This is a genomic window from Alkalicoccobacillus gibsonii, assembly GCF_016798245.1.
GTDB lineage: Bacteria > Bacillota > Bacilli > Bacillales > Bacillaceae_D > Alkalicoccobacillus > Alkalicoccobacillus gibsonii.
Window position 1 is genome coordinate 1 of sequence record NZ_JAEUZA010000005.1, and the last position, 56503, is coordinate 56503.

65 protein-coding genes (1 of these 65 cut by a window edge) are annotated in these 56503 nt (G+C 40.5%); 24 read left to right on the top strand and 41 right to left on the bottom strand.

Going from position 1 to position 56503, the window contains the following annotated elements; all coding sequences use genetic code 11:
* Positions 1-290 precede the first annotated feature (290 nt).
* Positions 291-1163 carry a nucleotidyltransferase-like protein gene (locus tag JNO66_RS16860; protein ID WP_203090284.1) on the bottom strand — a complete coding sequence of 291 codons (873 nt, stop codon included), beginning with the start codon at positions 1161-1163 and terminating at the stop codon, positions 291-293.
* 150 nt (positions 1164-1313) lie between these two features.
* Between JNO66_RS16860 and JNO66_RS16865 the strand changes: the two genes are divergently transcribed.
* Complete coding sequence (locus JNO66_RS16865; protein ID WP_203090286.1) at positions 1314-1670, top strand: YgzB family protein; 357 nt, start codon at positions 1314-1316, stop codon at positions 1668-1670.
* Positions 1671-1727: 57 nt separating this feature from the next.
* Here JNO66_RS16865 and perR read toward each other — a convergent pair whose 3' ends face one another.
* The 3 genes from perR to bcp form a co-directional block, all read right to left on the bottom strand.
* Positions 1728-2168 carry a Fur family transcriptional regulator gene (perR, locus tag JNO66_RS16870; protein ID WP_203090296.1) on the bottom strand — a complete coding sequence of 147 codons (441 nt, stop codon included), beginning with the start codon at positions 2166-2168 and terminating at the stop codon, positions 1728-1730.
* An 82-nt stretch (positions 2169-2250) separates the two neighbouring features.
* Positions 2251-2547 carry a cyclic-di-AMP receptor gene (locus JNO66_RS16875; RefSeq protein WP_203090298.1) on the bottom strand — a complete coding sequence of 99 codons (297 nt, stop codon included), beginning with the start codon at positions 2545-2547 and terminating at the stop codon, positions 2251-2253.
* Between the two features lie 23 nt (positions 2548-2570).
* Positions 2571-3044 carry a thioredoxin-dependent thiol peroxidase gene (gene bcp, locus JNO66_RS16880; RefSeq protein ID WP_203090650.1) on the bottom strand — a complete coding sequence of 158 codons (474 nt, stop codon included), beginning with the start codon at positions 3042-3044 and terminating at the stop codon, positions 2571-2573.
* Positions 3045-3242: 198 nt separating this feature from the next.
* On the opposite strand from bcp, the gene JNO66_RS16885 reads away from it, so the two are divergent.
* Positions 3243-4544, top strand: a complete 1302-nt coding sequence (locus tag JNO66_RS16885; protein WP_203090300.1) for a glutamate-1-semialdehyde 2,1-aminomutase — start codon at positions 3243-3245, stop codon at positions 4542-4544.
* A 40-nt stretch (positions 4545-4584) separates the two neighbouring features.
* The gene (locus JNO66_RS16890) at positions 4585-5637 is read left to right on the top strand and encodes an FUSC family protein (RefSeq protein WP_203090302.1); all 1053 of its coding nucleotides are present in this window, start codon (positions 4585-4587) and stop codon (positions 5635-5637) included.
* 36 nt (positions 5638-5673) lie between these two features.
* Here the strand turns inward: JNO66_RS16890 and JNO66_RS16895 are convergent, their stop codons facing one another.
* The 4 genes from JNO66_RS16895 to fabL form a co-directional block, all read right to left on the bottom strand.
* Positions 5674-7419: an ABC transporter ATP-binding protein gene (locus tag JNO66_RS16895; RefSeq protein WP_273753657.1), complete on the bottom strand. Its 1746-nt coding sequence runs from the start codon at positions 7417-7419 to the stop codon at positions 5674-5676.
* 53 nt (positions 7420-7472) lie between these two features.
* Positions 7473-8000 (bottom strand): nucleoside tri-diphosphate phosphatase, encoded by a 528-nt coding sequence (gene ntdP, locus JNO66_RS16900; RefSeq protein WP_203090303.1) that lies wholly within the window; start codon positions 7998-8000, stop codon positions 7473-7475.
* A gap of 234 nt (positions 8001-8234) precedes the next feature.
* Positions 8235-8390 (bottom strand): gamma-type small acid-soluble spore protein, encoded by a 156-nt coding sequence (locus JNO66_RS16905; RefSeq protein ID WP_203090304.1) that lies wholly within the window; start codon positions 8388-8390, stop codon positions 8235-8237.
* Positions 8391-8450: 60 nt separating this feature from the next.
* Complete coding sequence (gene fabL / locus JNO66_RS16910) at positions 8451-9200, bottom strand: enoyl-[acyl-carrier-protein] reductase FabL (protein WP_203090305.1); 750 nt, start codon at positions 9198-9200, stop codon at positions 8451-8453.
* Positions 9201-9299: 99 nt separating this feature from the next.
* Here fabL and JNO66_RS16915 point away from each other — a divergent pair, with 99 nt between their 5' ends.
* Positions 9300-9521, top strand: a complete 222-nt coding sequence (locus JNO66_RS16915) for a cytosolic protein (protein ID WP_203090306.1) — start codon at positions 9300-9302, stop codon at positions 9519-9521.
* Entirely contained in the window at positions 9514-9861 is a 348-nt protein-coding gene (locus JNO66_RS16920) for a hypothetical protein (protein ID WP_203090307.1), read from the top strand. The genes JNO66_RS16915 and JNO66_RS16920 overlap by 8 nt, the downstream gene beginning before the upstream one ends.
* 119 nt (positions 9862-9980) lie before the next feature.
* On the opposite strand, the gene JNO66_RS16925 is transcribed toward JNO66_RS16920, so the two are convergent.
* The 4 genes from JNO66_RS16925 to JNO66_RS16940 all read right to left on the bottom strand — a co-directional run bounded on the left by JNO66_RS16925 (position 9981) and on the right by JNO66_RS16940 (position 13050).
* Complete coding sequence (locus JNO66_RS16925) at positions 9981-10745, bottom strand: TSUP family transporter (RefSeq protein ID WP_203090308.1); 765 nt, start codon at positions 10743-10745, stop codon at positions 9981-9983.
* A gap of 136 nt (positions 10746-10881) precedes the next feature.
* A complete protein-coding gene (locus tag JNO66_RS16930; protein ID WP_203090309.1) occupies positions 10882-11637 on the bottom strand; it encodes an SDR family NAD(P)-dependent oxidoreductase in 756 nt (251 codons plus the stop codon).
* A gap of 2 nt (positions 11638-11639) precedes the next feature.
* Complete coding sequence (gene mutY / locus JNO66_RS16935) at positions 11640-12728, bottom strand: A/G-specific adenine glycosylase (protein ID WP_203090311.1); 1089 nt, start codon at positions 12726-12728, stop codon at positions 11640-11642.
* A 13-nt stretch (positions 12729-12741) separates the two neighbouring features.
* Positions 12742-13050 carry a hypothetical protein gene (locus tag JNO66_RS16940; protein WP_203090312.1) on the bottom strand — a complete coding sequence of 103 codons (309 nt, stop codon included), beginning with the start codon at positions 13048-13050 and terminating at the stop codon, positions 12742-12744.
* Positions 13051-13110: 60 nt separating this feature from the next.
* On the opposite strand from JNO66_RS16940, the gene JNO66_RS16945 reads away from it, so the two are divergent.
* On the top strand, positions 13111-14094 hold the full coding sequence (locus JNO66_RS16945) for a metal-dependent hydrolase (protein WP_203090314.1): 984 nt from the start codon (positions 13111-13113) through the stop codon (positions 14092-14094).
* Between the two features lie 45 nt (positions 14095-14139).
* Here JNO66_RS16945 and JNO66_RS16950 read toward each other — a convergent pair whose 3' ends face one another.
* On the bottom strand, positions 14140-14388 hold the full coding sequence (locus JNO66_RS16950; RefSeq protein ID WP_203090316.1) for a YfhJ family protein: 249 nt from the start codon (positions 14386-14388) through the stop codon (positions 14140-14142).
* A gap of 89 nt (positions 14389-14477) precedes the next feature.
* Here JNO66_RS16950 and sspK point away from each other — a divergent pair, with 89 nt between their 5' ends.
* The gene (sspK, locus tag JNO66_RS16955; RefSeq protein WP_203090318.1) at positions 14478-14633 is read left to right on the top strand and encodes a small, acid-soluble spore protein K; all 156 of its coding nucleotides are present in this window, start codon (positions 14478-14480) and stop codon (positions 14631-14633) included.
* A 17-nt stretch (positions 14634-14650) separates the two neighbouring features.
* Positions 14651-14803 (top strand): YpzG family protein, encoded by a 153-nt coding sequence (locus JNO66_RS16960; RefSeq protein ID WP_203090320.1) that lies wholly within the window; start codon positions 14651-14653, stop codon positions 14801-14803.
* 38 nt (positions 14804-14841) lie between these two features.
* Here JNO66_RS16960 and JNO66_RS16965 read toward each other — a convergent pair whose 3' ends face one another.
* Both JNO66_RS16965 and recX read right to left on the bottom strand, forming a co-directional pair.
* Positions 14842-15150: a YfhH family protein gene (locus tag JNO66_RS16965; protein WP_203090322.1), complete on the bottom strand. Its 309-nt coding sequence runs from the start codon at positions 15148-15150 to the stop codon at positions 14842-14844.
* A complete protein-coding gene (gene recX / locus JNO66_RS16970; protein ID WP_203090324.1) occupies positions 15143-15967 on the bottom strand; it encodes a recombination regulator RecX in 825 nt (274 codons plus the stop codon). Before recX ends, JNO66_RS16965 begins: the two co-directional genes overlap by 8 nt.
* A gap of 90 nt (positions 15968-16057) precedes the next feature.
* Between recX and JNO66_RS16975 the strand changes: the two genes are divergently transcribed.
* The 4 genes from JNO66_RS16975 (at position 16058) to JNO66_RS16990 (ending at position 19467) form a co-directional block, all read left to right on the top strand.
* Entirely contained in the window at positions 16058-16960 is a 903-nt protein-coding gene (locus JNO66_RS16975; RefSeq protein WP_203090326.1) for a TIGR01777 family oxidoreductase, read from the top strand.
* Between the two features lie 243 nt (positions 16961-17203).
* Positions 17204-17707, top strand: coding sequence for a diaminobutyrate acetyltransferase (ectA, locus tag JNO66_RS16980; RefSeq protein ID WP_203090327.1), 504 nt, complete (start codon positions 17204-17206; stop codon positions 17705-17707).
* A gap of 42 nt (positions 17708-17749) precedes the next feature.
* The gene (gene ectB / locus JNO66_RS16985) at positions 17750-19039 is read left to right on the top strand and encodes a diaminobutyrate--2-oxoglutarate transaminase (protein WP_203090328.1); all 1290 of its coding nucleotides are present in this window, start codon (positions 17750-17752) and stop codon (positions 19037-19039) included.
* Positions 19040-19065: 26 nt separating this feature from the next.
* Positions 19066-19467 carry an ectoine synthase gene (locus tag JNO66_RS16990; RefSeq protein ID WP_203090330.1) on the top strand — a complete coding sequence of 134 codons (402 nt, stop codon included), beginning with the start codon at positions 19066-19068 and terminating at the stop codon, positions 19465-19467.
* A 58-nt stretch (positions 19468-19525) separates the two neighbouring features.
* Here the strand turns inward: JNO66_RS16990 and JNO66_RS16995 are convergent, their stop codons facing one another.
* From JNO66_RS16995 to rlmD, 4 genes are all read right to left on the bottom strand, one after another.
* Positions 19526-19822, bottom strand: coding sequence for a hypothetical protein (locus tag JNO66_RS16995; RefSeq protein WP_203090332.1), 297 nt, complete (start codon positions 19820-19822; stop codon positions 19526-19528).
* Positions 19823-20083: 261 nt separating this feature from the next.
* Positions 20084-21433: a GntP family permease gene (locus tag JNO66_RS17000; protein ID WP_203090334.1), complete on the bottom strand. Its 1350-nt coding sequence runs from the start codon at positions 21431-21433 to the stop codon at positions 20084-20086.
* Positions 21434-21445: 12 nt separating this feature from the next.
* Positions 21446-22594, bottom strand: a complete 1149-nt coding sequence (gene dgoD, locus JNO66_RS17005) for a galactonate dehydratase (RefSeq protein ID WP_203090336.1) — start codon at positions 22592-22594, stop codon at positions 21446-21448.
* Positions 22595-22842: 248 nt separating this feature from the next.
* Complete coding sequence (rlmD, locus tag JNO66_RS17010; RefSeq protein WP_203090338.1) at positions 22843-24246, bottom strand: 23S rRNA (uracil(1939)-C(5))-methyltransferase RlmD; 1404 nt, start codon at positions 24244-24246, stop codon at positions 22843-22845.
* 131 nt (positions 24247-24377) lie between these two features.
* Between rlmD and JNO66_RS17015 the strand changes: the two genes are divergently transcribed.
* The gene (locus JNO66_RS17015; RefSeq protein ID WP_203090340.1) at positions 24378-24740 is read left to right on the top strand and encodes a GAF domain-containing protein; all 363 of its coding nucleotides are present in this window, start codon (positions 24378-24380) and stop codon (positions 24738-24740) included.
* A gap of 54 nt (positions 24741-24794) precedes the next feature.
* Here JNO66_RS17015 and pdaA read toward each other — a convergent pair whose 3' ends face one another.
* Positions 24795-25595: a delta-lactam-biosynthetic de-N-acetylase gene (gene pdaA, locus JNO66_RS17020; RefSeq protein ID WP_203090342.1), complete on the bottom strand. Its 801-nt coding sequence runs from the start codon at positions 25593-25595 to the stop codon at positions 24795-24797.
* Between the two features lie 116 nt (positions 25596-25711).
* Positions 25712-26083: a cupredoxin domain-containing protein gene (locus JNO66_RS17025; protein WP_203090343.1), complete on the bottom strand. Its 372-nt coding sequence runs from the start codon at positions 26081-26083 to the stop codon at positions 25712-25714.
* A 191-nt stretch (positions 26084-26274) separates the two neighbouring features.
* Here JNO66_RS17025 and JNO66_RS17030 point away from each other — a divergent pair, with 191 nt between their 5' ends.
* The 3 genes from JNO66_RS17030 to JNO66_RS17040 all read left to right on the top strand — a co-directional run bounded on the left by JNO66_RS17030 (position 26275) and on the right by JNO66_RS17040 (position 28775).
* Positions 26275-27081: a DUF368 domain-containing protein gene (locus JNO66_RS17030; protein WP_246483337.1), complete on the top strand. Its 807-nt coding sequence runs from the start codon at positions 26275-26277 to the stop codon at positions 27079-27081.
* Positions 27082-27231: 150 nt separating this feature from the next.
* Positions 27232-27375, top strand: a complete 144-nt coding sequence (locus JNO66_RS17035) for a hypothetical protein (RefSeq protein ID WP_203090346.1) — start codon at positions 27232-27234, stop codon at positions 27373-27375.
* Positions 27376-27452: 77 nt separating this feature from the next.
* The gene (locus tag JNO66_RS17040) at positions 27453-28775 is read left to right on the top strand and encodes a hemolysin family protein (RefSeq protein ID WP_203090652.1); all 1323 of its coding nucleotides are present in this window, start codon (positions 27453-27455) and stop codon (positions 28773-28775) included.
* A 47-nt stretch (positions 28776-28822) separates the two neighbouring features.
* On the opposite strand, the gene JNO66_RS17045 is transcribed toward JNO66_RS17040, so the two are convergent.
* Positions 28823-29467, bottom strand: a complete 645-nt coding sequence (locus JNO66_RS17045) for a histidine phosphatase family protein (protein ID WP_203090347.1) — start codon at positions 29465-29467, stop codon at positions 28823-28825.
* A gap of 7 nt (positions 29468-29474) precedes the next feature.
* The gene (locus JNO66_RS17050) at positions 29475-29666 is read right to left on the bottom strand and encodes an SE1561 family protein (protein WP_203090349.1); all 192 of its coding nucleotides are present in this window, start codon (positions 29664-29666) and stop codon (positions 29475-29477) included.
* A gap of 169 nt (positions 29667-29835) precedes the next feature.
* On the opposite strand from JNO66_RS17050, the gene yfkAB reads away from it, so the two are divergent.
* A complete protein-coding gene (yfkAB, locus tag JNO66_RS17055; protein WP_203090350.1) occupies positions 29836-30957 on the top strand; it encodes a radical SAM/CxCxxxxC motif protein YfkAB in 1122 nt (373 codons plus the stop codon).
* Here the strand turns inward: yfkAB and JNO66_RS17060 are convergent, their stop codons facing one another.
* Entirely contained in the window at positions 30958-31758 is an 801-nt protein-coding gene (locus JNO66_RS17060) for a YfkD famly protein (RefSeq protein WP_203090351.1), read from the bottom strand.
* Between the two features lie 93 nt (positions 31759-31851).
* On the opposite strand from JNO66_RS17060, the gene JNO66_RS17065 reads away from it, so the two are divergent.
* Positions 31852-33033, top strand: coding sequence for an MFS transporter (locus tag JNO66_RS17065; protein ID WP_203090352.1), 1182 nt, complete (start codon positions 31852-31854; stop codon positions 33031-33033).
* Positions 33034-33335: 302 nt separating this feature from the next.
* On the opposite strand, the gene JNO66_RS17070 is transcribed toward JNO66_RS17065, so the two are convergent.
* Both JNO66_RS17070 and JNO66_RS17075 read right to left on the bottom strand, forming a co-directional pair.
* Positions 33336-33695 carry a hypothetical protein gene (locus tag JNO66_RS17070; protein WP_246483338.1) on the bottom strand — a complete coding sequence of 120 codons (360 nt, stop codon included), beginning with the start codon at positions 33693-33695 and terminating at the stop codon, positions 33336-33338.
* 356 nt (positions 33696-34051) lie between these two features.
* Positions 34052-34198 (bottom strand): hypothetical protein, encoded by a 147-nt coding sequence (locus tag JNO66_RS17075; RefSeq protein WP_203090354.1) that lies wholly within the window; start codon positions 34196-34198, stop codon positions 34052-34054.
* 248 nt (positions 34199-34446) lie between these two features.
* Between JNO66_RS17075 and JNO66_RS17080 the strand changes: the two genes are divergently transcribed.
* The 3 genes from JNO66_RS17080 (at position 34447) to JNO66_RS17090 (ending at position 37125) form a co-directional block, all read left to right on the top strand.
* Complete coding sequence (locus JNO66_RS17080; RefSeq protein WP_203090355.1) at positions 34447-34602, top strand: FbpB family small basic protein; 156 nt, start codon at positions 34447-34449, stop codon at positions 34600-34602.
* A gap of 124 nt (positions 34603-34726) precedes the next feature.
* On the top strand, positions 34727-36079 hold the full coding sequence (locus JNO66_RS17085; RefSeq protein WP_203090356.1) for a cytochrome ubiquinol oxidase subunit I: 1353 nt from the start codon (positions 34727-34729) through the stop codon (positions 36077-36079).
* 14 nt (positions 36080-36093) lie between these two features.
* Positions 36094-37125 carry a cytochrome d ubiquinol oxidase subunit II gene (locus JNO66_RS17090; protein WP_203090358.1) on the top strand — a complete coding sequence of 344 codons (1032 nt, stop codon included), beginning with the start codon at positions 36094-36096 and terminating at the stop codon, positions 37123-37125.
* A gap of 272 nt (positions 37126-37397) precedes the next feature.
* On the opposite strand, the gene JNO66_RS17095 is transcribed toward JNO66_RS17090, so the two are convergent.
* From JNO66_RS17095 to rnhA, 10 genes are all read right to left on the bottom strand, one after another.
* Positions 37398-38366 (bottom strand): bile acid:sodium symporter family protein, encoded by a 969-nt coding sequence (locus JNO66_RS17095; RefSeq protein ID WP_203090359.1) that lies wholly within the window; start codon positions 38364-38366, stop codon positions 37398-37400.
* A 106-nt stretch (positions 38367-38472) separates the two neighbouring features.
* Positions 38473-40245 carry a M3 family oligoendopeptidase gene (locus JNO66_RS17100; protein WP_203090360.1) on the bottom strand — a complete coding sequence of 591 codons (1773 nt, stop codon included), beginning with the start codon at positions 40243-40245 and terminating at the stop codon, positions 38473-38475.
* 72 nt (positions 40246-40317) lie between these two features.
* Positions 40318-40848, bottom strand: a complete 531-nt coding sequence (locus JNO66_RS17105; protein WP_203090361.1) for a chromate transporter — start codon at positions 40846-40848, stop codon at positions 40318-40320.
* A 12-nt stretch (positions 40849-40860) separates the two neighbouring features.
* Positions 40861-41427 (bottom strand): chromate transporter, encoded by a 567-nt coding sequence (locus tag JNO66_RS17110; RefSeq protein ID WP_203090362.1) that lies wholly within the window; start codon positions 41425-41427, stop codon positions 40861-40863.
* A 118-nt stretch (positions 41428-41545) separates the two neighbouring features.
* Positions 41546-42400: an amidohydrolase family protein gene (locus JNO66_RS17115; RefSeq protein WP_203090363.1), complete on the bottom strand. Its 855-nt coding sequence runs from the start codon at positions 42398-42400 to the stop codon at positions 41546-41548.
* Positions 42397-45411, bottom strand: a complete 3015-nt coding sequence (locus JNO66_RS17120) for a GNAT family N-acetyltransferase (RefSeq protein WP_203090364.1) — start codon at positions 45409-45411, stop codon at positions 42397-42399. The genes JNO66_RS17115 and JNO66_RS17120 overlap by 4 nt, the downstream gene beginning before the upstream one ends.
* A gap of 391 nt (positions 45412-45802) precedes the next feature.
* The gene (locus JNO66_RS17125) at positions 45803-47266 is read right to left on the bottom strand and encodes a catalase (RefSeq protein ID WP_203090365.1); all 1464 of its coding nucleotides are present in this window, start codon (positions 47264-47266) and stop codon (positions 45803-45805) included.
* 100 nt (positions 47267-47366) lie between these two features.
* Entirely contained in the window at positions 47367-48656 is a 1290-nt protein-coding gene (locus JNO66_RS17130; protein ID WP_203090653.1) for a lysine N(6)-hydroxylase/L-ornithine N(5)-oxygenase family protein, read from the bottom strand.
* Positions 48657-48673: 17 nt separating this feature from the next.
* Complete coding sequence (locus JNO66_RS17135) at positions 48674-50035, bottom strand: aldehyde dehydrogenase (RefSeq protein WP_210340926.1); 1362 nt, start codon at positions 50033-50035, stop codon at positions 48674-48676.
* Positions 50036-50047: 12 nt separating this feature from the next.
* Positions 50048-50689: a ribonuclease H gene (gene rnhA / locus JNO66_RS17140; protein ID WP_203090366.1), complete on the bottom strand. Its 642-nt coding sequence runs from the start codon at positions 50687-50689 to the stop codon at positions 50048-50050.
* A 91-nt stretch (positions 50690-50780) separates the two neighbouring features.
* Between rnhA and JNO66_RS17145 the strand changes: the two genes are divergently transcribed.
* Entirely contained in the window at positions 50781-50939 is a 159-nt protein-coding gene (locus JNO66_RS17145) for a hypothetical protein (RefSeq protein WP_203090367.1), read from the top strand.
* Positions 50940-50988: 49 nt separating this feature from the next.
* Positions 50989-51240, top strand: a complete 252-nt coding sequence (locus JNO66_RS17150) for a hypothetical protein (protein ID WP_203090368.1) — start codon at positions 50989-50991, stop codon at positions 51238-51240.
* A 48-nt stretch (positions 51241-51288) separates the two neighbouring features.
* On the opposite strand, the gene JNO66_RS17155 is transcribed toward JNO66_RS17150, so the two are convergent.
* Both JNO66_RS17155 and JNO66_RS17160 read right to left on the bottom strand, forming a co-directional pair.
* On the bottom strand, positions 51289-51621 hold the full coding sequence (locus tag JNO66_RS17155; RefSeq protein WP_203090369.1) for a hypothetical protein: 333 nt from the start codon (positions 51619-51621) through the stop codon (positions 51289-51291).
* A gap of 118 nt (positions 51622-51739) precedes the next feature.
* Entirely contained in the window at positions 51740-52138 is a 399-nt protein-coding gene (locus JNO66_RS17160) for a thiol-disulfide oxidoreductase DCC family protein (RefSeq protein WP_203090370.1), read from the bottom strand.
* A 226-nt stretch (positions 52139-52364) separates the two neighbouring features.
* On the opposite strand from JNO66_RS17160, the gene mreBH reads away from it, so the two are divergent.
* Positions 52365-53369, top strand: a complete 1005-nt coding sequence (gene mreBH, locus JNO66_RS17165) for a rod-share determining protein MreBH (RefSeq protein ID WP_203090371.1) — start codon at positions 52365-52367, stop codon at positions 53367-53369.
* A 51-nt stretch (positions 53370-53420) separates the two neighbouring features.
* On the opposite strand, the gene JNO66_RS17170 is transcribed toward mreBH, so the two are convergent.
* The 3 genes from JNO66_RS17170 to JNO66_RS17180 all read right to left on the bottom strand — a co-directional run.
* On the bottom strand, positions 53421-53675 hold the full coding sequence (locus JNO66_RS17170) for a hypothetical protein (RefSeq protein ID WP_246483339.1): 255 nt from the start codon (positions 53673-53675) through the stop codon (positions 53421-53423).
* A 101-nt stretch (positions 53676-53776) separates the two neighbouring features.
* Positions 53777-54712, bottom strand: coding sequence for an ectoine hydroxylase (thpD, locus tag JNO66_RS17175; protein ID WP_373367182.1), 936 nt, complete (start codon positions 54710-54712; stop codon positions 53777-53779).
* A 301-nt stretch (positions 54713-55013) separates the two neighbouring features.
* A protein-coding gene (locus JNO66_RS17180) for a PTS fructose transporter subunit IIABC (protein ID WP_203090372.1) crosses the window boundary here: on the bottom strand, positions 55014-56503 show its 3' portion. The gene runs 433 nt beyond the window's last position; only the last 1490 of its 1923 coding nucleotides appear in the window; its start codon lies off the right edge, out of view — the gene reads right to left on this strand; the stop codon is at positions 55014-55016.

Here is a 56503-nt window from a genome sequence, read left to right on the forward strand (position 1 = left end):
GGTGAGTTGATTGCTCAACTGCTGGCGTTGATGTCTCCATCAACTTTCCAATTGCGTAGCATAAGCTACGACTTTTTATACTTATGAGATATCGTGTATCTCTTCGTACGCTTGGCTTTTGTTCAGTTTTCAAAGAACTTGTTTGTCGTTATCAGCGACTTTTAAATAATAACATTTCGTTATTAGGAAGTCAATAACTTTTTTTAAAAGTTTTTCTTGTCCGCTGCAAGATTCCTCCGCAGCGACAAGTAATAATTTATCACGCCACAAGAAATGAGTCAACACTTTTTTCAAAGAAAATCATTTATTTTATATTTTGTTTGAAATATAGCTTTCGCAGGCGTTTCTTTCTTTACTATTGTAACAAATTCTTTCTCTATTAAAACATTTAAAATCAGTTCTAGATCAATTCGATATTCCTGCACCTCTTGAATGGATAGAAGTTCGGAGACAGATACTTCACTATCAATCGAACGAAGTACATCTAGAAAGTGATTAGCTCCGAGCTCCAGCTTAGAGATAATCGCTACCTCAAGGGCTAAGATCAACAATTCAATTCTTTTGTTGAGCGGCTCTTCACTATTTAAAGCCTCTTGATAAAGTTTATGAATTTCAGGCTCTATCTTTTTCACTTGCTCCCAAACCGTCACTTCTGGATAAAAACCATCTTTAATGACCGCTATTCTCGCCAAATGATGAAGCGCGTGAAATAGATTACTGAATCCATCTAAGATATAGCCACGACTAAAAAGAGCCTTCCCCTCTTCAAACCTGCGAAGTAGCTTCGCAAATTGAATCGTTAATTTCTTCGTACGATCTCCAGGTGGAAATGTATCAATGCGCTGCTTTACTTCCTGCATAAACTCATTTCGATCGTAAACAATCTTTCCATTTACAAGCCAATCAATTAATCGTCGTTGATTTCCCGTTATTAATGAATAATGCATCATATCCTGGCTCATTGTATGGAAGGCTATCCTTTTACCAGACGCTTCATAATGTTTACTAACCCAGTCTGTCACTCCATCGGAGATTAGCAAAATAATTGCATCGAAGCCGTCTGTACTTAAAAAGGATGAATCGTCTTTCTTTAAAACAAGAATGGCACATGTGTGCTCTTTACTCGCTTGATCCTGATAGAGCTGTCTTAATAAGATATCCATGATGTTCCTCCCCGTAGAAAAAACTGCTCTCAAAATATTGAACCCTCATTCTTTCAATTCAACAAAAATGATGAACTTCCTTCTTCACTATCCTAGAAATGACTGTTTGGATACGCTTTCTATGTTATACTTTTGATAAGGAGGCGGAGAATGGCTATTAAATATTCAAACAAGATTAATAAGATAAGAACCTTTGCTCTTTCCTTAGTCTTTATCGGAATCCTCATTATGTACATAGGCATCTTCTTTAAGGGTAATGCGATTATTATGACGATCGCCATGTTAATTGGCTTTCTTGCCGTTATATCGAGTACGGTTGTCTACTTTTTTATTGGCATGCTTTCAACGAGAGCCGTTCCTGTACAATGTCCTAATTGCGAGGGACATACTAAGGTCTTAGGTAGAGTTGATGCATGTATGCACTGTAATCAGCCGTTAACTGTAGACAAAACTCTTGAAGGCCTAGATTTTGATGAAAACTATAATCGAAAATCAAGTAAATCATAACAACCTAAAAAAATAAAGCCCATCGGTATAAGCTGATGGGCTTTGTATTTGTTCTGTTTAATGTTCAACCTTGCCTTTACAATCTGCACAAGTACCATGAATCTCCATTCGATGGCCACTTACGTCAAAACCAGTAACATGCTCTGCCAACGACTCCACTTCATTAAGTCCAGGGTAATGGAAATCAACGATCTTGCCACATACATTACAAATAGCATGATAATGATCTGTTGTCACACTGTCGAATCGACTGGACGAATCTCCATACGTCAATTCTTTTACAATCCCCACTTCTTTAAATACACGTAGGTTATTATATACAGTTGCAACACTCATATTAGGAAATCTACCTTCAAGCGCTTTATAAATATCATCTGCAGTAGGATGAATCAATGATTCATATAGATACTCCAAAATGGCGTGGCGTTGAGGAGTCATACGGACACGAGTGCTTTTAAGAGCCTCAACTGCTTCATGCAGGCGATGATTTGTTGACATCGACACGCACCTCGCTTTCGAAACCTATTCTTACTTTATAATAATTATAAGGCAAGAATAAACTCCCTGTCAATTAGGCGATTTACTGATTGGCGAGCAGAGCAGATAAATCACCTGACTTCATTAGAAATGACGTGTAACGATGAGGTCGTTTGTCTTTGCGTTGTTTTTTCTTTTCTACATTTAAGCACGCCTCTTTTAATGAGTCACGTAATCCAGGCAGATCATCCTCGTTTGCTCCAAACAAAAATGTCGTACTTCCTTTACGCAAGAATCCTCCAGAGCTTGCAAGCTCTGTCATTCGGTATCCTTTTTCCCTTAATTCTTTTTCCACTTGTTCCTTATAAAAGTCATCTAAAATGCATACGAGTAATTTCATAAGAGCCTCCCTTTTTCAAAAGCCTACGCTTCGTTTAATTCTTTTAGAAAAGCGAGCACTTCATTTGCATGTTCTTTCACACTTACTTTACGCCATTCTTTCACTAAGTTAAAGTCTTTATCAATGATAAAGGTTGAGCGAACAATCCCCATGTATTCTTTACCGAAGTTCTTCTTCAACTGCCATACTCCATACGCTTCTGCTGCTTTAGCCTCTTCATCTGCGAAAAGCGGAAATGGAAGTGAATACTTTTCCGTGAAATTCTGATGTTTTTTAATTGAGTCTGGACTAACGCCAAGTACAACTGCACCTTGATCTTTTAAAGGCGTTGTTAGATCTCTAAAGTCACACGCTTCGGTCGTGCATCCAGGTGTATTATCTTTTGGATAAAAGTAAAGAACGATATGCTGTCCTTTATAATCTGAAAGAGATTTCGTTTCCCCTGTTGTAATTGGTAGTGTAAAGTCTGGTGCCTGTTTGCCAACTTCTGCGGTCATCCAATCATTCCTTTTCTTCATATTATAGTAAATCGTAATCGATTCTTTCTTCATTATCAATGTTTTAGGTCTTTCCATGTATTTTTACCCTATCCTATGTCTGTTTAATCGCCTTGCTCCCTCAAAAAAACTTGCCTACCCCTAACCTGTATGGTTGAATGGCTAAGAGAGACTTAGAAAGCTGGAGGGTATTTTTTTATGGAAAGAGTTAGATCAGAACAATTATATACTGAAGCGAAAGAACATATTTTAGGTGGAGTGAACAGTCCTTCACGTGCATTTAAAGGAGTCGGTGGTGGTACGCCTGTTTTTATGAAACGTGGCTCCGGTGCATACTTCTGGGACGAAGATGATAACAAATATATTGATTATTTAGGCGCGTACGGCCCTATTATTGCCGGACACGCTCATCCGACTATAACAAAAGCAATTCAAACGGCAGCAGAGAACGGAGTATTGTATGGTACACCAACGAAGCTAGAGAATGAATTTGCTGCTAAGTTAAAGAACGCTATTCCATCACTTGAAAAGGTACGATTTGTTAACTCAGGTACTGAGGCTGTCATGACAACGATACGGGTGGCTCGCGCCTATACAGGGCGTGACAAGATCGTTAAATTTGCAGGGTGCTACCATGGACATTCTGATTTAGTTCTTGTGGCCGCTGGGTCCGGACCAGCTACACTTGGTACGCCAGATTCTGCAGGCGTAACAAAAAACATTGCAAAAGAAGTCATTACCGTTCCGTTTAATGATATTGATGCGTATCGCGAGACATTAGAAAAATGGGGTACGGAAATTGCTGCTGTTTTAGTTGAACCGATTGTTGGGAATTTTGGAATGGTTGAACCCGCTCCCGGCTTCCTTCAGCAAGTAAACGAGTTAACTCATGAGCATGGCGGGCTGGTTATTTATGATGAGGTTATTACAGCATTCCGCTTTATGTACGGCGGCGCGCAAGATTACTTAGATGTCTATCCTGACATGACGGCTCTTGGAAAAATTATTGGCGGTGGACTACCAATCGGAGCTTACGGTGGTCGTGCTGATATTATGGAGAAAGTCGCTCCACTTGGACCTGCTTATCAAGCCGGAACAATGGCTGGAAACCCTGCTTCGATGTCAGCTGGAATTGCTTGTTTAGATGTGTTAGCGCAAGAAGGCGTATACGAACACTTAAACAACTTAGGTGAGCGCCTTGAAACAGGATTATTACGCCTAGCACGTAAACATCATGTTAAATGTACGGTGAATCGGGTAAAAGGAGCACTAACACTCTATTTTGGTACTGAGACGATTACGAACTATGATCAAGCCGATGCTACTAATAGTGAACAATTTGCTACCTTCTTTAAAGCAATGCTCGATCAAGGAATTAACCTAGCACCTTCTAAATTTGAGGCTTGGTTCTTAACGATTGCACATACAGCAGCAGACATTGATCAAACGCTTGAGGCGGCCGACCTTGCCTTTGCTGAGGTTGCTGCCACATTCGAATAATCATCGTCTCATTCACTAATCTGGAAAGGATTCATCTAAGATGAAATTAGGAGCTAGAATATTTAAAACGGGGCTTGCGATTATTCTTGCTTTGTATCTCGCTGAATGGGTTGGGTTAGAGCCCCCAACCTTTGCAGCCATTGCAGCAGCGTTTGCCATTCAGCCATCTATCTATCGAACGTTTAAAACCTTGCTTGATCAGTCACAAGCAAACATCATTGGTGCCGTTCTCGGTGTATTGTTTGTCATTACTTTCGGGAACGAACCGTTTGTCGTTGGGGTAGTAGTTGCCTTATCGATAGCTATTATCCTGAAGCTGAATCTTCAGGCTGCTACGATCCCTATCTCCATTGTGACTATTATCATAATTATGGAGACACCAAGCGATAACTTTTTACAATTTGCTGCTGGTCGTTTCTTTTTGATCATACTAGGCATTTTGGCTGCATTTATCGTGAATTTGATTTTCATTCCACCTCGATATGAGTTGAAATTATATGATCGAATGACAAAAGCGGTAAATGAAACCATTCAGTGGCTTATGCTTTTTGTTCATAGAGATGCCGACCTAAAGATGTTAAAACAGGATATTGATCGTCTTTATTCTGAAATGGAAAAGCTTGATACACTGTTTGATCTCTTTAAGGAAGAACGAACATATTTCTTAAAAAGAAGCTTTGGAAAGGCTAGACGGGTCGTTGTGTTTAGACAGATGGTTCATACCTCTAAAAAAGCTCTTGATGTTCTAAGTAGCTTTGATAAACGCTTGAACGAGATAGACGAATTGCCCCCACGAGTGAGAGAGATTATTCAAAGTCAGCTTGAACATTTAACGACGTATCATAACCGAATTATGATGAGATACGCAGGTAAGGTTAGCAGCAACCCTTCCGATGAATTAGTCAGTGATATCGATAAAGGCCAAGCGAAGTTAACAAATTTGTTTGTTACACTTTATGAAGAGCCTGAATTTGATTTGGCACAATGGCACCACTTTTTGCCTGCCATTTCAGAGGTCATTGAATATCATGAGGAACTTGAGTATCTTGATCAATTAGTTGAAAACGTAACCTCTCATAATGAATCAACATAAGAAAAGCCGTGAACAGCTAAAGTTCACGGCTTTTTCTTAATGTAGTTGTTGAACTTGGAACAGCTTATGATAACTGCCTTCCTTCTTCATGAGTTCCTCATGAGATCCGACCTCACTGATTTGTCCATTTTCAATCACAACAATACGATCAGCTGATGTGATTGTCGACAACCGGTGAGCTACTATGAAGGTTGTGCGATCTTTAGCAAGCGTACCTAGCGCCTCTTGAATGTAATGCTCACTTTCAAGATCCAAAGCTGACGTCGCTTCATCAAAAATCAGGATGGGTGGATTCTTTAGGAAAACTCGTGCAATGGCAATTCTTTGTTTCTGCCCACCGGAAAGCTTCACGCCACGTTCCCCTACTTGCGTGTCATATCCATGAGCTAGACCAAGAATAAACTCGTGCGCATTGGCAAGTTTAGCTGCCTGAATGACATCCTCATCTGACGCTTCAGGATTTCCCATCTTAATATTCATCTTGATGGAATCGCTAAATAAGATGTTGTCCTGCAAGACCATCCCGATCTTGTCGCGGAGGGTTCGCACCCGGAAGGATCGTATATCATGATCATCAATTAAGATCCGCCCCTCCGTTACGTCATAAAATCTCGGAATCAGACTGATAAGGGTACTCTTTCCGCCACCGCTCATACCTACAAACGCAATGGTTTCTCCGCTTTGCACATCTAAATTAATATCCATTAAAACGGGTTCGCTTTCTGATTCATACGAAAAGGATACGTGTTGGAACGATACATCTCCGTTCACTTTGTTGAGATCCGATGCTTGATCAGAATCTTTGATATCGTACTTTTCGTCGACAAATTCAAACACCCTATCCATTGATGCAATGGATTGAGTGAGCGTTGTAGATGAGTTAATTAGCCTTCTAAGTGGACTATATAACCTTTCCATATAGAGAACAAAGGCTGTCATTGCTCCGACCTCAAGGCTGTTTGTAATCACAAAGTACCCCGAAACTAATAACACTAGTAAAGGTGCGAAGTCAGTAATCGTATTAACCACTGCAAATGTTTTAGCGTTCCAGTTTGTGTGATCAAGTGCTTTATTTAAAAAATGATTATTTCGTTTAGCAAATGCCTTCTGCTCATGATCTTCGAGAGCGAAGCTTCGGATAATGTTCATTCCTTGCACTCGTTCGTGCAGGTGCCCCTGAACTTCTGCTAACGCCTGAGAACGGTCTCTCGTTAACCCTCGGAGCCTAGCATAGAAATACTTAATGGACAGACCGTACAAAGGAAACATCGAAATAGCTACAATTGTTAGCCAAAAATGTAGATTCATCATAATGATAATGGCAATCACAATCGTAAATAAATCGAGCCAGATATTCATTAATCCTGTAATGACAAAGTTCTTTGTCTGTTCCACATCGTGAATAACTCGAGAGATGATCTCTCCTACTTTTCGGTTGGAATAAAAACGCAAACTGAGCTTCTGAATATGACCAAAGAGTTGATCACGTATATCAAACAATACCCTGTTCCCAATCCACTGTGCGAAATATTGCCTGTAGTATTCAACCGGTGGCCGAATGACGACAAAAAGAAAAAACATTCCTCCCATAATCCAAAATAGGGTGGAAAGCTTATCCGCTTGACTTAAGGCATCGTTTAAAATGAGGTCATCAATGATGTACATCATCACGAGTGGCAGGAGCAATGGGATGCCAAATTTTAAAATACCGATCACAATCGTAGCTGCGATTTGTTTCCAATAAGGCTTTACAAACACCATATACCTACGGATACTACTCAAATTACGTACACCTTCTTCTGAATAAAGAAAGCCTGGAATCCAGGCTTCTTAGCTTATCGATATTGCAGATACCGCTCGTACCAGCTTTCTACAAATTGCGGAGCGAATGGACCTTTTCTTTGGTGAATCCATGAGATCAATTCATCTACACTTCTTCTTAAAATGCCATCTAGCTCCGGAGGATAGTTCATCGCTTTGCTGTGAAGCTCATACTCGTCTTCATCCAAAAGCTTAAAGGTCATGTCCGGAAACACCTTTATGTCGAGATCGTAATCAATATACTTCACTGCCTCGTCATCCCACGTAAAGGGTGTGCCGAGGTTGCAGTAATAGTAAATACCGTCAGAACGAATCATACCGATTGTGTTAAACCACGTTTCCGAATCAAAATAACAGATTGCCGGCTCTCGCGTCCGCCAATTTCGACCATCTGATTCTTTCACGATAATTCGATCATTCCCACCAATTACGACTTTTGACGTCCCTTTAAGCACAATTGTATCTTCCCAAATGCGATGAAGTGATCCATTGTGTTTATAACTATGGATTTGAATATTGCTTCCTACTTTGGGGAAGTTCATAAAAGGCTCCTTTCTATTGATTCGGACGCCATAAACAGGCTAAATCCTGTTTACTGCAAAAATTAACGTACTAACCATCTTTTTATCCACTTTCATTATACAGTTTTCCCTATCGTTTTGAAACGGTAAGCGCCTGAAATGATAAAACAAGCATAAGATTTAATATGTATAGATGTAAAAACGCCCTCTAAACCGGTTGGTCAGAGGGCGTTTGCTCTGTCAAAAAACAGAGTGTTACTGTTGTGTTTTTTTAGACTGAGACTGAGCGTTTTGTTTCTTCACTTGTTGTACATCTGTTTCAGATGCAAATTCAGTGTTGTAGCTCCCTTGTTTAGAAGCTTGGTTTTGCTTTTGAACAGTCTTAGCGTTTGTATTTGTTTTGTTTTCCATGGTTTATCACCTCCACAACAATTAAGATGTCCTGGAGGTGCAAAACTTATGCAAACATTTTTAAGTTAATAATGAAATTCCACCATCAACGATTAATGTTTGTCCACGAACCATATTCGCTTCATCAGATAATAAGAAAATTGCTGCATTTGCTAAATCAGCAGGTTCTACTACTCGACCAGCCGGAGTCCGTTTGGCTGCATCCGCCAGAAGCTCTTCACGGTTTGGAAAATGAGTAAGCGCGTCTGTATCAACCGCTCCACCAGATACAGCATTCACTGCAATATTCATTGGAGCAAGCTCAACGGCTAAGTAACGTGTTAGGGCTTCAACTGCTGCTTTTGATACGCCAACCGTTGTATAGTTAGGTAAGTATCGAATGGAACCAAGTGAACTTAAGCTAACAATTCGGCCTCCTCCACTTTTGGCCATAAGCTTAGCTGCTTCTTGAGCCCCAAAAAGAAGCGCCTTAGCATTAATATCCATTGTCCAATCCCAATGATTTTCTTCTAATTCCATTAATGGACGAAGTACACCTGAGGCTGCATTATTTACAAATACGTCCAGACGGCCATATTCTTCTTCTACCGTCTGAAACAATTCTTTTAATTTCTCTGGCTTTCCAACGTTTGCTTTAACAACAATGGCTTTTTGACCCAATGCTTCAATTTCAGCTGCTGTATCGAGTGCCGGTTGCTTACTTCTTGCATAGTTAATCACTAAATCATAGCCGAGGCCAGCTAAACGTAATGCAATCTGTTTACCAATCCCTCTACTGCTTCCTGTTACGACTGCTACTTTTTGACTCATTTTATTTCCTCCATTCAAATCTGCCCACTTATTATAGCGCATAGCCATCAACCATGAAAGCCACACTAAACGTAAATAAACATATTAGGAGGACTGCAAATGTATGTAGGACGTGATATGACGGAGCTGACAATGATGGGTAAAGACAAATGGACAGATAAAGAGCTTGCCTATTTTCACCATAGCTTAGGACAAATTGCTCCTTATTTAAATCAAGAAGGTGCAGCCATTCATACTCAAATTATAAAAGAAATTGAATCAAGAGGTGGCATGCATCATAGCGCAACCTATACGCAAGGGACGGAAATTCATTATGACTAATGATGAAGAGAAGCAGCTATATTACGTTAACCTTAACCCAATCAGCATGGATACAATTAGTCCCGTGCGTGTCAATGATGGTCAGTTGATTGAATACGAAATTGAAGCGACTTTGAGTGAACGTGAGGACCTTGAACATTTGTTGCATGAGGTTCAAGCTCATGATGTAGAGCTTGGCAATTTAATTAGCTTTAGGCATTTTGATGATACGGAAGGCGATGCTGACAAAAACGAGTATCAACGAGGGTTAAACGATATCTTTGATGAGTTGTATAAATTAGGTACAGAAGAAACAAAGGCTAAGATTAAAGAGATTCATTTAATTAATGATGACATGTAAACACCCATTCGTTTCAAAAAAGAGCGCTAGAGACCTTAGCGCTCTTTAACTATAATCATTAAGATTTAATACACCTAGAGAGTATGGTGTATATCGAGCCTCCATCAAAAGTGGCACATTTACATTAAATAATCGTATGCATTCTTAGCAATTAGGGCTACCGTCACAATGATAAATAGCACCTTCACGTAGCCTGAGCCTTTTTTTATGGCAACGTTAGCTCCTACATAAGCTCCAGCAACCATGGCAAGACCCATTGGCAAACCGTATGCGTAATGAATTGTACCAAAATACATAAAAGTTAGCAGGCCACCAATGTTACTTGCAAAATTCAGTACCTTAGCATTCCCGGCAGCCTCGACAAAATTAAAGCCAAGAAAAATAAAAGAAAATAATAAAAAAGATCCCGTCCCTGGTCCAAGAAAGCCGTCGTAAAAGCCAAGCCCCACTGCTATAAGCGCACCAACTAGCCATACCTTACGAGTAATACGTTGAAACGTAGACAAACTTCCTAGATTTTTATTTATAAGTGTATAAATGGTTACCACTACTAGCAGAAATAAAATGATGGGTTCTAGAATATCCGGAGGAATTTTCTGTACGACGAGTACGCCTAGGACCGATCCTCCAAAGGCCAAAGGAAATAACGTAAAGACGAGTCGCTTATTAATTTGACCATGCTTGAGAAACGATAACATGCTCGTCAAAGACCCCATCGTCCCTGAAAGTTTGTTTGTACCGAGCGCCATCTGAGGCGACATACCTGTGAAAAGAAGGGCAGGCATAGCAATCAATCCGCCCCCTCCCACTACCGCATCAACAAATGCCGCTAGAAAACCGATCACTATTAAAAACAAAAGGATTGATATAGATATTTCGTCCATCTACAAGCATCTCACTTTCTATATCACCACAGAAGGATGTTTTACCACTCTGAATTCAAACATTATTCCGTTATTTATTTTTTAGAATCTATAAGGATTAAAACGCTGATAATGTTAACAGAAACTAAACTCCTACTTAAAAATTCGATTTTGATTGTCCACCATCAACGTTTAAGGTTGCTCCTACTACCCAGCTTGCTTTTTGCGAGGCTAAGAACACAACGGTATGGGCGATTTCTTCTGCTGTACCAAATCGTCCAGCCGGAATTTCTGCTTCTACAAATGCTTTCATCTTTTCAGGGTTTTCATCCACACGTTTTTGCCAATTTCCTGACGGGTGTAAAATGGATCCTGGGGCGACTCCGTTCACACGCACTCCATATTGAATGGCTTCATCTGCAAAGGCTTTAGTGAAGCTAATTAAGGCTGCCTTCGCACCATTATAGGTCGGTTTACCACCTGCTTCACGACCAAACACTGATGAGATGTTGACGATTACCCCACCTTGTTTTTGCTTCATCTGTTGGAAGGCCAATTTGCTAAAATGTACCGCAGAGAAGTAATTTAAATCAAAGGCTTCTTGAAATGTATTCATCTCTGTTTCCTCAATGGTAGAACCATTACTTCCACCTACGTTATTGATTAAGATATCAACAGTTCCAAGAGCTTCTGTTACGTTTTTGAATGCTCTTTCGCGTTCACTCTCAATTGAAAGATCAGCTTGCACTGTATGGATATTCAATTCCCTTTCACACTGCAGTAATTCTTTCTCACCACGGGCCGCAACGGCAACTGTCGCCCCTTCCTCTAGAAATGCTTTAGCGATGGCTCGTCCAATTCCTTTTGAACCCCCGGTTACAAAAACAACTTTCCCTTTTAACTGCAAGTCCATGCTTATTCACCTCGTATAGAATGTGTAATAATCTTTTGATGTGACACCGGAAAAGCAAATGTTTCTAATTCAGCCTCCGTCACCCAACGCAATGGCGTTTCTTTTGTCGTGATTGCTTCTTCTGCTTCCGCTTCGTATACATTTATGTTCCAGATAATATGTGAAAACACATGCTCAATCGTCTGAACAGAATCTGAATACGTATATGCGTCAATGCCATATTCCGCCTTTAGTCCTTGTTCTAATTCCTGCTGTGAACCAGCTTGAAAAACTTCAAAGTTAGGGAATTGCCATAAACCTGCGAGTAACCCCTTTTCAGATCGTTTTTCAATGAGAAACTGGCCTTTTTTGTTTTTCACAATAAATGCAGCCATTTGTTTCGGAATAGCCTTCTTCTTTTTTGATTTCACCGGAAGCTCGTTTTGTAAACCTTGTTTGTAAGCCCCACATTCACTTTGCACTGGACATAGCAAGCAACCTGGTGAGGTCGGTGTACAGACAAGCGCACCAAGCTCCATTAATCCTTGATTAAAGGCAGAAGGGTCTTCAGGGTCAATTAATTCATAAAGTTCGTTTTCAAAGGTTTTTCTTGTTTTTGCTTTTGCAATATCTTCGTCAATCAGTAGCACTCTCGATAGTACTCTCATGACATTTCCATCTACAGCGGGTTCAGCTTTGTTATAAGCAATACTTAAGATGGCTCCTGCTGTATAAGGTCCAACCCCTTTTAAAGAGGAGATTTCTTCCCTCGTATTTGGAACAACTCCCGCATATTCAGAAACAACTTCACGGACTGCCGTTTGTAAATTTCGTACACGGGAATAATAACCTAAGCCTTCCCAAGCTTTTAAAATTTCATCTTCGGTCGCATCAGCTAATGCAGTAAGTGTTGGAAACTGACGCATGAAATTTAAGTAAAAAGGAATAACCGTATCTACTCTCGTTTGTTGAAGCATAATCTCCGAAACCCAAACACGGTATGGGTCCCGATTTTCACGCCATGGAAGGTCCCGTTGGTTATGGTAAAACCAGCTAATAAGCTGGGATCGGAATGCTTGAATGTTGATTTGTTCTGTACAGCGTAATTCCAAACGTGCTCACTCCTTACTTCTTTTTTGCAAAGGCCCAGCAATGTAACTTATCGAGGCCACCATCAATGGAATCTTCTAGAGCTCGAAAAACGGTATGGGTTTTGATTTGACGAAGCTCTTTTAAACGCTGATAATGGGAGAACGATGATGCGACAAACATTTCAACGTACAATAAAGGTTGATCGCATGCCTCAAACCATTCAATGTTTGTTGCTCCTTCTTGAGCCAACTCGTTTAGAATTGTAGGCATATTCGCTTCATATGACACCTTAGCATCAGCTTGAATTTTATATTCAATAAATACACGTATCGATTGATTCATAACCACTCATCCTTATCACCTGATTTGGGTTGGAACCATTAAAGGAGGCTCCCCTGTTTCATGGATACAACAACACATATTGTGATGGGTATTAGCCTTGGTGGACTAGCAACGATAGACCCTGCTGTCGCATCTAATCCTGTAATGCCAGGCGCAGTTATGGCTTGCGCAATTATTGGTTCACAGGCACCCGACTTTGATACCGTTTTGAAATTAAGAAATAATGCCGTATATATTCGAAATCACCGCGGCCTAACACATTCCATTCCAGCTGTATTAATCTGGACACTTCTTATCTCAGGAGTTATTTCCCTTTTAGTCAGTGGGTCAGATTGGCTTCATTTACTGCTTTGGACTTTTATTGCTGTCTTCTTACATGTATTTGTAGACATTTTTAATGCATATGGAACTCAAGCACTCCGCCCCTTTTCAAATAGGTGGATTGCACTCGGAGTCATTAATATCTTTGATCCGTTTATCTTCACAGCTCACTTAATCGCCATTCTTTTATGGTGGAGCAACCTGTTAACTGCAGGACCTGTGTTCTTAAGTCTATATGGACTTTTAATTGTGTATTATGGCTGGCGAATCTTTGAGAAAAAACAAGTGGTTCAAAATGCAAGACAGCTGCATCCTGATGCGACTCACATCTTTGTTTCACCATCCATTCGTTGGAATCAGTGGCATCTCGTCATTCGAACACCAACTATGCTTCATGTTGCAGAATCAAGACAGCGTGAGATCAACTTTTTTGAACGGTATAAGTTTGTACCTATTCCTGAGACTGATATTATTAATGCCGCAAGAAAAGATCCCAACTTGTCTGCATTCCTCTCCTTTTCTCCAACGTACCGTTGGGAAGTTGATGAAAGCAAAGATGGTATGCAAGAGGTTCGCTTTTACGATTTGCGCTACCGTAGTAAAGGGCATTATCCGTTTGTAGCCATTGTGCAGATGGACCAAGATTATAACATTGTTTCATCGTATACCGGCTGGGTATTTAGTGAAGAAACACTCCAGAAAAAATTGAAAGTTGTTACGTAATGTAAAAAGGAGGTTGACCAAAGGGTCTCCTCCTTTTTGTCTAAACTATTCGTTCAAGTGACTGAATTTCTTTTGACCTGGCTCATATCGATGTAAATATGGACCATATTGCTCAATCCATTTAATCACAATAGCTTCGGTTGTTTCAGGTCCTCTATATGGACGACCTGCCTTTGCCCGAGTAGCTTCAAAGTCCTCCCATAGACTCTCTACCCACGTTCGTGCTTGATCCTTAGTCATCTCAGAATTTTTTCCAAGTAGTCGTTCAGCTAGTTCTTCAAATCGTTTTTCCATTTATCATTCTCCTTTACAATAATTACGTCTTATAGTTCTTCGTTTCTAACACACAATAGAAGTAGGCCACCAGGAGAGGAGGCTGCAGCATGAGAAACAAAGCATCTCAATTTCCAGGTAGGATCTCCTTATCCGGAGAGCCTAAAGCAAAACCTGAATTCTCTTCAAAACGTGCTGATGGTACGATTGCGGATCGACCTCAAGAGCGGATGTTTCGCTCAAACACCAATCATTCAAGCAAATGACGGAGGTGGCAAGTGTAATGAGTCATAAACAACGTTTTAGTTCTCACTACAAAGATCCCTTTCAATCGCCACGGGCTAATGCTAAAAAGTCCTTTAACCAAGTGAATGGCGAAACCGAACAAAGTCAGCACAACATTATTTTAGAGAAACAAATGAGAACCCGTACGTAATGTTTATCTGAAGCAGGGAATTCACTTCCCTGCTTTTTTTATTGTTCAATTAGCGAAATGGGGATCCCCTCTAAATTTGTTTCATTGTTACGATAGCCCCAAGCAAAGTGTCCATTCATATAAGAAACCGCGAAGGTGGAGTGTCCATCCTTTAATGAATACGTCTGTCCAGGCTTAATATCCTCAGGATTTAGCAAGTATGCTTTTGCTAACAACACTCGACGTTCGTACACCGCAAATTCGTTAACCATCCCCATTTGCTCTGCCTTTTTTGCTTTTTCATTTAACGCAACAATTTCTTGTCTTAACTCAGGAGCCGTCATTTCACTAAATCGCTTTTCACTCATTCCCATCATCCCCTCTTTCATGACCCTCAAGATAGGATTCAATCATTCCGATTGAAAACCCCTTTTGGTACAATGCTTGTTTCATTTTAAAGCGTATTTCATTTCCTGTAACCTTTTTTGACAGTTTTCTTTCGAGCTTCTCAGCCTGGAAAGTTAATGCGTCTAGCTCGTCGGTATCTTCTTGAGGCTCTAAGCGTTCAAGAACCTCCTGAATGGAGCTTGAACGGAATCCTTTTCCGCGTAGCTGCTGAAACAACTTTTGTTTTTGGGCACTTGTCGATTCTTTTGCTGACTTTCTTTTTTGTTTCTCAACCCACTTTTCAATAAGAACTCGCTCATCTTCCTCATTAAATTGATCGAGTGCTTCGTCTGTCACAGTCTGATGAACCCCTTTTTGCTTCAGCTCTTGACTGAGCTTCATAGGACCTTTGATTTGAGAAGCGGACTTTGACCGGATATAGGACGAAGCAAAGGTTTTGTCATCTAAGTATCCATGTTCTTTAAATGTAGCAATAGCTGTTTTGATATGTTCAGGTTGTCGTTCTTTTTTCTCTAGATAATCAATCATCTCTTGCACCGTTCGCATGCGGTAAGAAAGATAATGAAGCCCGAGATTAATCGTCTTTTTCTTTTCATCCTCATCAATTAACTCTTTTAAAGCTTCTTCATCAATCTCTAAGCCTTTACGTAAGTTATATTTTACAAAAACATTCTGGTCAACGGCAAAACCAAATGTTTCCTTCCCTTCCGCTGTAAGGTATATATTCAATCGTTCCTTATTTCGCTTCTGCATTGTAATTCGACTAATCACAGCCATACGTATCCTCCTTTCTGATCAAAAGAAGTCTTGAACCCGCAGACATTCGGGTATACTCACTGTAACATCATACACTTTAGGAGGCTAAATATGAAGATCGCAATCACAGGAGGAAGTGGATTTATTGGACAGAAGCTCACTTCAAAATTAACTTCAGCCGGTCACGAAGTCCTCATTCTTACTCGAAACTTAGAAGGAAAACAAGCGAAGGATCATGTGTCATATGTTAAATGGATGAGCCAAGATGCCACACCTGAAGTTGAGCTTGAAGGAATAGATGCAATCGTTAACTTAGCTGGTGAATCCATTATGGGGCGCTGGACAAAAGAAAAAAAGGAAAAGATCTTAAATAGTCGTATAGAAGCTACCGAAGCTGTACTCTCTATTATTCAGAAGCTTAAACAAAAACCAACTGTTCTACTGAATGCCTCAGCTATAGGCTATTACGGGATTTCCGGTTCAAAGGATTTTGTTGAAGGCTCAGAGCCAGATGAACCTAATTTTCTTTCAGAGGTTACACAGAAGTGGGAGGCTTGTGCACAAAAGGCTGAAGAATTCGGGCTAAGAGTGGTCTTTGGAAGGATTGGCATTGTCTTAGATTCAAAAGAAGGCGCCCTCCCTCTTATGGTTTTACCTTATAAGCTTTTTGCTGGGGGCACGCTCGGAACAGGAAAGCAATGGATGTCTTGGATTCATATCGATGATCTAGTGTCGCTTTATCAATTTGCCATAGAAAACAATGACGTTCATGGTCCGTTAAATATTACTGCACCTAACCCGATGCAGATGATTGAATTCGGTAAAACGATTTCTTCCGTCATTCATAAACCTCATTGGTTACCTGCGCCTAGATTCGCAATGACAACCCTTTTAGGAGAAATGAGTACATTGATCGTTGATGGTCAAAAGGTATTCCCAAGGAAAGCGCAGGATCATGGATATACATTTACCTATAGTGAGTTAAAGCCTGCTCTTACCGATCTAATCGGTTAAATAAGCGAATAAGCCAACATTTAAAAAGTTCAAATAATTGTGGTTTAAGCTACGGTTCATCGGGTACGTATATACAGGAAACAGACAGATGATGGGGGCTACGTCTGCTCAGTCGTAGTTAGAGAGTTGCATGCGTCTTTATGGCTTCATAGGTCGTTTGCCTCTCTCCTTGCTTATCGTTAACATGATGAGTGGAGTTTGTTTCCAATTAAAAATACAGCAACTTAAAAAGGGGTGAAGACAATGAGCAAACAGACAGCAACAATCGTTCCAGTTACATTTGAAAAAGCGAAAAAAGAAGACAGTAAAGCGATGTGGGAGCTCGTAAACAATACGACTCTCGATCAAAACTCACCTTACAAATATATGATGATGGCTGATTTCTTTACCGAAACATGTGTAGTAGCTAAGCAAGACGAGAAGTTAGTGGGGTTCGTGACGGCATTTATTCAACCAGAACGCCCAGATACTCTATTTGTTTGGCAGGTCGGCGTTGATTCCTCTCAAAGAGGAAAGGGTCTCGCTTCTAAGATGATCAAGGAATTAGCTCAATGGAATGCGAATCAAGTCCATTTTATTGAAGCCACAGTTACACCTTCAAACGAAGCATCTAGAGCGTTATTCCATAAGCTTGGTAGAGAGTTCAACACAAACTGCGAGGTATCAGATCATTTCTCAGCCTCCCTTTTCCCAGATAACAGCCATGAAAAAGAACAACTATTTAGAATTGGTCCATTCCATGTATAAAAAAGATACAGGTATCTATCTAAAGGAGGAGTACTTTAAAACATGACTCATAAAACGGATATGAACATTTTTGCTCAATTGGAATCAGAGGTTAGAAGTTACTGCCGCAGCTTTCCCACCGTTTTTACAAAGGCAAAAGGATCAAAAATGTGGGACGAAGATGGCAAGGAATACATTGACTTCTTCTCAGGTGCAGGTGCTCTTAACTATGGTCATAATGACCCTGTAATGAAAGAGAAGCTCGTTGACTATATTATGAATGACGGAATCACTCACTCCCTTGATATGGGTACAACAGAGAAAGCGACTTTCCTTAAAGAATTTAATGAGACAATCTTAAAACCACGCGATTTAAACTACAAGGTGATGTTCCCTGGCCCAACAGGTACAAACACAGTAGAAAGTGCTCTAAAGCTTGCTAGAAAAGTAACGGGTCGTACAGACGTCATTAGCTTCACAAATGGGTTTCACGGTATGACGATTGGAGCTCTTTCAGTAACAGGTAACTCCTTTAAAAGAAAAGGTGCCGGCATTCCACTTACACACACAGTAACAATGCCCTATGACAATTTTGTCAGCGACGAACTCGACACTCTGGAGTATCTCGAGCGCTTCCTAGAAGATGGAGGCAGCGGCGTAGCCATCCCGGCAGCCATTATTCTCGAGACAGTCCAAGGTGAAGGCGGTATTAACGCCGCACGATACGAGTGGCTTAAAAAAGTGGAGGAAATATGCAGGCGCTGGGACATCCTTTTAATTGTTGATGATGTTCAAGCGGGAATTGGAAGAACAGGTTCTTTCTTTAGCTTTGAAAAAGCAGGAATTAAACCTGACATTGTTTGTCTCTCCAAGTCAATAAGTGGTTATGGTCTGCCACTTGCCTTGACATTAATTAAACCGGAATATGACATCTGGGAGCCTGGTGAGCACAATGGTACGTTCAGAGGAAACAACCATGCATTCGTTACTGCAACGGCAGCGCTTACGTATTGGAAGGATGACCAATTCGAGAAGAAGATTACGAAACAATCTGAACGCTTGTATTCATTCTTAGAGGATCTTGTAGCAAGTTATCCAGAGCTTGAAGGACAAGTACGTGGACGAGGATTTATGGTTGGTGTTTGTTCTGCGAAAGAAGGGCTCTCTGAAAAGATCGCTGCTCAGGCGTTTGAAAGAGGACTCATTATGGAAACGGCTGGACCTAAAGATGAAGTCTTTAAGCTCTTCCCTGCTCTAACAATCTCTGATGAAGAGCTTGAAAAGGGACTTCAAATGATTAAAGAATCAGTAGAAGCAACAGTGCATCCAAAAGAATTAGTGACGAACGGATAAGTCATGTTGAACTGGAGGAATACGAGATGAAAGTAGTATCATTAAACGATGTAATTGGAACAGATCGAGAAGTAGAAGCAGAAAACGGAAATTGGGTAAGCAGACGTTTGTTATTCAAAAAAGATGGTATGGGCTACTCCGTTAACGATACCATCATCCGAGCTGGTACTGAGACTCACATCTGGTATCAAAATCACTTAGAAGCTGTGTATTGTATTGAAGGCTCTGGAGAAGTAGAAACCATTAAGGATGGAAAAGTCTGGCCCATCAAGGCTGGAGATATCTATGCATTAGATGAACACGATGAGCATTTGTTACGTGCTCATGAAGGCGGGGACATGCGCATGGTCTGCGTATTCAACCCACCACTTACGGGCCGAGAGCATCATGATGAAAATGGTGTGTATCCAGTTGATAACGAAGAATAAGTAAAAAAGAGGCGAGTATCCATTTGGATATTCGCCTCTTTTTATTCTTGCCTGCATCTTAATGAACAATCATCTGTTCAAATTCAATCTCCTTAGGATCAATACCTATTTTGCTTAGAAACTCAATGACCTCTTCCATTGTATCTAAAGGATATTGAGTTTGGCATAGATGACTCGTGCGCTTTAAGCTCTCTTGAAATGACTCGTTTTGAGCTAAATCACTTTTCACTAAATAAATGGCTTTTAATACTTTCTCGTCTCGTTCAAAGCTAACAAATCCATCACTTTGATTAAAGTAAACAATTAACGGAACATGTGTATGTGGATGTATAATATGTGCTTTAAATAAATTCACGTTGTCCTCCTCCCCCTTAAATGTACTGAATCATTAATCTGACTCCTGTTAACATAGAAACAGTTTAGTTTACTTTTAGGATTATGTGCATCAAATTAGCTTTATTAACCGAAACCCTTAAAGACCTAATACCTTCTTACCATGCGGTATAAACATGTTCTACTATAATAGATCGATTAATGGGATGGCAACTATCTTCCTCGTTATTTATAAAAAAGGACCCGAATGAATACAATTGCATTCATTCGGGTCCGACGCGCTCTATGAAAAGAAGAAACTAAGTCCAAACACTGTAGCAAATCCGACAAGCCCAATAATGGTTTCCATCACAGTCCATGATTTCAAAGTATCCTTCTCTGTCATACCTAAAAACTGTTTAACAAGCCAGAATCCTGTGTCATTCACGTGGGATAACACCGTAGCTCCACACGCAATGGCAATTGCTATAAGTGCCAAAGATGGCTGCGATAAGTCCACTAATTCAACGATCGGAGACACCAATCCTGCTGCTGTAATCATGGCTACAGTTGCTGAACCCTGCGCTACTCGGACAAACGTTGAAATTAAGAAAGCGAGTAGCACAAGCGGAAAACCTGACGATGCCATTAAGTCTCCCATCGCATCTCCAACTCCACTTTCAATCAGAACTTCCTTAAACACTCCGCCTGCTCCAGTAATCAGAATGACAATCCCAGCCGGTTCAAGTGCTTTTGTCGCCATGGTTTGAAGCTCATGCTTCGACACACCTCGTTTGGTACCTAATAAGTACATAGCGAGAAGAGTCGCTACAATTAACGCTACAAAAGGATGTCCTATAAAGGTTAATACGGTTAATAACTGTCCTTCTTTTAGCCATAACTCTCCACCAGTATTAAGCAAGATTAAAAATAATGGCGTTAAAATGATAAAGCAGATCAATCCAAAGCTTGGTAACTTCTGCTTTGTTGCACTAACCTCTTCTGCAGCACGTGCTACATGGTCAGGAACCCCTACAAACACCTTATTCCCAACATACCGACCAAAAATTGGTCCAGCAACGATTAGTGCAGGAATTCCTGCAATGATACCAAACAGCATCATCCATCCTAGATCAACATTTAACACCTGGGCAACTGCGATGGGTCCTGGCGTTGGAGGAATAAAGCTATGGGCAACCGCAAGTCCTGCAAGTAGTGGGATTGCATAATAGAGCAGGGATTTCCCTGTACGTAAAGCAAGGCTATACACAATTGGAATTAAGATAACAAGGGCAACATCTAAGAATACAGGAATGGCAACCAGGAACCCCGTTAGCCCTAATGCCCATTGAGCTCGGTTCTCACCAAATTTGTCTACTAGCGTAAACGCTAACCTTTCCGCTCCCCCTGAGCTTCTTAACACTTCACCAAACATTGCACCGAGCCCAACAACAATCGCAATAAAGCCAAGTGCTCCGCCCATACCTGCCTCAATTGTTTCGAGCAGATATTCAGGACTCATTCCAGTTGCTAGCCCTATTAAAATACTTACTATTAATAGGGCCAGAAATGCCTGCATTTTTGAATACATGATTAAAAAGAGTAAAACAGCAACACCGATGACGGTGATCAAAATTAAACCTGTTGTTGACATCCTACACACTCCCTACCATTCAGCTACACTATGATCCTTATGTCTCCAAATTGGATTCCGCCAATTATGTCCCGTTTCAGCCATTTTACGGACATGCTTTTCATTGACTTCGATACCTAGTCCCGGCTTATCTGGAATATCTACATACCCGTCCTTATACTTGAACACGCTACCATCCGTTAAATAGTCTAATAAGTCAGAGCCTTCATTGTAATGAATACCAAGACTCTGTTCTTGAATAAACGCATTATGACACGTGGCATCTACTTGAAGGCATGCCGCCAATGCAATGGGACCAAGTGGACAATGGGGAGCAGCTGCTACATCAAATGCTTCTGCCATTGAAAGGATCTTTTTGTTTTCTGTAATGCCTCCTGCGTGAGATAAATCAGGCTGGATAATGTCTACATAGCCATCTTTTAATAAGTTCTTAAAATCCCACTTTGAATACATCCGTTCTCCTGTTGCAATTGGGATGACTGTATGATTGGCAATCTCTCGCAGAGCCTCGTTATTTTCTGGTAGTACAGGTTCTTCTATAAACATCGGTCTAAATGGCTCAAGCTCCTTGGCAAGAATCTTAGCCATCGGTTTATGAACACGTCCGTGAAAGTCAATTCCTATTCCTATGTAAGGACCAACTGCCTCTCGTATGGCCGACACATTCGCAAGAACTCGGTCAATTTTTTCATGCGAATCAATGTACTGGAGCTCGTCCGTGGCATTCATCTTAATGGCTTGGAATCCTTTATCAACCACTGCTTTTGCCTGGGCAGCTACATCAGATGGTCGATCTCCACCAATCCATGAGTACACCTTAATGGATTCTCTTGCCTTTCCACCTAATAGTTGGTGAATCGGTGTATTGTAGAACTTTCCCTTTATGTCCCACAATGCTTGGTCAATACCTGAAATGGCACTCATTAGAATGGGACCTCCACGGTAAAATCCACCGCGATACATCACATTCCAATGATCTTCAATCTGAAGCGGGTCCTTCCCAATTAAATGTTCCATCAGTTCATCGACGGCTGCTTTAACGGTTGAAGCTCGTCCTTCAATGACTGGCTCTCCCCAACCTACTAAGCCTTCATCGGTCTCAATTTTTAGAAACAACCATCTTGGTTGCACCTGAAACAATTCGTAAGCTGTAATTTTCATCTTTACGCACCCTTTCGTACTTTACATTATTAAAGTGATTGTGTGTATAATAGGCTAAATTACGATTACATCTATAGCCAAAGAGAACGGTTACAATTTAATTAGAACCTAACTCTTTGACAATAGAGTTGTTACGGGTTGAAGTCTATCATTCATTCTAGTAAAATTCAACAGATTCACCCTAGGTATGATACCGTTCTCATACCTAAAAAAAGAAGCATGGAAACGTTGCTTCCATGCTTCTAGGTTTAATTCTCTTTAACTAACTCCGTCACACACTCAACCTGTGCTGTCCACGGGAACATATCAACTGGCTGAATGTTTGCTACCTTGTACCCTGCCGCTCTTAACTGTTCAACATCCTTTGCAAGGGTAGATGGATTACAGGATACATACACAATACGCGATGGCTTTGTTTGTTTTAAAGTGGTGAGTAGCTTTTGATCACATCCCGTTCGAGGAGGATCTACTACCACAACATCTGGTGTCCATCCTTGTTTCACCCATTCTGGCAGCCATTCTTCTGCCTTTCCAACCTCATACTCATAAGCTTGAACTTGGTTGTTTGCTGCATTCGCGCGGGCATTTTCAATTGCATCAGGGATCACATCCATGCCTCTTATTTCTGCAGCTTGATCAGCTAGCCACAATCCAATGGTTCCTACTCCACAATATGCATCAACAAGCTTTTCTTTTCCTGTTAGCTTGGCTGCTTTCTTGGCTTCATCATATAAAACAACCGTTTGCTCAGGATTTAATTGAAAGAATGCTCTGGCAGAAAGAGAGAATGATACATCTCCAAGTGTTTCTTCCAATGTTTCCTCTCCAGATACGAGTGAAGTACGATCTCCAAAAATGATGGACGTTTTTTGGTCATTGATATTTTGCATAAATGATGTCACTTCAGGAAGACGTTTCTTCACTTCTTCCATCATTTGTTTTCGCTTCGGAAGTGTTTCTTCGGCCGTAACAAGGACAAGCTGAACATCGCCTGTTTTAAAGCTTACACGAGTGACAATTGTGCGAATGGCTCCGCGATGCTTTCGTTCATTATAAATAGAAATATTTAAGTCTTGAAGAATCTGTTTCATTACCTGCGTCACATGGTTCGAGCGCTTATGTTGGACCATACAGGCAGACAGATCAATTAACTTATGAGATTTCTCAGCATACAATCCTGCGTGTACAACCCCTTTAGTCTTATTCACCTGCATCTGACTTTTGTTACGGTAATACCAAGGATCCTGCATTCCTTTAGTCTGTTGAATAGTCAATGCTTCTTGTTTAATCGTTGTATACCGCTCAAACGCTTGTCTTACGATATCTGCTTTTTCACGTAAGGTTGCAGCATACTCCATATGCTGAAGCTGGCACCCTCCACACTGATCATAGATTGGACACGGTGGTGTAATCCGCTCGGGCGATGACTTACGAATCTTCTTAATGCTTGCTTCAGAGAAGCGTTCCCCTGCTTGAGTAACCTTAGCTACTATCTCTTCTCCAGGGATTGCACCTGGTACAAAGACCACATGTCGCTTATAGTAGCCTACACCTTCTCCATTAATTCCAAGCCTTTTTATTGTAAGTGGAAATTGCTGTCCAACCTCCACCTTTGTTTTAGGATCAGAACTACCTTGTTTCACTGATTTCATTTTTGACACTCCCATAATTAATAACTAAAAGAAGTATACCATGTTCACTGATCTTCCTAAACTTACTAAACACGTATCGCTTTTTCTCTGATAAAATAGAAGCGTAATGGCTAGTAGAGGAGTGAAACAATTTGTCTATCCCCACAGACGTAGCGTCCTTAAAAATAATGGCGCATGTCTATAAACGTAAAAGCGCTCAATCTACATTTGAAAAGACAGTAGAAAGCCTTGTAAGTTCTGTACCTTATATTGATTGGGTTGGAATTTACCTTTATGAAGATCTAAATCATAAACTCGTTGCCGCTTCTTGTTTTGAAAATGACATGCAATGGACGTGTAATGGTGAACTTAAATTTCCAATTCACGACTCTGCAGAGAAAGAAATTGGGCTCATGATTGTACGTAGCAAACATTCCATTGCCTTTGATGTAACGGACGTCTCTACATTAAAAACAATTGCCGCAGCGATCGGACAAGAAACGCTTGTGAATTAGACTTTTATGACTAAAAAGACCCCGAATCATTATGATCGAGGTCTTTTTAGTTTATTAAAAGGATGGAATCTGTTTTTGCATTGTGAGATCATCTAAACTTTCAAACGTATATCCTTGTTTTTTCGCTTCATCAATGACCCGTGGAAGAGCTTCTGCGTTATCACTTGAGACTGAGTGGAGAAGCATGATGGCTCCCGGATGAATTCGCTCCATAATTTTATTATAGGCATAATCTCCGCCCTTTTGCTTATTCACATCCCAATCTGCATAAGCAAGTGACCAAAATACGTTTATATAACCTTCTTCTTCTGACTTGTGAAGGCTATGCTCACTAAATTCGCCACGTGGTGGGCGTAAATAATTCATATATTCGATTCCAGTTAACTCGGCGAACCGTTTTTTTACCTTAATTAATTCATTGGCTAGTCGTTCATCATCAATAGCGGGTAAGCTCGGATGATGCCAAGAATGATTACCGACGATATGTCCTTCATTCACCATACGTTTAATGAGATCTGGAGCCGAATCTAAATAATGTCCTGTCACAAAAAAAGCAGCAGGTACTTTTTTATCTCGAAGCACATCAAGTACTTTTTCTGTGTAGCCATTTTCATACCCATTATCAAATGTTAAATAAAGAACTTTCCTCTCCGTGTCTCCTGTAAAATAACCACCAGACTCGTCGAGCATTCGAATAAATTCAGGCTCTGTTGTTGCAAGCTCTTGGTCTTTTGCTGGCTTAAAGCCCCAATGTAAAACATTCCGATCGTAAGCAAATGCTTGCTCACTTTGGATACCTACTATCATGCTAAGTAGAAGCATGATTGCTAACACTCGTTTTATCTGCTTTTTCATATACTCACCTCAATGAACAGCTGTTTACTCATAGCATGCATCAAGTGATTATTTTTACTTGCTCCATTTTTTGGGACAAAAAAAGCCAATTCACTTTACATGAATTGGCTTTTGCATTATTCAACAATTAAAGTGGCGAGCATTTCTGCATGACCTGCGCCACAAGGAATCGTACAACGAATTGTGTACTCACCTGGTTCAAGCGTTGTATTAACTGAACCCTCTCCTGAGATTGAAACATCAGTACCGTCTACTTCAATACCATGGTGGCCTTCAACATTTTCAAGGGCAATGTTAATATCTCCAGCAGGCACCGTATAGCTTTCCTGATCAAACGCCCAATTTGTTGCTTTCAACACGACTTGTTCACCAATTACCTCTTCTGGTTCGTTCTCTTCTGCTTGGTCATTGCCAGCTGCTCCGCATGCTGTAATCGCAATGAGAAGAAACAGCGCAACTAATATAAATAACATCTGCTTTAACTTCATCTGACTAACTACCTCCAACCTTGTCCTTTTCCCCTTAACAGTATACGCCCAAAAGGTCTATTCGTATATCTGTTTTCACGACTTTTTTTGAGCGTTTTGTTACCGTTTCTTTAAAATTGATCGCTTGCCCTTTGATAGCTTGTATGGTTTGATTAGAAAAGGTATGAATGCAAAGATGGAGGTTTTTGGAATTGTTTGAATTTAAAAATATATTCAGAGGTCTAGCCATGGGTATTACTGACCTCGTTCCTGGCGTAAGTGGGAGTACAGTGTTGATGGTATTAGGCGTGTACGAGCGCTTTATTGCTTCCTTAAATGGATTAACAACTAAGGAGTGGAAAGAAAGCTTACGATTTTTAATCCCACTTGGAATTGGTGTTGGAAGTGCGTTATTGATTTTTAGCCGAGTCATTGACTGGCTTCTAGAGCATTATCAGCCAGTTACTTTATTTATGTTCTTGGGTTTGGTTATCGGAATAGTCCCTATCTTAGTAAAAGAGGTTGAAATAAAGCGAACATTTAATCCGGTGCATTATGGATTGTTATTTGTTTCATTTATTTTAATCGCTTTAACCTCATTGATCCCTCAAGAAACAGGGTTGATGACAGACCTTACTTTTGTTAACTATCTTTTCTTATTTCTTTCTGGTTGGCTTGCAAGTGCAGCACTCATTCTTCCAGGGATAAGCGGCTCTCTCATTTTTCTTTTATTGGGTGTCTATGCGACGGTGATAAATGCCATATCTACTTTACAGCTGCCAGTCATTATCGCTGTTGGTCTTGGCATCGTTGTTGGTCTTTTGTTAACAAGCAAACTTGTTCGTTACTTATTTAAAGAATATACGTCCCATACATATGCTGTAATGATTGGACTAGTAACAGGCTCTATTGTTGTCATTTACTCACATATTGAACCAGGCGGATCGGTGCTGGGATGCGCGATCACGTTTATCGCCGGCCTAGTTATTGCTTATCTACTCGGTTCCACTAAAAAGTAAACTTCAAAAAAACAGCAGAACATTTTTTATGTTTGCTGTTTTTTTTGGTTCTTAAAGCATAGATTAAAGATACGTAAACGTTGACGACATGAATCTGTTAAAATAAAATATATATACATTAACTAGCTAAAGGGGTGATTCGATGGGGCAGTGAATAGAAAAGACAAACTTGCGGCATCACATACAGTATCAGTGCAATTTGATCAGTTAGCTTTTGCCACACAGTTTTTGTTTCAAACACAGCGCAACCGAGTCACATGTAACCTTGACGGAGCGATCTATTCGTATTTTTAACACATTTATTTTTTTTACAAAATAGGAGGTGACCCCTCTATCTTAGAGGGATCTTTTTGGACAATTTATACTTAAATTTGTTTTTCGTGGCTTTATTAATTGCTCTCACAGCTTTTTTTGTAGCCTCTGAGTTTGCAATCGTCAAAATCAGAAGTACAAAGATTGACCAGCTTGTACAGGAGGGTCATAAGAGTGCTGTTCTAGCAAAAAAAGTTACTTCAAACCTAGACGAGTACTTATCTGCTTGCCAATTAGGGATTACCATTACTGCACTAGGTATTGGACGTTTGGGTGAACCAACGTTTGAAAAAATGCTTCACCCGGTGGTCGAGTTGTTACCAATTAGTAGTAGTGCCGTTATTACAACTGTGAGCTTTGTTGTTTCATTTGCAATCATGACGTTTTTACACGTTGTCGTTGGTGAGCTTGCTCCAAAAACATTGGCGATCCAAAAAGCAGAACGAATTACCCTGCTTGTTTCTAGACCATTACGTGCTTTTTATCTAATTATGTACCCACTTATTTGGTTCTTAAATGGAGCAGCTCGTTTATTAACTCGTTCAGTAGGTTTGAAACCTATGTCAGAGCATGACGTAACTCACTCTGAAGAAGAGTTACGTTTAATTCTTTCTGACAGCTACAAAGGTGGAGAGATTAATCAGTCTGAATTCAAATATGTAAGTAAAATCTTTGATTTTGATAATCGAGTAGCCAAGGAAATTATGGTTCCCCGAACTGAAATTTCAGCAGTCTCCATTGCTGATCCAATCAGTAAAAACTTAGAATTTATGCGAAAAGAGCGCTTTACACGTTTCCCAGTAGTGGATGGTGACAAAGACCATATTCTTGGTGTGATTAACGTCAGAGAAGTGTTAACGGATATCGTTTCACCCGATGTAACAAGAGAAATTTTCCTAAATGACTATATTCGTCCTGTTATTTCGGTTATTGAATCCATACCAGTTAACGATCTACTAGTTGAAATGCAAAAGCAACAAATTCATATGGCCATTCTTTTTGATGAATATGGTGGTACAGCAGGTCTTATAACGGCTGAAGATATTATTGAAGAAATTGTCGGCGAAATTAACGATGAGTTTGACGTCGAAGAAGATCCTTTAATCCGTAAGATTAATGATGATCATTATATTATCGATGGTAAGACTTTAATTAGTGACGTAAATAAACTGCTGAACATTGAACTTGATGAGACTGATGTGGATACCATCGGTGGCTGGTTGCTCACTGAAAAATATGATATTGCTGTGAATGAAGCGATTGAGCATGAGAACTTCACATTCACTGTGAAGGAATTTGATAACCATCAAGTGAAACAAGTAGAAATTATGCGAATACAAGAAGATCATCAGGTAGCTGAACAACAGCTTGCCTCTTCATAAACAAAAGCCTCAGAGAAACTCTCTGAGGCTTTTGTACTTTCATCCGTTTATAAAACACCTTTTTTTGCATGCTGCTCGGCTTCCAATGTATCTAAGTGAGCGGTGCGGTTAGTGTAATGTAGATAAGGCTGTTCCTTTTCATCCATCCATTCAAGAAGCGTGACACTTGTATTGCCGATTACAAATGGCCGATGGAAATCTGGCCATCTCTCCCCAACTAATACATACATAAGAAAAATACTAATAAAGCCTCCATGTGAAACGAGAGCAACAGAATCTGAGGAATGCTGCTTTTGAAGTTGCCAAAGAACTGTTTTACATCTTAAAGTAAGTTCATCAATTGTTTCTGTTCCTTCAATACCAGATGTTATAATAGAATTTTTCACTGTTTCAGGGTATTGTTCTCTAATCTCGGCTCTTGATAGTCCTTGAAGCGGACCTAAATGCACTTCCCGAATCTGGTCCCACGCTTGAACAGGAAGTCCCGTAGACTCGCCAATTGCAGTAGCAGTCGCATGTGCTCTCTCTAAATCACTACTATACAGGGAATCGAGATTAATGTTTTCACAGTAAGAGCTAATTAAATCAACCTGTTGTTTTCCTAAATCTGATAACGGGAAATCCATTGTTCCTTGAATTTTACCCTGCAAATTCCCTAATGATTCGCCATGTCGTATTAAGTATAATTTCATTTGAAAGTCATCCCCGTTCCCATTCCTTTTTAAACGTTGTCGCCTTCATCTCGACTTGCTCAAGCATATCAATAAAGCGTTGCATCTCAGCTGCTTCAACGTCTTCAGGATCCATTGATTCAAGTGATGTTATTAATAGACTTAATCTGTTTCTTAAATAATCAATCTGTTGCTTTTTATCATGGATTGATCCACCCATTATCTTCTCTCCTTCTGCCAATCTCTCGGTACTTCTAAAAAGCTTAACAGAATCATACATATAGCTCAAATCATCAAGGAACTTTTAACTTCCTATTAATTGCGATATGATAGACTATGAAATCTTGTGATATGCCTTTTTGAAGAAGGCAACCAAAGGAGACCTACAAGTGTTAAAGACTTCAAGACCACTCATTACCCCAGAGTATGATCCATGGGAAGCCTATTTAGATATTAAAGAACATGGACGCCTGGCATTAACAAATATAGAGTTTACAACGACCACACTATGTAATATGAGGTGTGAGCATTGTGCTGTTGGCTATACATTAAGCCATAAAGATGCTGACCCATTACCACTTGATCTATTTATTCGTCGCCTTGAGGAGCTGCCTCACCTGCGAGCGCTAAGTATCACAGGTGGAGAGCCAATGCTTTCTATGAAATCTGTAAAAGAATATGTTGTGCCTTTACTGAAATACGCGCATGACCGAGGCATTCGTACACAGATCAATTCAAATCTCACGTTACCACTTGAGCGCTATGAAGCGATCCTGCCTTACCTTGATGTTCTTCATATCTCACATAATTACGGTAGTGTAGAAGATTTTACAGAAATCGGTTTTGCCATGATGGATAAGAAACCTAGCCTTAAGCAACGAGAGGCTTATTTTTATCGAATGGTCGAGAATGCACGCGAACTAACTAAGCGTGGCATTCTTGTTTCCGCTGAAACGATGATTAACAAGCGGACGATTCCACATCTAAAAGAGATTCATGAACAAATTGTTGAAATGGGATGTCAGCGTCACGAGGTTCACCCTATGTACCCAGCTGACTTTGCTAGTGCGCTTGAAGCTGCTTCTCTAAAGGATATACGAAAGGGCATCCATACTTTACTTGATCATCGCGACCCGAATGTATGGATGTTATTTGGCACGCTACCTTTTTATCCATGTAGTGACCTTAAAGAAGATTTAGAGCTTCAAGAACGATTATATCAAGCCAAAAACGTCACAGTTCGTAATGATCCGGACGGTCGTTCAAGGCTCAATATTAATATCTTTGATGGCTCGATTATTGTCACTGACTTCGGAGATACACCAGAGCTTGGAAACGTTCAAGATACACCATTACAGCAGGCCTATGACACCTGGATGAACTCCGACATCGGTCGTTCTGTACAATGTCACTGTCCCGCTGTTAAATGTCTTGGTCCAAATATCTTAGTAAAAGATGCTTATTACTCAGATGTTAACTTCTTAGAACGAAGCTCGAATCTGAAGCTTTAATCAACCTGGTTGATTTTTAGCCATATACGTAAAAGATAAGTAATCCTGGACTGGAATCCAAGCACCGATGCCTTGTTGTGTGATATTTTTCACTTCAAGACGCTTTTTTCCTCCTTTTACTACAACGTACACCTCGCCATAAGTGACATTGCCCTTTTCGAGAATGGCCGGAGCGTAGCTATGCAAGTACCCGACCTGCTGTGTAGACACATTGTAGGTCTGGTTTTTGCGTGTGCCTTGACCGATAATGGTTTCAAATGACAGAGGCAGTCCTGTTTTTTCACCAGCGTGGATCATCATCATTTTGCGAACCGCTTCTGAGTTGGGAATAGCAGCGGTCAATCCACCTGTCACTTTTTTTTGTTGATCTTGAGCAAAGGTTAATTGTGCAGGGGCACTCCCGCCTCGGTTATCCAAGTAATTCGTATTCACCTTTTGATATTGCCAGTTCACTTCTGTCCCTGCAGATTCATAAGCAAGTGGCCATTCACCAAGATATACAGAAACACGTAACCCGAGTCCCAGTAATGGATTACCCACATGAGATTCATTAAGCAATCGGATTAGATCCGGATTGGTAATTTCCTCATCCGTTGATTCTAGAAATTCTTGCGCAAGATCACTTGGATGAAGGTATGGAAGATCCTGAGTTCCATTTTTGTAGGTGTTCTCTTTTGAAATAGACAACGCAGAGTCTGGAATTTTATATGGGTTTTCGGTTTTATCCTTAGCATGAGTATGTGAATATGGCGTGAGCAAAAATGCACTAATTAGCAATGCAATACACAGTTTTCGTTTCATTTAGTCTACCTCCTAGTTTTTATGGAGGTAGTTTATACGAAGTTGTCCTGAATTATGTAGGTGACTTCTTTTACATTAGTGGAGGGTTATATAATGAAAGTGAATCATCCGGGATATCGTTTTAGCATGCTTATTGTGATGGTAGCGATCGCAGGCTTTGCACAAGGAATGCTACTACCATTACTGTCCATCCTACTTGAAGAAGCCGGCGTATCATCCTCTTTAAATGGATTAAATGCAACAGCTTTATACATAGGTGTTCTGCTAGCCTCACCTTTTATTGAAAAACCTGTGCGAACATTTGGTTATAAACCAGTCATTACAGTTGGCTTACTCGTTATGACAATTAGCTTAATTCTGCTTCCGATCTGGGCTTTCTTTTGGTTCTGGTTTGTATTACGAATGGTGATCGGGATTGCAGACAATATGGTTCACTATGCAACACAAGTGTGGATTACCTCCACAAGTACTGCTAAAAACCGTGGTCGGAATATTTCCATTTATGGCTTAGCCTTTGGACTTGGATTTGGTGCCGGTCCTTTAATGATTCATTTATTAAAAGTAGCTGAATGGTTGCCATTTGTCATTGCCGCCGTTCTCACCTTTATTACCTGGTTATTTGTATCCAGGCTCGCAAATGAATTTCCTTCACAAGACATTGATACTCGTGCCCCTCAAACCACCTGGGCAAGATATCGTTCTGTTGTAAAAATGGCTTGGTTCTCATTACTTCCTGGTTTTGCTTATGGCTACCTTGAAGCGTCTCTTCATGGTAACTATCCTGTGTATGCCTTAAGGTCCGGTTTAAGCATTGATCAAGTTTCACTTTTATTGCCTGCCTTTGTAGTAGGTGGACTTTTAACTCAGCTTCCATTAGGACTGGCTAGTGATAAGTTCGGACGCAAAATCATCCTGCTGACCATTGCTACGCTTGGGAGCGCCTGCTTCTTTTTAATGATTGCTGTTGAGCATTCACCCACAGTGTTATTCTTACTGTTCCTAGCAGGTGGTGGATGTGTCGGGTCTCTCTATTCATTGGGGGTAGCGTTTATGGCTGATTTAGTACCGACTTACCTTCTTCCCACTGCAAATGTCATGATGGCTGTAAGTTTTGGGTTGGGCAGTATTAGTGGACCACTCATTGGAGGATGGCTTATAGAAATGGTGGAGCAAGGAAGTGTGTATTATTCTATTGGAGGTATGCTGGTTTTAGTGGTTGTCGCTGGTTTACTATTTAAGCAACAACACACTGAGGTAGAACCTCATCCATCATAAAAAAAACGGCAGCGGAATGCTGCCGTTTTTATTCCTAATAAAAACATAAGAAGATTTATTCAAATAACAATCTGGGGTCGAATCGATTATTTTCCTTCACACTGACACCTCACTTCTAAATTGCTTGTTAAAAACAATCTCGAAACGTACGATCTCTGTGCATGCGTATCACCTCATCAGAAGTATACAAAAAACAAAGCGTTTCTAGCCTATTGCTTGTTGAACATCAACTTACATTGTATTAGGAAAGGAAAAGCAGCGAACTGCCTTCCGTAAACCTAGTATGGGCAGATCTTAAAATCTTATTCCTCGTCTTGATGAATTTTTAAATATTTCACCTCAGAAGCCGCATCTTTCGCTGATTCAATCGCTTCTTTAGATGTTAACTTAATATGATTTGCCGTCTCGGAAAGCTTTCTGAAATCAGCTGAAAGATCAGAAATGATGGTCGACACCTCATTCGCTGTTACTCTTACTTGATCAATAATCTCCTCACGATTTTCCCGAATGAAAACAAATGTCTCTGTTGACGCATCTTTGATATTTCTTGCCTCGCGACAAAGCTGATCACGCCATTCTTTCTTCGATAAGACCGCAGCCACTCCAATCACAGCTACCCCACCAATAATTAGTGATTTACAAAGTCCAGACTTCTTCTTCAACAACAATTCCTCCCTTAGACAAGTGATTGTCCTTATCATATCAATAAGTTCAAGCAAAATAAAAGCGAAACACATGAATGGGGGGGGAAGTTTGGATTTATAGGTTGGCTTTTCTTTGAGCTTTTGCTCTTCTTAGTATAAGAAGCTTCTTTCTTGCAGATGTTGGATTGGTTCTTGATATTAGGGTTATCTTCTTAGTTAAATATGCTCTGGGCTTACTTCTTATTTGATTTCTCTTGTTAATAAGTCAAAGAGCTAGATAAATTAGAGTTTCTTCTTGGTAACTCTTTAATGTGTCTTTTCCAGAGCCTTGCACAAAAAAACAGCTACTTCACATCAAGTAGCTGCTGTATTTTTCAATTATAGGCTTCAACTAAAAGTTCGTCGGTTTCTAACGCTTCAAATTCGTTGTTAGATTTTTTCTTTAGCTCTGTTAGCTCTGATTTCATTTGTTCAATTTGACGTTCGATGACTTCAATTCGCTTTTTCTCTGATATTGTCATTAAGATCTCCTCCACATCATGTCTGACTGAACACTCGCTCAGAATTTAGATATAAAAAAAGGTCTTTCTCTGTATGATTGTATTGTTATAGTACCAATATTCAATTAATTTGTAAAGCATCAAAGATCTTTTTCATTCGTCTTTTTTCGACTTTGTGTGTTAATTTTAAAAATTGTCATAATTTTAGGTTTGAAAGATAATCTAACGTGCTATACTGGTTATAATACTATAAATGGTTAGGTGATTATGTGAGAAAACAATTTATTCGTTTTGAAGATTTAATGGACCAAAATCGTTCGGAATTGCTTAACGATGAAGATGCGTTGGATCGTCTGGACGATCGCATAGATGCCCGCACGGCTGAAAAAGAATTAAAGTATTTAAAAAAAGTAGAACAAAAGTAACTCGAACACGCCTCTGACGCTAGGCGTGTTTTTCTTTTGTGCATCAAAAACTTCCTTTGCATGTGCATATTTCCTCTTCTTTTACACAAGGTAGATGTAACATCACTGGAGAGGATTGAAAACATTGGATAGTGTCTTATTGTCGAGAATGCTGTTCGGGTCATCTATGGCCTTTCATATTATTTTTGCAACGTTAACAGTTGGAATCACTCTGATGATTCTTCTTGCAGAAATTATGCGTTTAGTTAAGAAGGATGACGATTATGCGTTACTTGCCAAACGATGGACGAAAGGAGCGGCTGTTTTACTTGGTGTTGCGATTCCTTCTGGTACCATTGTCGCCGTTATGCTCTCTCTCTTATGGCCAAAGTTTATGGAGATCGTAGGAGAAGTGATTGCCCTTCCCTTTCAAATTGAAATCTTTGCTTTTTTCTTAGAGGCTTTGTTTCTCTCCATTTATGTGTATGCAGCAGATCGCTTAGGACCTGTGACTAGGTTGATTGCCGTCTTTTTTGTTGCCTTTGGAGCCTCAGCCTCTGCTATTCTGATTACAAATGCACATGCATGGATGAATACGCCGCGTGGATTTGATTTGGTTGATGGACAAGTGGTCAATGTTGATCCTCTTGCTGCGATTAAAGCGCCAAGCTTCTTTGTTACAGCAAACCACGTTGTCGGAACGGCTTTTATGACAGGTGCTTTTGTATTAGTTGCCGTTGCTGCCTATAAGTTATTACATAACCATTTGTCTAAAAGGGAAATTGCTTATCATCGTAAGGGATTATTTCTCTCTTTGGTGGTTGCATTTATTATGTCGTCATACACCGCTCTGTCGGGTCACGAAACGGCTGTGATGTTGTATGAAGAGCTTCCGATAAAGCTTGCTGCCTCTGAAGGGTTGTTTAATACAACGGATAATGCCGCTCTTACCATTTTTGGAACACCTAGTGTTGAAACAGAAAGTGTGATTGGTGGAATTGAAATACCTGGCCTGCTGAGTTGGATTGCAACTGGATCAACGGACGGGGTTATTCAAGGATTAAATGAATTTCCTCAAGACGAGTGGCCGCCTTTGTTTATCCATACTTTGTTTAATGTCATGGTTGCCATAGGGTTTACCTTATTAGGGCTTGCTGCTCTTGGTTTATTATTCTGGTTCCTTCGACGTAAACAAGAAGGAGTCATTTACCCTAAATGGCTTCTAGCAGCATATGTCGCTTGTGGACCTCTTGCGATTATTGGCATTGAAACGGGCTGGATTTATAGTTGTACCGGAAGACAGCCCTGGACCATTTACGGAATACAGCGGACTGTAGATGCAGCCACAAACTCCGGTAACCTCGGTATTCTGTTCTTCTTGTTCTCCGTTCTTTATATAGTTTTGCTCGTTATTACCGGGCTTGTCATGTATTACTACTTTAAACGAAATCCAGTAACAGATGAATTTCAATCGACAAATGATCAACTCAATGTGTAGAAAGGAGTGAGTCTGTGGAGTCCATAAATATTGCCTTACTCATTATTTGGGCGTTCTTATTTATTTACGCAATTGCTGGTTCAATTGACTTTGGTGCTGGGTTTTGGGCGATGTATTACCAAAATCAAACGGACACTGAGTCAGCAAGCATTGCCAATCGATATTTATCTCCATCATGGGAAGTAACGAATGTGTTCCTTGTGCTACTTGTTGTAGCATTTGTTGGATTTTTCCCTGGAGGAGCAGCAAACCTTGGAACGTTGATGATCGTGCCGTTTTGTCTAGTTCTAATTCTGTTAACGATTCGCAGTGCCTTTATGGTCTATTCTCACAGTGTGAAACGCTATACAAGGCTGTTCACCATCTTCTCAGGTTTAACAGGGTTGTTAATCCCTGCCCTTCTCATCACCATTTTGCCCGCAGCCATTGGCGGGTATGTCATGAATGATGGAGTGAATCAATACATTCTCGTAGATAAGCTTTTTTCGAGTTCTACTTTCTATACGCATATAGGCTTCGGATTAGCGACTGAGCTATTTCTGTCCTCATTGCTGTTGAGCGACTATGCCAGAGAAGCAAATTCAATGGAAACGTACCACACATATCGACGCAATGCGATGACACTTGGTCCGATTACGCTCGCTTTTGCGGTAGCGGCCATTTATACCTTGATCCCTCATGCGCCATGGATGTTTGACAACATTACTGATAGTTTCAGGCTCATTTTGCTTGGCTTATCATTTCTTGCTTTTGTTATTGGATATAGCGCCCTTTGGTGGCCTGCCAAAACAAGACGTAAAATTGGACAGCCCAGGTATGCTGTGATCTTTATCATTATTCAATTTGGGTTAGCAAGCTTTGCTTATAGCTCCGCTCAGCTACCTTACTTGCTTTATCCTGACATCACGGTCCAGGATGCATTTACAAATGAGACGATGTTCAGATTACTTCTCTTTGGATATGCGGGTGGAATGGCCGTACTAATTCCAGTATTTATCTGGTTCTGGCGACTGTTTATGAAGGATAAGAGGTATCTGTTGAAATAAAAGAAAGAGCGTGGGACATAATTCAAAATGAACAAACAATGGCGAATGATTCTACGATCGAATCGTTCGCCATTCGTGTTTTTGTATAACGAGCGGGTGTGAACCCGACACTCCTACGGAATAGTACGTGGTGAAGACACTGTAGCGGCGCTTTTTCGCGAAAGGGGCTGAGGCCGTACCCGTGGAAAGGGAGGGATTCTCCTGTAGCGGGTACCTTGCTATGTTCGTGTTTTACTATTTGTATTAATGTTATGTCTCGGTCTCTTTTTTTCCTACCTCATCACAGATGTTTTAAGCTCGACAATGTCTCGTTTCATCCGGTTTGAGACAATTTTTCCGAATAAGGCTGCGAGGATTTGCTGGAATAGTGTGCCCATAATAACAGGAAGCGTGACAGCCGGAGGGAAATACACAACGGCAATTGCAGCGCCTACACCAATGTTTCGCATCCCACAGTTATACATCATACTAATCATCGTTGCATTGGAGAATCCGAGCCACTTTGAGAAAACAAGACCAAGTACATACCCTGCTGTCGCTAATCTAAGCACAACAAGAAAGACACTTATGACAAATCCATCAACCCGTGACAAATAAGGAGCTGCAACAGATGCATTTAGTGCAATAACCGTTAACAGACATAGTTTAGCAAACGGAGCCATCGATTTACTCAGCGTTATGACCTTTCCTTTTCGTAGATAGTTAACGAAAATTCCTAATGCTGAAGGCAAGATAACCATCATTATTAAGCCACTCATCACACCCCATGTATCCAGCGTAATTTGGTTCCCTATAAAAACAGTTAACGTTAGCGGAACGACAAATGGGGAGAGAATTGTATTGATTAAGATAATAGCAAGAGTTAGAGATCGACTGCCCTCATAAATGGAGACCCACATTAGTGTGACCACTCCCGTTGGAATGGCAAATGCCAAAAGTAGTCCCGTAGTTGTTTCAATGTTACCTGGGAAAAATAAATGCCCCACACCAAAGGCAATAAGCGGCATAATAATTTGTAAAATAAGCATGCTGACTAATATAGGAACGGGATACCGAATCACATTCCGTACGTCCTTTGGACTTATAGCAACACTGCTCGCAAACGTAATGTATGAAAAAAGAAACGGAACCATAAAAACGATTGTTTGTGCAAATGAACTGAGTAACACACCAAGTACAACCGCCACTGGTGTTAAAAAAGGCAGAGCCCGTTCAAGCACTCGATTTGTCATTTCTAGCATAGAACCTCTCCTACAACCTTCTCTTTTTATCATTAGTGTATCACAGTTAATGCTTTATTTTTTTGTAAAGAAAAGAAACGTAGCACTGCGCTACGCTTCTCTTTTTTTATTGCTCAGATAAGCGAACAAATTCTTCTACATCTTTAAGCACAACATCAATCGCTTGCTGCCAGAATGATGAATCGGTTAGATCAGCCTGCAAATGCTTCTGTGCCAGCTCTTCTACGGTCATGCTAGCTGTGTCTTCAAGCAATGAGATATACGCTTGCTCAAACGAACCTTCTGACTCAGCAGCTTGCTTGTAGATCCCCAGGCTAAACAAGTATCCAAATGTGTAAGGGAAATTATAGAACGGAACGCCTGTAATATGGAAGTGAAGCTTAGAAGCCCAGAAGGTTGGCGAATAAGCAGAAAGCTGTTCGCCATATGCTTCACGCTGTGCTTCTTCCATTAACGCATTCAACTCATTTACAGATAAGCTTTTAGTCTTACGCGCTTCATAGAACCTTGTTTCAAATAAGAAACGTGCATGGATATTCATAAAGAAAGCAAGGGCACGAGAAATCTTGTTCTCAAGTAAAGAAAGCTTTAACTCTTTGTCAGTTGCTTCTTCAACAAGAGCATCTGCTACAATCGTTTCCGCAAAAGTAGAAGCTGTTTCAGCTACGTTCATCGCATACTGACGAGCAAATGGCTGCTTTTCTTTTAAACAATATGTATGATAGGCATGTCCTAATTCATGTGCAAGTGTCGCTACATTTGCCATCGATCCATCATACGTCATGAAGATACGTGACTGTTTCTTTAATGGGAAACCTGTACAGAATCCACCAGGTCTTTTTCCAGGACGATCCTCTGCTTCGATCCAACCATCACGAAGGGCACCTTCTGTAAAGTCAGCAAGCTCAGGACTGAACGTACGGAAGTGCTTAATGATTAACTCACACGCCTCTTGATAACTGATCTTTTGATCGTTTTCAACCGGAAGTGGTGCCGTTACATCGTGGAAGGAAAGCTTGTCTACTCCAATGAGCTCTGCTTTTTTCTCCATGAATTTATAAAGGGCTGGTTTATTTGCTGTAATCGTATCCCACATCGCGTTAAGCGTTTGTTCTTGCATACGGTTGTAGGAAAGTGGTTCTTTTAATACATTTGTCCACCCGCGCGCTTCATAAAGCTTTAAACGGAATCCAGCAAGATGATTAAGTGTTTGTGAGAACACATCTGCTTCCTTCTGCCAAGCTTCTTCGTTTACCTTAAATGCTTTCTCACGGACAGAGCGATCGCTGCTATTCATACGATTCTGAAGCTGACCTGCAGATAAAAGCTTCGTTTCACCATCTTCTTCAAACGGAATTTCCATTCGACCAACGGCTTGATTGTAGAAGTTCCCCCATGCATGATATCCGTCAATTGCCAGACCTGAAGCCAGCTTTTCTTCCTCAGGAGAAAGCTTGTCTTTTGCTTTTTGACGCTTTTCATTTAAGTTAAATGTAACGTCCTCTAACTCTGGACGAGCAATTAATTGCGCGAACGCGTTCTCATCTAATTCAGCTAACATTTGGTCAAGTGACGCCACAAGATTTTGTTGTTTTGCACTTAATTCAAGGAGCTGTCCCTGTAGCAAAAGGGCTTGCTTGTCCTTTACATTTTGTGCCGTTAGACAGCTAACAAAGCCACCAGCATGCTGTGCTCTCACTGCAATTTCCTGGACGCGCACAAGACCATTTACAAGCTCATCTTCTGTTAACGTTCCCTTTAAATCAGCTTCAAGCTGATCCTGCTCTTTACCTGTCTCATTTAAAAAGGTCTGAAACTCCGTAGATTCACTTCCACCTTTAAAAAATGTTTCTAGATCCCAATTCTCTGGATAGTGCATACAATCTCCTCCTAAGTATTTCGGATTACGTAATACTTAGTTTATCAAATTTTTCAGAAGATAGCATCATTTTTATGATAGAAAAATAGCTCCATAAATAAGAGATCCTAAAATAACAAAAGCTGGATGGACTTTAAACTTTTCTAGTAATAGAAGACTTGCAACAATTAAAATAACTGTTTGAACAGATCCTGCCCCATCCCACGATGTGACAAAAAATTCGAATGCTAAAATTCCAAGTAAAATCGCAATCGTTGGTTTAATTAATTTGGTTAACAGCTTGATCTTTGGTGAATCTTTAAATTTCAATAAGATGTTTAATAGAATAATCATTAAAAAGACCGTTGGGGCGACTGTTGCGAATAAGGCTACTAATGCTCCTGGAATCCCTGCAACCTCATATCCTATTTGACCAGCAAGCTTTGTTGCAATCGGCCCTGGTAAGGCATTAGCTAGAGCGACTAATTCCCCAAAATCCTGGTTGGTCATCCAGCCATACCGATTGACTACTTCATTTTGAACAAGAGGAATGGAAGGAGGTCCCCCACCATATCCAACAATGCCGGGAATAAAAAATGCGATAAATAAATGTATATAAACCATCCAATTCTCCTTTTAGCTTGTTTGATTTTCTTTTTGTTTTTGTGTCGGTTTAAATAAGGCATAACAAATTAAAATAACAATAATAATTGCAGGGTGAATCCCTAGAAATTGCATGCCAATTAAACTAACAACAGCTAAAATACTCGTCCAAACCCAACCTAGTCCTTTACCAGATTGTTTTGTGAAGTTGTATGTCATCACGAGTAGCATAACTCCTACAACAGGTGTAACAGCTTGAGTCATCCCTTCAACAATCGATGATTCACTAAACGATGCAAGGATACTAAGCAATACTATTAGAATCACAACGGTTGGAATCACGGTAGCAAATAAAGCATTCAGCATACCGGCCCAGCCACCTAAACGATATCCAATGTACCCAGCCATTTTTGTTGCGATCGGTCCAGGAAGCGTATTCCCGATCGCAAGTACATCTGCAAATTCTTCATCATCCATCCATTTGTAACGCTTCACCACTTCATCGTGAACAAGTGGGATTGCAGACGGTCCCCCACCATAGCCAAGCATGGTTGACCTGAAAAACGCGATAAATAAATCTTTCTGTAATGACAAATTCATTCTACTCCTCCTACCCCTCAAGCATAATCTCCTTAATACTAATCGAATTATGACCATCTGACAATCAAAAAACGCCTCTTCCCTATCAAAAGGTAAGAAGCGTCTTTCTCTTTATTACTTATAGAAACTTATTGATCTTTGGGAACACTCTTGTTGCCGTATGATAAAAGAAATCCTCATGAAAGGCTTCGGGGATCATATCTGCTAACCACTCCATGTATGGCTTAACTTGAACAAGTGGCCAATCTGTTCCGAATAGGAGACGGTCGTAGCTATCACAATATACAAGTGCCTGACGCAAATGATCAAAATATCGATTATCCCGGTCAAAGTGGCGCCCCACTCTTTCATCTGTACCAACAATCAAACCCGACAAGTCAGCATACACATTGCGATTCTTGTAAATCACTTCTGCTGCTGTTAAGCACCACGGATCACCAAAGTGCGCCATCATAAATCGTACCTCACGATGTTCAACCGCAACCTCATCAATTGTTAATGGATGAGAGTATTTTAATAATCCTTTTTCTGCATATGTATCACCAGTATGATACACAATGGGCACATCATAGTGCTTAGCTAACCGGTAGATCGGCTGATAGACAGCATCATATGCATAGTAAGGATAATACCCTAAATAGATCTTAATCCCAACAACCCAATCCTTTTGTAATTCTTCTTCTAACTCAACTAAAGAAGCCTCCGTAAAGAGAAATGGATTGATGCCAACGCAACACATAATTTCTTTCGGACGATGTTCAAGATCCAATCCCATCAAGCTCGAGGTTGTTCGATCTGGAAACTCACCTGGTACACGTTCAGTCACACCCATACCGATTCCAAGTACAACATTCGCTTCTTTATACTCTTTCATTAACCCTGCTGCATTATAGGAAATCTCAGATAAGTCTGTTGCCGTCTCTTTAAATGATTGAATGTTTGAGAAGTGCAGGTGTGCATCAATTACTTTCATACATTACCCTCCGTAAATCTAAGTTGTTTTAGCCATTCCCATCCTAACGCGGATTGATGCTTATCTGTCAAACAATAAAAGATCGGCTTCGAATGAATACTAGAATCTGACAAGTAGGCTGTATATTGTTTTTTCGTCTCATATACAAGTGCCTCTGCATTTGAGTATACAGCTAGTTGGTTTTCTGCGTCCGTTGAGATCATAGCCAACCCTTCATGATTCTTCTCATCCCATATTCTAGTCGTTTCACTCATGGAGGAAAGAGAAACTTCAAGCTCTTCTGTCCCAGACTTGTTATACGTTTCATTTGAATCAAACGGATAAATGCTCAATGAAGACTCACCTTTATCAATGAAGCATACAGACCTAAAGGCATCTGACCGAAGGAGTTGATTTGGGTAATCAATTTCATAGTACGTTGCCACCATTGGACACTCAGGCAGTGTTAGATAATACTGCTTTAGCTTTAACCCATTCCATCGATCATGGTTAGTGAACTCTATAGTTAATTGGATACCTTGCCACTGATGGCCCCACTGATCCTTTCTCTTAATAAAGGAGGCAGTTGTTTGCTGCTTTAGTAATGTATAGAGATTCACATCGTTTGGTAACGAATGGATGCCACCACCCCACGGGTTCCACCAGGACTTCGGTCCGGGTTTTGGAAAGCTATGATCCAACCACTCTTTAGTCTTAGACTGAAGCGAGTACATCGCTGGAAAATAATCAGGTGCCGCTTTAAAGGTTAGCTCGCCATTCGTAATGGTCCATATGTCCATTCCATGCTCATGATTAATGCTTTCCGTAACCTTACCTTCCGCGAATGGTACACCTTTTAACGAATAGCTGGTTTTAGCCGAACCTGTTTCAAACTCGACCTTCAGATTAGTGACAGACTTTGAGTGAAGTGTCTCCTTCAAAAGGTGACGATCAAGACCTTCAAGATGAACTTCTTCATCCTTCCCGTGATTTAAGCGCAGCCCCCCACTTGTTATCTCCTGAGAAAACTGCTCTAGAATAAGCTCTTGTTCTGTACCAGGCTTATAAAAACCATGACCTTGAGCAAACGTCAGATTCGTCAATGGTTTGATAGGTAAGCTTGTCGCATTCGGTTGAAACGTTTGCCAATCTTTAAAGACATTAATTCCAATCTTTAATGGTGCAAACTGATGAGTTTCATTAGCAGAGATCGCGTGTGTATGCTGCTCAAATACGGTTTGCCAGCTTGGTGAGTATACTTTTGCATCGTTCGACCATTCAAATGCAAAGGTATGAAAGCCACCATCGATAAACATCCAAGGCTCACTAATTTGCTCTAAAGGTAATAAGTCAAGCGCAGCATCATCTGCAGCAAGTAATGATTGTCCCATTGGAAAGACAACTTGCTCCTCTTCTGCATAGAAGAGTTGACCGACGTATACATCCTCTATGCCCTCTTTAAGGTTAGAAAGCTCAAGTGCCATCGTTAACTCTCCTGCAATTGACCAATGAATGATACGTGTGATTGTGCACTCAGGCTCCTTCATATCATATTCAAGCCTTAGTTCAATTCCTCCAGCTTGTTTTTCCCAGCTATAACGAGTCCACGTTTGTTTAGCTAACGCGTGCTTGGCAGGCATACCAATGGTCGGATGAAGAAAGACCAGTGGAATCTTCTCAGAGGTAAATGCATCTTCTAACGTAGCTACGTGATCCTCTTTACTCCACTTCATAACATAGGCTCCATTGTATAAATAGAGAAATGTAGGTGTCTCCATGACAAACGCTTCATCCCTAGATGGAATCGCCAAATGTACGGTCTCCTCATAGCTTGAGACGAGCCAACTAAGAGTCGATTGAACCTGTACACCAATCTTCATTTCCCCTGCTTCTTTTTGAGAAAGAGGAGCAGTAATCACTTGTTTTTCTAACGGGTTAAGGCTTAGCGTAACAGGTTCCTGAGAACCCGTTACATTCAGCGTTAGATCCTGCACTTCTTCTAATTGATTTTTCACTTGTAAGCAATAAAGTCCCTGTTCTTTTAGTAGATACGGCTCAATGGTAACAGGCTTTTGAATGCTCGTACCTATCTCAAGCTGGAATTCTTCCCCATTTATTGAGACAGTCAAGCTGAGCTTAGGATGCGTTTTCCATTTAGACTGTTGGAGCTCTGGAGCTTGCTCAACACGAAAAGGAATCGAAAATGATTTGGTTCCAGAAACTCTTTCATCAATATGGTTCTTAGCCGAAATGTATGGATGATCCTCTACTGTCGCTTTAAGCTGAATGGAATCATGTTTCGCATGAAGACGTAACGTGCCCTCGTATTCACCTGAAAGAAGCAATAGATGAGTAGGTAATGTAAATTCAACTTCATAGTCTGGAGTTGAAAAGCTAGAAATCCCTCTCCCACTCTGCTCAATCTTAGCCGAAACAGGTCCATTCTCTGTTTCAAATTGATATGTATAATACACAAATCCATTTTCTTTTTCTCCATCTGGCTTAATCTCAATCTCTCGCTTAAGATCTGCATACCATGTAGAAGATTGAACATATTGTCCCAGCACATAATGTGTCAGGATTTTCGGAATAAAATTTAACAAGTGTACACGGTCGTCCCGCTCTTCCCAAAAGAATCCACACCGCTTATAAAGAGGAACTGCTTTTGTGTTTCCTGGCCATGTATACAAGTCCAATCTCGGCCAGCCTTGTTCCGTTGTACGCTTTACCGCTTCAAGGACCAGTCGTTTGCCCACACCTTTTCCATGATGCTCCGGATGAACATTTAATAAAGGGATATAAAGAGCGCCCTCGTCTCCCTTATACTCCGAAAAACCGCAGTATCCGATAACAGATTCACCATCAAACGCTAGTAAGGTAAGAATGTTTCCGTTTGTTTGTTCAGCCTTTTTGCGATCTTCTTCCGTTTCAACTTCCTGATCGCCGCCCCAGCCTTCTCTACTTTCATTCCACATCTTTGCAACAGCTGCTGCAAAGCTTTCATCATACTCAATAATGTCATACGTTAACATGTGTCACACCCCTTTTTACATCTCTTGTCATTGTATGAATATTTCCTCGATTTGTAAATCAGTAAGTAAAAGGGATGGACGATAGACATGTCTGTATCGAGGATAAAAAAGAAAGGCGGCTGGGAAATAACAGCAAATCACTCAAGAAAACACGAACATAGCAACAAACCCGCTACAGGAGAATCCCACCTTTTCCACGGGTACGGCCTCAGCCCCTTTCGCGAAAAAAGTCGCTACAGTGTCTTCACAACGTACTTTTCCGTAGGAGTGTCGGGTTCACACCCGCTCATTTTTGCAAAAACACGAATGGCGAATGATTCGCTAATTGAATCATTCGCCATTTCCTCATTTAACTTGTGTTTTAACCCAGCCTCGTTTGTTCCCGCCACATTTACATCTGTTCTAGCTTCTCAAGGTAAGGAGTTAGATCAACGTCCATTTCATCTGCTAATCGTTTTCCTAAATCTGCATCTGCACGGTAGAAGTTACAAAGAAGCAATAGAACCGTTCGCTGTTCAACTGTCTGCCAGTCAGCAACGAGATTCTTCACTAACTGATCTTGAACTTCCTTGCTGTGACGACGATACACCTGACCTGCCTGACCAAAATGGTTTGTCTTTTCAATCGGCTGTCTGCCTCGCGTCTCTCCTTCGTTCGGCGCCTTGTAGTCCATATGAAGCTCATCTTCCTTAGGCTCCGTCTCGTAGCGGTTTGGTTCATAGTTTACTGGACTCTTCTGCTGCTTAAACGGCATTGCGCCATCTCGTTGGTAGTTATGAACACTTGCGAACGGACAGTTAATCGGCAGCTGTAAGTAGTTCGCTCCAATTCGGTAACGTTGTGTATCAGAATAAGAGAACAGGCGACCTTGAAGTAATTTATCTTCTGATGGCTCAATTCCAGGAACAACCACACCAGGATTAAATCCGACAGACTCCGTCTCTGAGAAAACATCCTCAGGGTTACGGTTTAACGTCATGGTTCCAACATGGTGATAAGGAAAATCCTCTTCAAACCAGTCCTTTGTCGCATCAAGCGGATCAAAGTCATAGTTGTCCATGTCAGCAGGATCTAGAATTTGTACATAGAAGTCCCACTCAGGATACTCACCATTCTCAATCGCATTGTACAAGTCTACAGAAGCATGGTTAAAGTCTTTACCCTGCACCTCAGTTGCTTCTTCTGCTGATAGGTTACGCTGTCCTGCTTTAGGAACCCAGCGGAACTTTACATACACTGTATTCCCGTATGCGTTAATCCACTTAAATGCATGAACACTCGAACCACGCATTTCTCTATAACTCGCTGGAATGCCTTCGTCTGTGAATAAATGCATCATCATATTCGTTGACTCAGGAGAAAGCGACATGAAATCCCAATAACGATTTGGATCTTGAACATTGGTGCGCGGATCTGGTTTAAGTGAGTGAACCATGTCTGGAAACTTAATGGCATCGCGGATAAAGAAGACGGGTAGATTATTTCCGACAAAGTCCCAGTTTCCTTCCTCTGTATAAAACTTCACTGAGAATCCACGTGGATCTCGGAGCGTTTCAGGCGAGTGCTGACCATGAATAACTGTTGAAAACCGAACAAATACAGGTGTTTCTGTACCTTCATCTCTTAAGAAGGCAGCTTTTGTATAACGTCTCATACTGTTTGCTACTTTAAAAACACCATGAGCTCCTGCACCACGAGCATGTACAACACGTTCTGGTACTCGTTCTCTATCAAAGTGGGCTAGCTTTTCAATTAATTGATAGTCTTCAAGTAATGTAGGGCCCCTTCTGCCAGCTGTGCGTGAATTTTGATTGTCATAAATCGGTTGTCCTTGATTGGTTGTAAGTTTTTTCACGGTAACCCTCTTTTCATCTTATTTTAATAACGATTATTATATTATAATCATTATAATATAGAATTCTAGTATAACAGTCAAATGAAAAGCTAGACTCTACTTAAAACTGTTGAAAAGTGTTTCCTCTACTGATAGGGTACGTTTCTTCTCCTGTTACATAATTTACAATTCGCTGATTACGCTGTACAGCTAATTGTAAATTCGTAGCTCCTGTTCCATGAGCGTGTACAACATTTGATAAAGCAAAGATTTGCGCCTTTCTTGGTTCCTTAAATACAAGACGACCATCAAGCTCTACTTTAAATTCCTTCTCACTTTCCCACTCAAACTCATTCCTCATTTGTTCAATCCACTCTGGAATAGCAGGCTTGTAGCCTGTGGCTAGAATGATTTTTTCGGAATGATGAGATACGTTTGAGTCCTTTTGCCATTGATGAAATGTAAGGTCGTACGATTTAGAATCCAACCTTTTGATCTCGTTTAACTCACACATCGCTTGAATATGAGCTGGACGATGTGGACTTTCGATTGAACGATGGTAAAGCAGGTCATAGATATTCTTAAGTGTTTTTACTTGAATACCATTACGAATGCTCCCCAGTAGCGGCAATGCTTCTTTTCTTTGTGAAAAAGGAAGTTCATGAAAATATTCAACATATTCAGGAGAAAACATCTCTATTCCTAGTTTCCCTTCTTCCATCTGAAAGAAACCAGCTGAACGTGTAAACCAACTCAATGAATAGCCAAACCGCTCTTGATCATGAAGCAGGTCATAAAAAATCTCTGCTGCACTTTGCCCCGATCCAACAATTGTAATTGAACCTGCTGCCTTTAGATCTTCACTGTTTTGTATGTACTGACTTGAATGCACAAAATCTTCAGTTAACGACTCTTTAATTGAAGCTGGTACAAGCGGTTTACTACCTGTTCCCATAACCACGTGACCTGCTGAAAGCATGTAGGTCTCGTTTGTCTGCAAGTTTTCACAGGATACAAGATAGTATTCATTTTTTAAATCGTACGTAACGTCTGTAACATTTGTAGCAAACTGGCAATTAGTAAGCTTAGATGCAACCCATTGTAGGTAAGCGTTATATTCTTTTCTTGGAATATCAAAGCGATTAAAAAAGTAAAAAGCATACAGTCTTTCTTGCTCATGTAGATAATTTAGAAACGTATACTCACTCTTTGGATTAGCAAATGTAACTAAATCCGCTAAAAAAGGCACCTGTAAGTCTGTCATATCTAACAGCATTCCAGGATGCCATTGCATACTTGTATGTTTTTCGAGAAATAAACAGTTTAACTCAGTTCCTTCTTCAAGTAGCGCAGCCAGCCCTAAGTTAAAAGGGCCGATGCCTACTCCAAGAACATCAACATGTTCCTTTATCTGCAAGGTGATTCCTCCTACTTCATTAAGTTCCGAATCAGTTTGTGTGTAACAGGTCCTTGTTTGTAGCGAATAGGTAAATCAAATGAAGTCGTCTGCTTCACCATGCCTTTACGGTGTGAAAACGTCAGAAAGCTATCGTATCCATGGTAGGCTCCGATTCCACTTGGTCCTGCTCCCCCAAATGGAAGATAGGGATTGGCTACATGCATGATCGTGTCATTTACACAACCACCACCAAAAGAAAGCTCCTCTACAAATTGAGACTCCACTTCCGAGTCTTCCGTAAACACATAAAGTGCTAACGGATTAGGTAGCTCCCGGATTCTGGTTTGTGCTTCTGCAGTTGAGGAATACGTAAGAACCGGCAGGACAGGTCCAAAAATCTCATCCTGCATGACATTTGAATTCCAGGTTACTCCAGATAAAACGGTTGGTGATAAGGCAAGCTCGTCCCGCTTATATTGACCACCGATAAGAACCTCCCCGTCATCAAGAAACTCAACGAGTCGGTCAAAGTGCTTCTCACTGACTATGCGTGGATACTGTCCTTTTTTCCATGGTTTTTTATATAAAGAATTAATATGCTTCTCAAGCTTTTCAAGGAAGTCATCCTTCACCGTTTCGTCAACTAACACATAGTCTGGAGCGATACAGGTTTGACCGGCATTCAGAAATTTCCCCCAGGCAATTCGTTTTGCAGCAAGGTCTAGCTTTGCATCACGGTGCACGATGGCTGGACTCTTTCCTCCAAGTTCGAGCGTATGAGGGGTAAGATGTTTGGCAGCTGCCTCCATCACAACTTTTCCTACAGCTACACTTCCTGTAAAGAAAATGTAATCGAATGGCTCTCTTAACAGCTCTGTACTTGTCTCTACTGCACCTTCTACAACAGCAATATAATCTTCATTAAATGTTTCTCCAATAATCTCAGCAATAACCGCAGAGGTATGTGGGGTAAGCTCTGAAGGCTTTACAACTGCACAATTCCCAGCAGCCATCGCACCAATTAAAGGAGCCATCGCCAATTGAAACGGATAGTTCCATGGCGCAATAATTAAAACTGACCCTCTAGGCTCATGAATCACATAGCTTTTAGAACCAGTATGCGAGGCGGGGGTTTTTACTTTTTGGGGAGACATCCATTCTTTCAAAGCGTTCTCTACGAGCGTAATCTCTGCATACACAAACCCAATCTCAGTTGTAAAAGCCTCTTCCTTAGATTTATTCAAATCTAGTTTTAAGGCATGTAAGATTCGGTTTTCTTTTTGTTTAATCACGTTTCTCAGCTTATCAAGCTGATGAAGTCTGAATTCCTCGGAACGTGTTGTGCCACTATAGAAGTACTGCTTTTGTTTTGTGCGTAAAACGTGATACAAGCGAATTCCTCCTTATTTTCGGCCGTAGTCTGCTTTTATTTCTCCCCAATGCTTTGTTTCCCATTTAAGAATAGGGTTCTTGTATTGGTTTGTTGCAAGCCACTTTTCGGCTCGATCGATTAACATCCACATTTCCTCCGTCTTTATTGATCGCTCTAGACTTGAATTAGCCTTACGATCCTTCACCCATTTTATTGCTGTTCTTGAATCAGAATAGACGGGTGTTGTTGAATCATTTCGTTCCTTTAAATAGGCGAGTCCGTGGACGATTGCTAGAAATTCCCCCATATTATTTGTACCGATATGTATTTCTCCATGTGAGAAAAGAATTTCACCTGTCTTGGTGTCGACACCTTTATACTCAACTATACCCGGATTTCCCCTTGATCCAACATCCACCGAGATACTTTCCCAAATTATTTTATCTTTACTCACTGGAGCTTCTGTTTTTTTCTTATAACCAGTTGATTTTGTTGACTTGGCTGTTGTACTACCAGGCTTAGAGCCAAACGCCACTTCAGCTTCCGCTTTTGATGGGAAGGATTTAAACCTTGCCCCTGGGAACCCTTTTACTTGAGCCTCACATTCTGCCCAGCTTGTATAAATTCCAGGTTGAATTCCCTTCCAAACTACATAAAACTTGCCTTTTGCCAAAATATCCACCTTCTTTGTATGAAATCAATCATTAAATCCAATACTAATATTATCTCTAGTGTATACCAAAATGTGATAGGAGGCTGTTCATATGCATAAGCGCAACCCACAAAAAAATAAAGCATTAACAAATAACCAAACACCTACTGAAACTCTTTTTAATCAAGAGGTGTCAAGTGAATTAGTTGATAATGGCGGAAACAAATCAAATCACAAACAATCTAAGAAATCAGAATTAAGCGAATCATAAGGTTCGCTCCCTGATATCTATGAAACCATGAAAGATTGGAGAGAGGATTATGGAGGTCTTACTTAATCGTAAGGACGAAAAGAGACAAGCTGGAGAATTAATTTACGCTAAAAATAAACACCTTTATGCTTTATTTGAAGATGAAGACGAACGCTTTTCCTATCTCTTAGTATCATTAACTGAATTTAAAATTATTCAGTATTATGATGACTTACCTACTAATGATGAAATCACGTTTGATATAGAGGATGAGATCGAGAGTGTTCATCACCATTCGCAGTCTAAGATCACCTTTGCATAAAAAACGAGGGTGGCCCATGTTGTGGTTCCCACCCTCGTATATACTAGATTATTGAGATTGTTCTTGTTCTGCTTCTAGCTCTTGCTCTTCATACCAATCATCTAAAACCTTTGCATCTAAAATGCGAGATTGAATGTAAGCAGCTTGTTTTTGTGTAAACAACTCAGTCCATTTATACTCAAAATCCTCGGCTACACGCACAAAGGTTAAAAGCTCCTGCCAAGCAACATATCGCTTATACCAGAAAAACTGAGGTTGCTCTGTCATATAAGGGTAAAGGTCATCAAACTCCGTATGCTTGCAGTCAATTGTACGCTCAAATTGAATTTTTGCATGTTCCAATTTTTCTTCGAAGTACGTCTCGTTGTGATTGACTTCCATCTCTGTCCCCTCCTAATGATGCAGCAAGTAAGATCTTGGTACACCTTTTTGCTAGTATATCATGGTTCGATCTTAAGCTAAATGTTCCTGCTTAAAGTATTGAAAAATCTTCACAAATTTATAGGAACTGCGCCCGCTCTTCTTTACTAGGCAGCCTACAAGAGTCACTTTTCCCAAAGAATCGATGACGATACCTTGCAACAAGTTGATAACAAGCTTTTCTCAACGACCGAGGAAGGACGTATGCAACTTTAAACAATCTCCAGCGAAAAGGTAGGTTAGAAACAATCTTTAGAACGGCTTGATCATGAGTATAGGCACGACCATCCTCAATTAAAATCATTGAATCAACATCTCCGCCAATTGAATATTTTTCCATCAATGTTTGGCCAATTTCAGATTGAATCGATGCAAAGTAGAAGTACTTCCTTTTATCTCGTTTTATGATGAAATTTACACTTTTATTACATAAGTTGCATACTCCATCAAATAAAATAATTCCTTTATCGGTTTCCACATTCAATCACCTTCCAAAAATGAAATGGCTTTGCTAGTTTTAGTTTAACAGATCATTCAATTTAACCCAAATACTCATGAATTTCTTACTGATCAAGACCTATGATAAAATCCTCAACAAATCTCACATTCTTACATAGTAGATAAGCGTTCCGACCCTTTTTTTACACTCAAAATCTTGTTAAAATGAAGCCTAATGAGTATTTCTATGAAAAGTTGGTGAGTCTATGTTTTCAAATGCAGAGATTGGTATTGATTTAGGAACTGCAAATATCCTTGTTTATAGTAAAGACAAAGGCATTATATTAAATGAGCCTTCAGTAGTGGCTCTTAATACAGAAACCCGTGACGTTCTTGCTGTTGGCGCAGAGGCAAAAAGTATGGTTGGTAAAACACCTTCTCATATCGTTGCTGTTCGCCCGTTACGTGACGGTGTTATTGCAGATTTTGATGTAACAACTAGTATGTTAAAAGCGATTATGAAAAAAGCAAGCAAACAAATTGGAGCTCTAAGAAAGCCTAATGTAGTGGTTTGTGCACCTTCAGGCTCAACATCTGTAGAACGTCGTGCCATTTTAGATGCTGTTAGAAGCTGTGGAGCGAAGAATGTTCATGTGATTGAAGAACCAGTAGCTGCTGCAATCGGTGCTGACCTGCCAGTTGAAGAACCAACAGCCAATGTTGTTGTTGATATCGGTGGAGGTACAACAGAAGTAGCGATCATTTCGTTTGGTGGGGTTGTTTCATGCAACTCTGTACGTATTGGTGGGGACAAGCTTGATGAAGCGATTATCCAGCACGTTCGTAAGCAATATAATGTTTTGATTGGTGAACGCACAGCAGAACAAATTAAGATGGAGATCGGATATGCACCAATTGACCACGAAATCTTAAGCATGGAAGTTCGAGGTCGTGACCTTGTGAACGGACTCCCTAAAACAGTTGCATTGCAATCTGATGAAGTTCGTCATGCGATTAGCGAGCATCTTCTTCAAATTCTAGAAGCAGTTCGTTCTACACTTGAAGATTGTCCTCCAGAATTAAGTGGAGATATCGTAGACCGTGGTGTGTTAATCACAGGTGGTGGAGCATTGCTTAAAGGTATACAGGATTGGTTATCAAATGAAATCTCTGTGCCTGTGCACTTAGCACCTAATCCTCTTGAATCAGTAGCTATTGGTACCGGACGCTCTTTAAAATTCATCGATAAATTACAAAAAGCAACGGTTTAACCTTACGCAAAAAAGGCGAGCATCCCCATGGGGTGCTCGCTTCTTTCGGATTTACTTATATCGTTTTCTCCTTCGATATGCCTCAATCGTATCCATTTCTACATTTAACTCAATTTCCATTTCAACTAAATCCTGAGTTGTTACAATGGGATCATTTTCTGACCATCTTACATAATAAACAAAGTAGTAGCCATTTATTTTACAAAAAATGACTGGTGACTCTGAGAAACGATCATAAATCGCCTTCATCTTCCCTCTTTTTTGATAGGAATAGGAAATAAGCTTCATATTCATTCCTCCACTCATTCCTCTATTCCCCTAGTATTCGCCACTTTAACCTCAAAAACGGCAAGATTTATTTCCCAGGAAACCTGATATGTCACTTTGGATATTATCGTATTTTTTGTTTAATGATGGATACTCTGTTTTGTTAGTGAGTTAGAAGGAACTGATTGAATTGGTTTGACTTCCTCACGATTTGCTAGAAATTCCGGCCTTGGGTCCTGTCCAGAGTAAGGCTTTCCTATCACATTTTCCATCGAATTGAAGACGAAGAACACATTGCTACGTGGATAAGGAGAGAGATTCCCATTTGACCCATGCATCGTATTACATTCAAAAAACAGAACTGAACCAGCCGGACCAGTTGCGCGATCAATGCGACCTCCAGCTTCTTCTGTTAACCAGCTTAAGCTCTCATTGTCTGGTGTACCAGCTTCTTGCTTTTGCAAGGATGATTCGAAATTGTTGTCCGGAGTTGTTCCCGCACATGACACATACCACTTGTGCGATCCAGGAATAAGCATTAATGGTCCATTAAACTCATAATTATCCGTTAAGATAATTGAGCAGCTCACCGCACGCATATTTTGCATGCCATCCTCTACATGCCACGTTTCGAAATCAGAATGCCAGTAGAACTCTTTGCCTTTAAACCCAGGCTTAAAGTTAATACGAGATTGATTAATGTATACCTGACTTCCAAGCAGCTGCTCAGCAATTTTAACAATCCGCTCGTTCTTAGACAGCAATTCAAAGAAACCGCTATCCTTATGAATTTCAAAAACAGATCGAATTTCGTTGCTCCCAGGTTCCTTAATGACATCAGCCGATTCTCTCGACTGGTTATCTTTCATCGTTTTCTCTAATTCTTTAATCATTAATTCGACTTCTTCGTCAGTAAACAGCTTCTCTATCATTACGTATCCATTCTCTTCATAAGAGGTTAGTTCAGGTTGCTTTAAAGGACCTTCAGCATTTGAATGGATAACTGGATCTTTTCTTTCTTTTATCGTTGCTTTATTACTTACCCTTGAGGGATATAAATCAATGTCCATGTCCATTTCACTTACCTCCTAGTATGTTTCCCGAGTTTCAAATTGACTTTCCTTATACATGTGTCAGTTTCTCGGTGCTAATTCACTATTCGACAGTTACAATGTGGTCGTCACGCCTAGAATAAGTGGCAGCGCCAACTCATGCTCATTGAGCCATCCCTCCTAACCTTGGTTACACTGTATACAAAACCCTTCTAAATCTGTTGTTAAACATCGTTTTTTTTATAAAATGCTGTAAGTACGCTCATGCCGGTAAAAATTCATTAAAAAAACCTGTCCGGAAATCCAGACAGGTTTGTTATATTCATTAATCTTCGATGACTTTCTTTTTGAAAATACCTAGAAGGATAGCTGTTAGGATTGCTCCTAGAACTACGGCTAACAGGTATAGTAAAGCATACGGCCAAACATCACCTTGGTTAACTAGTGGGAATACAAACAATCCACCATGTGGTGCGGGAAGTAAAATACCGAAAAATGCTGTCAATCCTCCTGCTAAAGCAGAACCAGCTACTGCTGCTGGAATGACACGTAATGGATCAGCTGCCGCAAATGGAATTGCACCTTCCGTAATGAAAAATAGTCCAAGTAAATAGTTTGTTATACCTGATTGACGATCCTTCTTTGAGAACTTGCTACGGAAGAATGTTGTGGCTAAGGCTATCCCAATTGGTGGTGCCATACCACCTGCCATAACGGCAGCGTGTGGCGCTAAGTTACCTGCGTCAATCATTGCGATACCAAAGGTAAATGCAGCTTTATTAACTGGACCACCCATATCAACAGCCATCATTCCACCTAAGATAACCCCTAAAATAATCATGTTTGCCGTACCCAAACCATTTAACCAGTTTTGCAAGCCTAAGTTAACACTAGCAAGCGGTGCGACAATAAGCAGCATGATTAAGCCTGTTGCCAGAAGGTTTAAGACTGGCGTAAATAAGATATTACCAATACCTGAAAGTACTTGAGGTAATTTATTAATTAACTGACGAACGAGTAGTGCGATATAACCAGCAAGGAAACCAGCTATCAAACCACCTAAAAATCCAGATCCACCGGTCATTGCAATGGTACCTGCTACTAAACCAGGTGCGAATCCAGGACGGTCCGCAATACTCATAGCGATAAAGGCTGCAAGAACAGGAACCAATAATCCAAATGCTCCGCTTCCTCCACCAATTGTGTCAAGCATTTGAGCGAAAGTGCCTTCTTGTTTATATCCACCAAACAAAAACGACAACGCAATTAAAATTCCGCCACCGATAACAAATGGTAGCATGTTAGACACACCATTCATGATGTGCTTATAGATGTTTAGACCTTTTTTCTCAGAATCAGATGATTCATCTTTACTCGATCCACCAGTCGCTTGATAGATTGGTGCTTTTTCAGACATGGCACGATCAATCAGATCTTTAGGCTTGCGCACACCATCAGCAACCGGTGCTTGAATAACCTTTTTACCTGCAAATCGAGTCATTTCAATTTTTGTATCAGCAGCTACGATAATGGCATCAGCTGCTTCAATTTCAGCGGCTGTTAGCTTGTTTTTCACTCCGCCTGAGCCATTTGTTTCTACTTTAATGGTATAGCCTAGCTCTGCCGCTTTGTTTTTCAGGGCATCTGCTGCCATATACGTGTGTGCAATCCCAGTCGGACAGCCTGTAACACCTAAGATTTGAGGGCTATCAGATGCTTTTACAGCTGAAGATTGTGATTCGTTTTGTTTTGCTGCTTCTGCTTCCGCTTCTGCAGCTTCTTCTGCTTCCTTCTCCGCATCTTTTTGATCAATGG

Excerpts from the sequence above, each read along its gene's own strand:
- JNO66_RS16960 (WP_203090320.1), top strand. The coding sequence starts at position 14,651 with ATGAGTCATAAACAACGTTTTAGTTCTCACTACAAAGATCCCTTTCAA.
- recX (WP_203090324.1), bottom strand. The coding sequence starts at position 15,967 with ATGGCTGTGATTAGTCGAATTACAATGCAGAAGCGAAATAAGGAACGA.
- JNO66_RS16890 (WP_203090302.1), top strand. The coding sequence starts at position 4,585 with ATGAAATTAGGAGCTAGAATATTTAAAACGGGGCTTGCGATTATTCTT.
- JNO66_RS16975 (WP_203090326.1), top strand. The coding sequence starts at position 16,058 with ATGAAGATCGCAATCACAGGAGGAAGTGGATTTATTGGACAGAAGCTC.
- JNO66_RS17145 (WP_203090367.1), top strand. The coding sequence starts at position 50,781 with ATGCATAAGCGCAACCCACAAAAAAATAAAGCATTAACAAATAACCAA.
- JNO66_RS16885 (WP_203090300.1), top strand. The coding sequence starts at position 3,243 with ATGGAAAGAGTTAGATCAGAACAATTATATACTGAAGCGAAAGAACAT.
- bcp (WP_203090650.1), bottom strand. The coding sequence starts at position 3,044 with ATGACCGCAGAAGTTGGCAAACAGGCACCAGACTTTACACTACCAATT.
- JNO66_RS16920 (WP_203090307.1), top strand. The coding sequence starts at position 9,514 with ATGACTAATGATGAAGAGAAGCAGCTATATTACGTTAACCTTAACCCA.
- dgoD (WP_203090336.1), bottom strand. The coding sequence starts at position 22,594 with ATGAAAATTACAGCTTACGAATTGTTTCAGGTGCAACCAAGATGGTTG.
- JNO66_RS16930 (WP_203090309.1), bottom strand. The coding sequence starts at position 11,637 with ATGGACTTGCAGTTAAAAGGGAAAGTTGTTTTTGTAACCGGGGGTTCA.
- JNO66_RS16915 (WP_203090306.1), top strand. The coding sequence starts at position 9,300 with ATGTATGTAGGACGTGATATGACGGAGCTGACAATGATGGGTAAAGAC.
- fabL (WP_203090305.1), bottom strand. The coding sequence starts at position 9,200 with ATGAGTCAAAAAGTAGCAGTCGTAACAGGAAGCAGTAGAGGGATTGGT.
- ectA (WP_203090327.1), top strand. The coding sequence starts at position 17,204 with ATGAGCAAACAGACAGCAACAATCGTTCCAGTTACATTTGAAAAAGCG.
- JNO66_RS17155 (WP_203090369.1), bottom strand. The coding sequence starts at position 51,621 with ATGGAAGTCAATCACAACGAGACGTACTTCGAAGAAAAATTGGAACAT.
- JNO66_RS17115 (WP_203090363.1), bottom strand. The coding sequence starts at position 42,400 with ATGAAAGTAATTGATGCACACCTGCACTTCTCAAACATTCAATCATTT.
- sspK (WP_203090318.1), top strand. The coding sequence starts at position 14,478 with ATGAGAAACAAAGCATCTCAATTTCCAGGTAGGATCTCCTTATCCGGA.
- ntdP (WP_203090303.1), bottom strand. The coding sequence starts at position 8,000 with ATGAACTTCCCCAAAGTAGGAAGCAATATTCAAATCCATAGTTATAAA.
- JNO66_RS16865 (WP_203090286.1), top strand. The coding sequence starts at position 1,314 with ATGGCTATTAAATATTCAAACAAGATTAATAAGATAAGAACCTTTGCT.
- JNO66_RS16875 (WP_203090298.1), bottom strand. The coding sequence starts at position 2,547 with ATGAAATTACTCGTATGCATTTTAGATGACTTTTATAAGGAACAAGTG.
- JNO66_RS16965 (WP_203090322.1), bottom strand. The coding sequence starts at position 15,150 with ATGAGTGAAAAGCGATTTAGTGAAATGACGGCTCCTGAGTTAAGACAA.
- rlmD (WP_203090338.1), bottom strand. The coding sequence starts at position 24,246 with ATGAAATCAGTGAAACAAGGTAGTTCTGATCCTAAAACAAAGGTGGAG.
- JNO66_RS16945 (WP_203090314.1), top strand. The coding sequence starts at position 13,111 with ATGGATACAACAACACATATTGTGATGGGTATTAGCCTTGGTGGACTA.
- JNO66_RS17000 (WP_203090334.1), bottom strand. The coding sequence starts at position 21,433 with ATGTCAACAACAGGTTTAATTTTGATCACCGTCATCGGTGTTGCTGTT.
- JNO66_RS17045 (WP_203090347.1), bottom strand. The coding sequence starts at position 29,467 with ATGAAATTATACTTAATACGACATGGCGAATCATTAGGGAATTTGCAG.
- JNO66_RS17150 (WP_203090368.1), top strand. The coding sequence starts at position 50,989 with ATGGAGGTCTTACTTAATCGTAAGGACGAAAAGAGACAAGCTGGAGAA.
- JNO66_RS16925 (WP_203090308.1), bottom strand. The coding sequence starts at position 10,745 with ATGGACGAAATATCTATATCAATCCTTTTGTTTTTAATAGTGATCGGT.
- JNO66_RS17110 (WP_203090362.1), bottom strand. The coding sequence starts at position 41,427 with ATGAATTTGTCATTACAGAAAGATTTATTTATCGCGTTTTTCAGGTCA.
- JNO66_RS16940 (WP_203090312.1), bottom strand. The coding sequence starts at position 13,050 with ATGAATCAATCGATACGTGTATTTATTGAATATAAAATTCAAGCTGAT.
- JNO66_RS16990 (WP_203090330.1), top strand. The coding sequence starts at position 19,066 with ATGAAAGTAGTATCATTAAACGATGTAATTGGAACAGATCGAGAAGTA.
- pdaA (WP_203090342.1), bottom strand. The coding sequence starts at position 25,595 with ATGAAAAAGCAGATAAAACGAGTGTTAGCAATCATGCTTCTACTTAGC.
- JNO66_RS17060 (WP_203090351.1), bottom strand. The coding sequence starts at position 31,758 with ATGAAACGAAAACTGTGTATTGCATTGCTAATTAGTGCATTTTTGCTC.
- thpD (WP_373367182.1), bottom strand. The coding sequence starts at position 54,712 with ATGGACATGGACATTGATTTATATCCCTCAAGGGTAAGTAATAAAGCA.
- JNO66_RS17065 (WP_203090352.1), top strand. The coding sequence starts at position 31,852 with ATGAAAGTGAATCATCCGGGATATCGTTTTAGCATGCTTATTGTGATG.
- JNO66_RS16905 (WP_203090304.1), bottom strand. The coding sequence starts at position 8,390 with ATGGAAAACAAAACAAATACAAACGCTAAGACTGTTCAAAAGCAAAAC.
- JNO66_RS16860 (WP_203090284.1), bottom strand. The coding sequence starts at position 1,163 with ATGGATATCTTATTAAGACAGCTCTATCAGGATCAAGCGAGTAAAGAG.
- mreBH (WP_203090371.1), top strand. The coding sequence starts at position 52,365 with ATGTTTTCAAATGCAGAGATTGGTATTGATTTAGGAACTGCAAATATC.
- JNO66_RS17100 (WP_203090360.1), bottom strand. The coding sequence starts at position 40,245 with ATGCACTATCCAGAGAATTGGGATCTAGAAACATTTTTTAAAGGTGGA.
- JNO66_RS17120 (WP_203090364.1), bottom strand. The coding sequence starts at position 45,411 with ATGTTAACGTATGACATTATTGAGTATGATGAAAGCTTTGCAGCAGCT.
- JNO66_RS17025 (WP_203090343.1), bottom strand. The coding sequence starts at position 26,083 with ATGAAGTTAAAGCAGATGTTATTTATATTAGTTGCGCTGTTTCTTCTC.
- perR (WP_203090296.1), bottom strand. The coding sequence starts at position 2,168 with ATGTCAACAAATCATCGCCTGCATGAAGCAGTTGAGGCTCTTAAAAGC.
- JNO66_RS17075 (WP_203090354.1), bottom strand. The coding sequence starts at position 34,198 with ATGACAATATCAGAGAAAAAGCGAATTGAAGTCATCGAACGTCAAATT.
- JNO66_RS17095 (WP_203090359.1), bottom strand. The coding sequence starts at position 38,366 with ATGCTAGAAATGACAAATCGAGTGCTTGAACGGGCTCTGCCTTTTTTA.
- ectB (WP_203090328.1), top strand. The coding sequence starts at position 17,750 with ATGACTCATAAAACGGATATGAACATTTTTGCTCAATTGGAATCAGAG.
- JNO66_RS17050 (WP_203090349.1), bottom strand. The coding sequence starts at position 29,666 with ATGGGTGGATCAATCCATGATAAAAAGCAACAGATTGATTATTTAAGA.
- JNO66_RS17105 (WP_203090361.1), bottom strand. The coding sequence starts at position 40,848 with ATGGTTTATATACATTTATTTATCGCATTTTTTATTCCCGGCATTGTT.
- JNO66_RS17170 (WP_246483339.1), bottom strand. The coding sequence starts at position 53,675 with ATGAGTGGAGGAATGAATATGAAGCTTATTTCCTATTCCTATCAAAAA.
- JNO66_RS16950 (WP_203090316.1), bottom strand. The coding sequence starts at position 14,388 with ATGGAAAAACGATTTGAAGAACTAGCTGAACGACTACTTGGAAAAAAT.